The following is a 56303-nucleotide window of genomic DNA, read 5'->3' as shown; positions in this document are numbered from 1 at the left end:
GAACGCGCTCTCTGCTTGTGTGCAGAGCGAACCCGAAGTGACAGCCGCACGCGCCTCGACAGCAACGATCGAGCTGCCGCAGGCTGATCGTGTGCCCGGCCTGTCCGATCCGGTCCCGCGCGCTGCCCTTCCCGACAACTCCCATCTCGGCCGTGATTTCATGGAACTCAGCTTCTATCTGGAATCCGGGCGTGCCTTGTCGCGTTTCACCCGCTTTGAAGGGCCCGTTTCGATCACGCTGTCGGGCAATGCCCCGCCCGTGGCCGCAACCGAATTGGGCCGTCTGGTCAGCCGCTTGCAGCGGGAAGCCGGGCTGAATGTGACGACGAAGCCGGGTCATATCAACACGATCAATGTGCAATTCGTGCCCAAGGCCACAATGCGCCGCGCGGTGCCCAATGTTGCTTGTTTCGTGGTGCCCAATGTCATCGACTGGACCGATTACCGCTCTGCGCGCGGCACGGCGCGCACCGATTGGGCACAGCTGAGCGTGCGCCAACATGCGACCGTCTTCATCCCCGACCCCGCGACCCCGCAAGAGATCCGCGATTGCCTGCATGAGGAAATCAGCCAAGGCTTGGGGCCAGTCAATGACCTCTATCGCCTGCCCGATACGGTCTGGAATGACGACAATTTCCACACCGTTCTGACGCGCTTTGACATGGCAGTTCTGCGCGCGACCTACGATCCGGCACTGCATTCGGGCATGAGCCGCCCCGAGGTATTTTCGGCCCTGCCCGGCGTGCTGGCACGCACCAATCCCCGCGGCGGCCAGATGCGCGCGTTACGCGAAGACCCGACCCCGCGCAGCTATGTGCAAGCAATCACGCGCGCACTTGGGGCGTCCTCGGGCGATGCGGGACGGCGCAATGCCGCTGCCCAAGCCACCCGGATCGCCGCTGCTCGGGGCTGGAACGACAGCCGCGCCGCGTTTGCTTGGTTTGCACTCGGCCGGCTCAGCCTGAAGAAAGATCCGCAAGCCGCGATCCGCGCTTTTTTGAACGCTGGCGCTATTTATCGCCGCACCCCCGGCGCGGGCATTCAAGCCGCCCATGTCGATATGCAACTGGCCGCTTTCGCGCTGGCCTCGGGGCGCGCGCAGGAGGCAACCCACTGGGGGAACCGCTGGCCCGTGCCCGCGACACCGGGGGAAACCCCGGCGCTGATGGCGACGCTTTATATGATCCGCGCCGAGGGCTATGCACAGTTGGGCAACGCGGCCCAGTCTTACCAAGCCCGTCTCGACATGGCGCAATGGGCACGCTATGGATTTGGCTCTGACGCGGCGGTCCAACGTCGCGCGGGCGAAGTGGCGGCGCTGGCCGATGCAGGCGCGCGGCTGAACTGACCGGGCGATCGCCCGGCCAATGCCGGGAGGGGCGCGGATGTATGTTCTTGCAGGGATCGTGATTGGCGCGATCTTGGGCGATTGGCGCGCACGCAAGCGCGGTGGCAACGGGCTGGACCGGGCGCAATATGCTGCCGTGCATGCGATCGCGCTGGCGCTGGTCGGGATCTTTATCACGATCGTCATCAACCGTATCTGGGCCTGAGGGCGCAGGCGATGTTCCTGCCCTTCTTTCAGGCCCTGCGCAGCGGCGGTGTTCCCGTCTCTTTGCGCGAATATCTCAGCTTTCTCGAGGGGTTATCGGCGGGTCTGTGCACCTATGACATCGAGGAATTCTACTATTTCGCGCGCTGCACGATGGTCAAGGACGAGCGCTTTCTCGACCGGTTTGACCGCGCCTTTTCTACTGCCTTCAAGGGGCTAGAGGCGATCACGCCCGACGATGTGCTCAACGCCGTCGATCTGCCCGAAGACTGGTTGCGCCGCGAGTTGGAAAAACATCTCAGCCCCGAGGAAAAAGCCCAGATCGAGGCCTTGGGTGGATTTGAGGCGCTGATGGAGACGCTCAAAAAGCGCCTTGAGGAACAAAAGGGGCGCCATCAGGGGGGCAGCAAATGGGTTGGCACCGGGGGCACCTCGCCCTTTGGCGCCTACGGCTACAACCCCGAGGGCGTGCGCATCGGGCAGAGTGAAAGCCGCCATCAGCGCGCCGTGAAAGTCTGGGACAAGCGTGAGTTTCGCGATTTTGACGAAAGCGTCGAGCTGGGCACGCGCAACATCAAGTTGGCACTGAAACGGTTGCGGCAATGGGCGCGCCACGGAGCCGAGGACGAGTTGGACTTGCCCGGCACGATCCGCGCCAGCGCCGAGGCCGGATATATCGACGTCAAGACCCGCCCCGAGCGGCGCAATGCTGTGAAAGTCGTGCTGTTTCTCGATGTCGGGGGCTCGATGGATGCGCATGTGAAGCTGGTGGAGGAATTGTTCTCTGCCGCGCGCGCCGAGTTCAAGCATCTCGAGCACTGGTATTTCCACAATTGCCTTTACGAGGGCGTGTGGAAATCCAATGCGCGACGCTGGGGTGAGGTGACCCCCACATGGGACGTGTTGCATCGCTACGGGCCTGATTATAAATGTATTTTCGTGGGTGATGCATCAATGTCGCCCTATGAAATCACCCATCGCGGCGGCGCGAATGAACATTGGAATGACGAGGCTGGCCATGTCTGGCTTACCCGCGCGCGCGAGCAATGGCCCGATCACACATGGCTCAACCCGCTGCCCGAACAGCAATGGGATTACACGCAATCCATTGCGCTTGTTCGCGAGATTTTCGACAACCGGATGCACCCGCTCACGCTTGAAGGGATCACGGCCGCGATGAAGGAGCTGGGATGAGCAAGCTGCGCTATCTTTGGGCCCATCACCGCGTCGCTTCGATCGGTTTCACGGTGGCGCTGCTGGCGGCGCTGTTCTTTTCCGTCAGCTTTGTGCGCCGCGCGATCTATTGGTCCAATCCTGCCCATCACCGCCAAATCCCCGAACCCTGGATGACGCCGGGCTATATCGCGCGCAGCTGGCACCTGCCGATCCCCGAGGTGGAAGCGATTCTGCGCATTGAAAACGGCCGCGCGCTGGTTGGCCCTGGGCGCCCGACCCTCGATCGCATCGCCAAAGCCACCAACCAACCTGTCGAGGCGCTTCTGGACCGCCTCGCCACCGGACTGCCCGCAGCCTTGGCGCAACACCAAGCGGACCCGCCAAAATGACGCTGAGCGAGCTAAGCGACTGGTTGCTCTCGCTTGTTCCGATTTATGGGCCATGGCTGCTAGGGGTGACCACCTTTCTGTCCTGCCTCGCGATCCCTGTGCCCTCGTCGCTGATGATGATTGCAAGCGGGGCGTTCGTGGCCTCGGGGGATCTGTCACTGCTCACCGTCATCAGCGCGGCCTATGGTGGCGCGGTGCTGGGCGATCAGGTCGGGTTCACGCTGGGCCAGCGTGCTGAACGTTTTTTGCCCCACCCCAAAAGCAAACGCGGCGCGCTGGTGGCCAAGGCGATGGCGGGCCTGCGCAAACGCGGCTTGGTGACGGTGTTTTTCTCGCGCTGGCTGTTCTCGGCACTCGGGCCTTGGGTGAATTTGGCCGCCGGGGCGTCGGGGTTCAGACGGCGGCGCTTTACGCTGGCCGATCTGGCAGGCGAAGCGGTTTGGGTCACGCTTTATGTCGGGCTGGGCATCACCTTTGGCGCAAATCTGGACGCCGCAGCCGAGCTTGCAGGCAATGCTGTGGGTCTGATGGCGGCGGGCGCTGCGGCGCTGGGGTTTGGCTGGTGGCTGTGGAATGCCGCGCGCGCCGCGCCCAAAGCTTGATCACACCCTCGCGAGTCGCCATATCTACCCCATGATCCGCTTTCTCCCCCTCTTGCTGCTTGCGCTTTACGGCTTTGCGATGTGGCATTTCTCTAGCTGGCAGCTCAAACGCCAGCTTGATGCCAATTCCCGCCGGTTGCGCGACACGCGCCTTGCGCCGCTGCTCGATCGGCTCGCCGCCGCGCTGGAAGTCGCGGAAGTGCCTGTGCATGTCTATCAGGTCGCGCCCGTCAACGGGCTGGCCGCGCCCGATGGGCGGGTGTTCATCACCGAAGGATTCATGGCGAAATACCGCGCTGGTGAGGTCACGCCCGAAGAGATACTCTCAGTCGTCGCGCATGAGTTGGGCCATGTTGCCTTGGGCCATTCGCGCCGTCGGATGATCGATTTTTCAGGCCAAAATGCGCTGCGCGCGGTGTTGATGACGGTGCTGGGACGAATGGTGCCGTTTCTGGGGATCTGGATCGCGAACCTGATCACCACGGCTTTGGCCGCGCGCCTGAGCCAGCGAGACGAATTCGAGGCTGACGAATTCGCCTCCGCCCTGTTGATCAAGGCGGGCATCGGAACGCAGCCCCAGATTTCGCTGTTTCACAAACTCGACGCGCTGACGCAAGGCGCAGGGGCGAGCATTCCCGCTTGGCTGCTGACCCATCCCAAGACCCATAAACGCATCTCCGCGATTGAAAGCAATTCCGCGCGCTGGATGGCTGCAAAACGCTGAATTTCCTTACTTTCGCCCAGCTTGCCCGCTAATCTAGCGCCAAGATGAGAGCAGATATGCAAGATCACGGCTCCGATCGGGTGCGCAAACGCCGGGTGTTTTACATCCCCGGCTATGACCCGATTCACCCGCGCCGCTACCGCGAACTTTATCGCAAAGAAGGTGCCGCCCAAGCTGCGATCTCGGGCTATGAGATCGCGCTGTCTCCCAAGACATCCGGCGGCCCCTATGGCTGGCATGTGAATTCGACCCAAGATGGTGCAGCGGTCGAGGCCGATATCGAGGTGCTCGTCTGGTCCGATATCGTGCGCGATTCCATGGGAAAATCCATTGCCGCGACTTATGGCCAACTGATCCAGACCGCCGCCACCTATATCTTTTCTGGCGCGCTGTTTGGGCTGATGCGGCTGCGCAAGGGGCCGGTGATCGCCGCGCTCTATCCGATTTTTGCGCTGATTGTGCAGGCGCTGCTTGGCCTCGGATTTGGATTAGCTTTATCCTCTATCCTGCTGACAATAATACCAGATTTTTCATTCGACTGGCTTCTCGGACTCGCCCTCACCGCCGCGACCCTCGCGCTCACCCTGCGCTGGTTTCGCAAACATGACGGTACGTTTTTCGCCTATTACCTGATGCATGACTACGCCTTCACCGCGCGCTGGGGCGGGGCAAATCCGCCCGAACTCGAAACCCGGATGGCAGAATTCGCCAGCCGCATCGAACAGGCCATGTCCGAGGACTGGGACGAAGTCCTTGTCGTAGGACACAGCTCAGGCGCGCATCTTGCCGTCTCGATCCTTGCCGATCTGATCCGCGACAGCCGCCTGCCCCCGTCGCTTTCGAAAGAGGGACCCGACGCTCCGCAGGCAGCGCCTCCCGCGCTTTCCTTCCTCTCGCTCGGTCAGGTCGTGCCGATGGTCAGCTACCTGCCCCGCGCCACGCGCTTGCGCGCCGATCTTGCCTATCTCGCCACCCGCCCCGAGGTTTTCTGGCTCGATGTAACCGCACCGGGCGATGGCTGCGCTTTCGCGCTGTGCGACCCGGTGGCGGTGTCGGGCGTGGCGCCAGAGGGGCAAATCCACCCGCTTGTGATCTCGGCGGCATTCACGCAGACGCTTTCCCCCGAGCGCTGGCGCGAGCTGCGCTGGCGGTTTTTTCGACTGCATTTTCAATACCTTTGCGCTTTTGATCGTCCCGGTGATTACGACTACTTTCGCATCACTGCCGGGCCGCAAACGCTGGGTGTGCGGTTCAAAGGCCGGGCTGCGTCGAAAAGCGTGATTACAACGCGCGCAAACCGCTTTACCAACACCGCATGAGCCAGCCGCCCAAACCCATACCGCGCCCCGATCGCGTCTCGCTCTGGCGCTATTTTCGGCTGTTCAAATCCGACATCCTTTCGGCACAGCCCGCGCGGCTCTATCGCGCTTGGATGGCCGAGTTTCGCACACCGTTTTTTCGCTCGTACCTGTGCAATGATCCCGATCTGGTCGATCTCGTACTCAAAGAGCGCCCGATGGATTTCCCGAAATCCGACCGCGTGCGCGAGGGGCTGAAGCCGCTGTTGCGTGAAAGCGTGTTCATCACCAATGGCGAACAATGGCTGGCGCAGCGCCGCATCATTGACCCCGCTTTTGAGGGCGGCAAGCTGCGCGAAACCTTCCCCGCGATGTGGGATGCGGGGGTGGCTTGCGTGGATCGACTCAAGATGAAGGTCGGATCACAACCTATTGATATTGAGTTAGAAACCTCGCACTCGGCCGCCGATATCATCTTTCGCACGCTGTTCTCGATCCCGATTGAGGATGAAACCGCAGGTGCCGTGTTTACCGAGTTCAAATCCCATCAACGCGCCTCGCCCGTGGTCAATCTGGGCGCGCTGCTGCCGCTTCCGCGCTGGTTTCCGCGCTTTCATTCGCGCCAGACGAAACGCACCGCCCGCCGCATCCGCGCGTTGATTGAAAGCTTGACGACGCAGCGCGCCGCGCAGATCGCACAGGGCACCGCGCCCAACGATCTGGCGACCAAGATCATGACCACGCCCGACCCCGAAACGGGCAAGACCTTTGACACCGCTGAAATGGTCGATCAGGTCGCAATCTTTTTCCTCGCCGGGCATGAAACCTCGGCTTCGGCGCTGGCATGGTCACTGTATCTGCTGGCCACGAACCCCGATTGGCAAGATCGGATCGCGGCTGAGGCCGAAACGGTCTTAGCCGATGAAATCCCTTATTTTTCAATCCTCAACAAGCTAAAGCTCAGCCGCGCCGTGTTTCGCGAGACGATGCGACTTTACCCGCCCGTGCCGATGTTCGTGCGCGAGGCGAAATGCCCGGAAACCTTCCGCAACCGCCGTGTCAAAGCAGGCTCGCAGGTGGTGATCAGCCCGTGGCATCTGCACCGCCACGAGCGGATTTGGGACAATCCCGACGGCTTTGATCCCGCCCGCTGGGACACGCCCAACGGCAAGACCGGCTTGCGCCGCGCCTATATCCCGTTCTCGACCGGCGCGCGTGCCTGCCCCGGCGCGGGTTTCGCGATGGCCGAGGGACCGCTGCTATTGTCGATGATCGTGCGGGCGTTTCGCATTGACCCCGTGACAGGGCGCGAACCCGTCCCGGTGGCCCATCTGACCGTGCGCGGGCGAGACGGGATCTGGCTGCGCCTAACCCCGCGTTAACCCAGAAGGCGGCGCGCATGATGCTGGCTTGCGCGCGCCCTTGAACTGGGTTGCTGCGCTATCCCGATAATTCCTTGGGGCGCGTCGGTGATGTGGTGCTAAAGCTACAGCGCCTTGGCAGATCCGCGTCTCGTTCTCAAGACACAGCGCAAGATCCGTCCCTAGCGATCAGGCCCGTTTTGCCAGCCGCGCCTCAAGCACGTCAAAGGGCACGCCGGGATCATCCTTGGCGCAGCGGATCACAAGGCTGGTCTTGACCGAGGCGACGTTATCGGCCGCCGTCAGCTGCCCGGTCAGGAAACTTTGGAAACTGGACAGATCGGGGGCCACACATTTGAGCACAAAGTCGATCTCACCGTTCAACATGTGGCATTCGCGCACAAGCGGCCAGTCGCGGCAGCGCGCCTCAAAGGCGGACAGATCAGCCTCGGCCTGACTTTGCAGCCGCACCATTGCAAAGACCTGCACCTCAAAGCCCAATTCGCGCGGGTTCACATCGGCGTGGTAGCCCTGAATATAGCCCGCCTCTTCCAATGTGCGCACGCGGCGCAGACAGGGGGGCGCGGAAATACCGACTCGCTTGGCCAGTTCGACATTGGTCATGCGACCATCGCCCTGAAGCTCGGCCAGAATCTTGCGGTCGATATCGTCGAGCCGGGTCGTGGGCATGTTGAAATAATCCTTCGTGACTTGCTGCGGAACTTACCCGTGGGGCGGACTATGCGCAATAAAATTTCGCGCGCCCGAGGGCAAGGGCAATTCGTCGCGCATCACAAGGGCTTTTCGTCACGCCCCGGGCCGACTATATCCAATCAGGAATTTTTACGGAGGCCGGGATGGGCGAGACGAAGAAAACGAAGGTTCTGATCATCGGCTCGGGGCCTGCGGGTTACACCGCCGCGGTCTATGCCTCGCGCGCGATGCTCGAGCCGGTCTTGGTGCAGGGCATGCAGCCGGGCGGGCAGCTGACGATTACGACTGAGGTCGAAAACTGGCCCGGTGAGACCGAAATTCAGGGCCCCGATCTGATGGTCAAAATGGAGGCTCATGCCAAGGCGATGGGCGCTGAGGTGATCACCGATATGATCACCGATCTCGACCTCTCCAAGCGCCCCTTCATCGCCCAAAGCGATTCGGGCACGGTGTATGAAGCCTCGGCCGTGATCCTCGCCACCGGCGCGCAGGCGAAATGGCTGGATTTGCCCTCGGAAGAGAAGTTCAAGGGGTTCGGCGTGTCGGCCTGTGCGACCTGTGACGGGTTCTTTTACCGTGGCAAAGAGGTTGTCGTGATCGGTGGCGGCAATACGGCCGTGGAAGAGGCGCTATTCCTGACCAATTTCGCCTCGAAAGTGACGCTGATCCATCGCCGCGACACGCTGCGTTCGGAAAAGATCCTGCAAGAGCGGCTTTTCAAGAACCCCAAGGTCGAATTGCTGTGGAATCACACGGTCGAGGAAATCTTGGGCGATGAGAACCCGCTGGGCGTGACCGGTGTGCGGGTGAAATCCACCACGGACGGGGCGGAAAAAGTCGTGCCATGTGACGGGTTCTTCGTGGCGATTGGCCATGCCCCCTCGTCCGAACTGGTCACCGAGCAGTTGAAACTGCATTCGGGCGGCTATGTCTGGGTCGATCCGGGTTCGACGCGCACCTCTGTCGAGGGTGTGTTTGCCGCGGGCGATCTGACCGATCACACTTATCGCCAAGCCGTGACGAGTGCCGGGATGGGCTGCATGGCGGCGCTGGATGCCGAGAAATGGCTGGCCGAACAGGGCGAGGCCGAGTGATCTCTTTTTGCGGCCCGGTCTGGCGGATTTTGTTCGCCGATCGGGCCGCAAAGCCCTGCGCCTCGGTGCGCGCGCCCGAGGGGCGGTTGCACCACGCCGGGCAGGCCGCGCTTTATGCTTCGCTCTCGGCTGAGGGCGCGGGCGTGGCGATCCGGCGCTATGTCAGGGCCGATGACGCGCCGCGCGTGATCGTGGAACTGGCCGTCGATGCCGCGCGCATCCTTGATCTTCGCACAACGCCTCAGGCGCAAGCGGCCTCGGTCGTCTGGCAAGACATCCGCGCCAACGGTGCCCCGGCCCCGACATGGGTCTATTCCGAGCACGCACGCGCGACAGGGGCGCAAGGGATGATCTACGCCTCGCGCTCGCGCCCCGATCTCAGCCATCTGGTGCTGTTTGAGGTCTCGTCCTCCATCGTGCGCGCCGCAGGCCCCGCCCTGCCGTGGCACCCGCCCTACCCCGTTTGCGCCTGAGCCATCATTGACCTGACACGAACATCGGCTAATCTGCGCGCCAACAGGAGGGCTGCGGATGCGCTGGCGCGGGGTCAATCACGTTGAATTTTCGGTACTCGATTACGAAAACTCGGTCGCGTTTTATGACGCGATGTTTGGCTGGCTGGGTTATAAAAGTTTCTGGACGCTCGATATCGGTTATCGCTCGACCTATTACATGGCGCGCTTTCCGATGCCCCATTCCTATATCGGCATTCAGCCCGCACAGACGGGGCAAAAGCTTGATCATGCGGCGCGTGCGGTGGGGATTCATCACATCGCGCTTTGGGCGCGCAACCGGCGCGAGGTGGATGCGTTTCACCACAACTTCCTGATCCCGCGCGGGCTAAGCGTGACCGATACGCCGCAGGAATACCCGGTTTATGCGCCGGGCTATTATGCGGTATTTTTCGACGATCCGATCAACGGCATCCATTGGGAGTTGGCCCATATTCCGCGCTTGCCGGGGCTGGGCGCGCTGCGGCGGTTTCGTGCCGCGCTGCGCACCGCGCAGGCCGATCACCCCGAATGGACTGGCCCGCCGGAAAAAATGGCGTTTCGCGACTTGCCACCGCGATAGTCTCTCATATCGGCAAAGTTGCACCGAAACGGGTGAATTGGCCTGAAAACTCTGCTGAATGGGCACAGTTTTGCTTGAAATGGCGCTCCCATCGGGTCTAAGCCGCGCGGGCACGGAGTTTCATCCCGACCATATCTCAAGCAGCAGGACAGTGCATATTATGAGCCAGCCCCCGATCCACGCCCCGGTCCCCGAACTTTTTGTCTCATATGAGTCGGCGCAGAAGCTCAAGGTTGAGGCCGGTAACCTGACCAGCTGGGATCTGACCGCGCGTCAGATTTGCGATCTGGAACTGCTGATGAATGGCGGGTTCAATCCGCTCAAAGGCTTTATGAGCGAAGAAGATTACAACGGCGTCGTGGACAATATGCGTCTGGCCGATGGCGCGCTGTGGCCGATGCCGATCAATCTTGATGTGTCGGAAAAATTTGCCGAGGGCATCGAAGAAGGTCAGGATATTGCGCTGCGCGACCAAGAGGGCGTGATCCTTGCGATCCTCTCGATCACCGATAAATGGGTGCCCAACAAAGCCCATGAGGCCGAAAAGGTCTTTGGCGCCGATGATCTCGCCCACCCGGCGGTGAACTATCTGCACAACACCGCAGGCCCGGTTTATCTGGGTGGCCCGATCACTGGCATCCAGCCCCCTGTGCATTACGATTTCAAAGGTCGCCGCGACACGCCCAACGAATTGCGCGCCTATTTCCGCAAGATGGGCTGGCGCAAGGTTGTCGCCTTCCAGACCCGCAACCCGCTGCACCGTGCGCACCAGGAACTGACCTTCCGCGCCGCCAAAGAGGCCCAAGCCAACCTGCTGATCCACCCGGTCGTAGGCATGACCAAGCCCGGCGATGTCGATCACTTCACCCGCGTGCGCTGCTACGAGGCGGTGCTGGACAAATATCCGCAATCGACCACCACGATGAGCCTGCTCAATCTTGCAATGCGCATGGCGGGCCCGCGTGAGGCGGTCTGGCACGGCTTGATCCGCAAGAACCACGGCTGCACCCATATCATCGTCGGGCGCGATCATGCGGGTCCGGGCAAGAACTCGGCGGGCGAGGATTTCTACGGCCCCTATGACGCGCAAGATCTGTTCCGTGCCAATCAGGATGATATCGGCATCGAAATGGTCGATTTCAAACACATGGTCTATGTGCAGGAACGCGCCCAATACGAGCCCAATGACGAGATCGAGGATCGTGACAATGTCACCATCCTCAACATCTCGGGCACCGAGCTGCGCCGCCGTCTGCGCGAAGGTCTGGAAATCCCCGAGTGGTTCTCCTTCCCCGAAGTGGTGGCCGAGTTGCGCCGCACCTCGCCGCCGCGCGCCAAGCAGGGCTTTACGGTGTTCTTCACCGGCCTGTCGGGGTCAGGAAAATCCACCATTGCCAATGCGTTGATGGTCAAGCTGATGGAGATGGGCGGGCGTCCGGTCACCTTGCTGGATGGCGATGTGGTGCGCAAACACCTGTCGAGCGAACTGGGGTTCTCCAAAGAGCACCGCGACCTCAACATCGAACGCATCGGCTATGTCGCGAGCGAAATCACCAAGAATGGCGGCATCGCGATCTGTGCGCCCATCGCGCCCTATACCGCGACGCGGCGCAGCGTGCGCGAAATGATCGAGGCGTTCGGGGCCTTCGTCGAAATCCATGTCGCGACCTCGCTGGAGGAATGTGAATCGCGGGACCGCAAGGGGCTGTATAAGCTTGCACGCGAGGGCAAGATCAAGGAATTCACGGGAATTTCAGACCCTTACGAGGCCCCTACCAATGCCGAGCTGGTCGTGGACACCAAGGATGTGGATGTCGATCACTGCGCCCATCAGGTGATCCTGAAGCTCGAAAGCATGGGGCTGATCAAAGGCTGATCGCGCCTTGCCCTGACACACTGAAACGCGCCGCAGAGAGCCTCTGCGGCGCGTTTTTAATGGCTCATGTGTGGCGCGGCAACCTGCGCGGCGCGTCAGCGCAGATGGGACAGAAACGCGTCGATTTCTTCGGGCGTGGTGGCCCAAGAACAGACCAGCCGCGCGGCGAGCTGCACATTTTCATCGCCCTCCAGCGATTGATCAAACGGCCAGAGATAATAATACGCCCCCGCCCCCTGCGCGCGCTTATGCGCCCCGCGCGGAAAAGCGGCAAAGACCGCATTGGCCTGCGTGGGATGCACCAGCTTCGCGCCGGGAATAGCTTGGATGCCAAAGGAAAGTTTCGCAGCCATTTCATTAGCATGCGTGGCAAGCTTCAACCACAAATCATCGGTCAGATAGGCTTGCATTTGGGCTGCCAGAAAGCGGTGCTTGGAGAACAGATGCCCGCCACGTTTGCGGCGCAGCTCAAACTCCCAGGCGCGTTTAGGATCAAAAATCACCACCGCCTCAACGCCCATGCAGCCGTTTTTCGTGCCCCCAAAGGACAGCACATCAACGCCCGCCTTCCATGTCATTTCGGCGGGCGAACAGCCTGCTGCGACCAGCGCATTGGAAAAGCGCGCGCCATCCATATGCACGGGCAGATGAAAGCGGCGCGCGATTTCGCTGAGCGCGGCCACCTCGGCGGGGGCATGAACCGCGCCCGCCTCGGTCGCGTTGGTGATCGACACCATCCCGCGCTGCACGTTGTGAATGCCGCCCCGCCCGGTATGGGCAATCGCGCGTTCCAGCGCGACCGGGTCCATCTTGGCATCCGCCCCATCGACCAGCACCAGCTTGGAGCCATTGGTGTAAAATTCCGGCGCGCCGCATTCGTCTTCTTCGATATGGGCGTTGCGGTGGCAGAAAATCGCGCCCCAGGGCTGGGTCAGCACCGCGCAGGACAGCGCGTTCGCCGCCGTCCCGGTCGCGACAAGATAGACGCGCGCCTCGGGGGCCTCGAAAATCTCGCGGATGCGGGTCTGAACGCCATCGCTCAGAAGATCGGCCCCATAAGAGGGCATGTGGCCAGTATTGGCCGCCCCCAGCGCCGCCATCACATCAGGATGCGCGCCAGAGGTGTTGTCGGAGGCAAAATTCATGACAGATCCTCAATCGTGTAGTCGTCCCAATCTTCTTCGGGAACCTCAAACTCCGGCACCGTCCAGCCGCGCACGGACTGGCCCGCCTCATGCACGGTTTCATATGAGCCAGAGATAAGATAGTGCCAGCTTTCCAATGGCTTGCCCTCAAATCGCAGCCGATAGGCGCAAGTCTTGGGCATCCAATAAGCGATATCGGCGATGCTGGCGGGCTTCAGCGTCACGCATTCGGGCACGAATTGGTGGCGAATGTCATATTGGGTGCAACGACAAGTTTCGCCATCCAGCAATCGACAGGCGACGCGGGTGAAAACCAGCTCGTTCGTGTCCTCATATTCCAGCTTGTTCAGGCAGCATTTGCCGCAGCCATCGCACAACGCTTCCCACTCAGCGGGGTTGAGCGATTTAAGCGGTTTGGTCCAGAATTCGGGGCGCAGTTTGTTCATGGCGCGGAACCTGACCCAATTGCGCGCAAATGGAAAGGGGGCACACAGTAGCGCGATGAACACGCCTCTGTGCGCCCCCTCACAGCAAAGGCTTTCAGCCCAGCCGCAGCAGTTATTCCTTGGCCGCTGTCGCCGTCAGTTTCGCCAAAGCGCCCGTCATCTTGGTGGCGAATTCCGCGCTGGGGTCGACCGACGTGCCGGCGAACATGTCATCAACGCTTTGATAGATCAGCATGGTCTGGCCATCCTCATCCGCCACCAGAACGCACAGCAGCAGGACCACACCGGCGCGAATATCTTGCTGCATCGCGGGCATGCCCAGCAGCGGGTTGCCAAAAATCACCAACGTCGCATCGGGCATTTCCATATCAACGGCAGCCGCGCCGCTGGCGTGATCGACGCGGGCGAACACGGTGCCCCCGCCTTTTGCGCCGCTGCCTCAAAGCGATCTGCAACTTCGGACACCGAGCCACAGGCGGGCACTTGCACGTATTCGGCAACGCCGGAGCTGGCCGCGAACACAAGCGCCACGGCACCCAGCAAATTGCGCCCCCGGCAATTGGGCCCAGCGAGTTGATATGGCATGATAAATCCTCCGGTTGGAGGGATGCAACGCATGCGGGCGTGCCATATTCCCGCTTTCGTGAGCACAGGTAAGCGTGCGTGAGCGAGACTTGCGCCTAGGTCAGCGCCCGCGCGCGGTCACAATCGGCCGCCATCTGCGCCACCAGCGCCTCAAGGCTGTCGAATTTCATCTCGGGGCGGAGATATTCGACGAGGGCGACCGAGACATGCTCGCCATAAAGATCGCCTTTGAAATCAAAGATATAGGTTTCAAGATTTGGGGTATTCTCGCCAAACATCGGACGCACGCCAAGACTGGAAGCACCGCGATAGCTGCCCTGATGCGGCCCGCTCAGCACATCGAGTTTGACCGCGTAAACCCCGAGCTTGGGCAGGTGTAGCCCCGCCACCGACATGTTCGCGGTGGGATAGCCCAATTCGCGGCCCCGTTTCTCGCCATGCAGCACCGCGCCCTCGATACGGTGCAAATGGCCTAGCATTGCGGCTGCCTCTTGCGGGCGTCCCTCGGCCAAAGCCGCGCGAATCGCGGTCGATGACGCCTCGACCCCATCGACATGCAACAAGGGCGCGATGGTCACGTTGAACCCGTAACGCTGCCCCAGATCCGTCAGCATCGCCGCATCGCCCTCGCGGCCCTTCCCAAAACGGAAATCACCGCCCACCGCGACATGGGACACGCCCAAGCCCTGCCCCAACACATCGCGCGCGAAATGATCGGCGCTTTGATCGGCCAATTCAGCGTTGAAGGGCAATTCAAACAAGACATCGACGCCCAGCTTGGCCAGACGATTGGCCCGCGCCTCGGGGTTCATCAGGCGAAACGGCGCAACCGTTTTGCCCGCGCGGGCGGCGAAAAACTCGCGCGGATGGGGTTCAAACGTGATCACACCCAAAGGGGCTGCGCGGCCCCGCGCCTGATCAATCACCGATTGGTGACCAAGATGGAGCCCGTCGAAATTGCCCATCGCAACCGAGGCACCACGGGCCGATTTCAGCAGCGATTTCCAGTCAAAGTAGCGTTCCATCACCCCGCCTTCCGGCATGGGTCGCCGGATCAGTCGAACTTGCGCGAGGGCGCCAGAACCAGCGCCTCTCCCTTGAGCACCACCGTATCGCCCACCGCGCAATGGGTTTCAAGCGTGACACGGCGACGCGAATGGTCGATCGCGGTCACTTTGACCTCAGCATAGACCACATCGCCCGGCCGCACCGGCGCCATGAACTTGAGCGACTGGCCCAGATAGACCGTGCCATGGCCGGGAAGCTGTTCGCCGATCACTGCAGAAATCAGCCCCGCCGTCAGCATTCCATGCGCGATGCGCCCCTCGAAGATCGTGTCTTGGGCATAGGCATCATCCAGATGGACCGGGTTATGATCGGTCGAGACCTCGGCGAACAGCTCAATGTCGCGATTGGTAATTTCCTTGCGCAGATAGCGCAGCATCCCGATCTCAAGATCTTCGATGCAGATCGTGCCGCGCGGCAAATTGTCGAGCATATCCATCGGTCCCTGCCTGAAGCCATGTTGCACTGCAGCATAGCACATGCAGCAGAGCGCGCAAGATGCCAGCGCAACTTATTTACCCGAAAGCAGCCTGCAGCGCAACAAAGTTACCGGGCCGAATATCAGCGCAAAGTGCCAATCGTGTAGCGCGGATCCGTTTGACGTGCACCGAGCCATGCCCGCAGCAACTCGGGATCGGGGTTTTTCTGATCCGCGCCGAACTGGTCATGCGCCAAGCCGCCGGTCACGAACAGACAATCAATCCCCTCTCCTGCGGCACCGGGCACATCGGTATTGATACCATCGCCAATCGCGAGGATGCGACCGTCATCGCCCCCACCGATCGCCGCCAGCTTGCGCCGCGCCATGTCATAGATCGGCGGGTGCGGTTTGCCAAAATACATCGCCTCGCCGCCCATATCTTCATACAAGACCGCCAGCGCCCCGGCGCAGTAGATTCGCTGATCGCCCATATCCACCACGACATCAGGATTGGCGCAAAGCATTGGAAGTCCGCGTGTTTTCGCCAAAAGGAACTTGGCGCGGTAATCCTCGGGCACCTCGTTGGCCTCATCAAACGGGCCAGTGCAAACGATCCCCTCGGCGTCATCGAAATCGACCCGCTCGATATCGGCCTGGCCCTGCCATTCTGTGGGAATCTCGGTGAAGAACCCGTCATCTTTGCTTGGCCCCAAATGCCAGACCTTGCGCCCGAGCGCGCCCGCGAACATCGCATCCTGCGCGGCATCACCTGACGAAACGACCAGATCATAGGCATCTTTCGGGCAGCCCATCCGATCCAGAGATTCGATCACGAACCGCGCAGGGCGCGGCGCATTGGTCAACAAGACGACCTTGCCGCCTCGCGCGCGAAACCCTTGCAGAGCGGCGACGGCCTCGGGGAACGGTGTCACGCCATTGTGCAGACAGCCCCACAGGTCGCAAAACAGCGTATCATAGGGGGCGGAAATCTCGGCAAGCGAGGAAATGATCTGTGTCATGGGGGGCCTTTCGAAGCGTTGCGATGCCGGGGCAGTTCCCGAACCTTTTGCACACAGCATATGGCACGCAAAGACGCGAAGGCAAAGTGACGGATGCAGTGTTAATCAAGCCCGCCAAGGCGCAGCCCACCTGACGCGAGAATTCTGCGGCAAACTGGCACAGCCCATTTCCAGCCTTCGAAGAAATGACGTGGCGCAAGTCCGCCCTCAGCGCCCCGATACCAACGACATATGTGGCGCCTGCAACAAAGGTGGGCCTACACGATTCCACTGGAAAACCTGCATATTTGGCAATGGCGGCCTTCAATATCGGGCGCACAAAGAACGCTGAACGCGCGGAAACGTCACGTTCATCAGGGGGATAGTTACGCAAGAGACCGAAAACTTATAAACAAAACCTATCACTTGGGAAAATCGCTTGGCAGATGCGCTATGCGCCCCTCCAACAGACGCAAACCGGAGCCCAAACGCATGCCGCCGCGTCAATGCGTGCCAACCCGGTTCAAGGCCAGACTGCCCGCAGCAGAAGCCCCATATTCAGACAATGCGATTTTAGGTTGACGGACCTTAACGGCACTTATTTAAGTAAATTATGTCCATTTCAAAAGCCCTCACTGTGCCCTTTTCCGAACTCCAACAGCTTGCGCCCTGCGGATATAGCGTTGGGCTGCACATTCGCTTTGCCAGCCCGCTTGTTTATGAAAGCTCGTATCCCAGCGCCTGGATCAAATTTTACAACGACCAGGCGTATTATCTCAGAGATCCCTTGGTGTTTTGGGGAATCGGAACGGCTGGAACCACGCGGTGGAGCGAAATTCCGCTGCCAGATCCGTTTGGTGTGATTGCCAAAGCGGCAAGCTATGGCCTGAAATATGGCGCGGTCTCTTCTTACGGCCCGATCACGTCGCGATCCATCGTTGGAATCAGCCACACTGATCGTGAATTCAACGATGAAGAATTGTCCGAACTGAGCGAAATTACGGCTCGGCTGCATGTTGCGGCGGAACCTCCATCCGAGTTGACGAAAGCTCAAGTCGAGGCACTTCAGTGTGTCGCGAATGGGGATCGGCACACTGCTGCTGCAGCAAAACTCGGGATATCGGAGAGCGCATTGAAAGCACGCCTGAAATCGGCGCGGATTCGATTGGAAGCGCGCACGACATCGGAGGCTTTGCGCAAGGCTAGGGAATATCAATACCTTTAGCACGTGGCGGCCCATCTGACCGGTTTTTTCAACCCCAGACGGAGGCACTCCAATGGAAGTCACAACCCTTTCTTACAAAAATCTACACAACCATGGCGAACTTTTCGCAAACATGTTTCGCGCAAGACATCGTGCATTCATTGTGCAAAACAAATGGAAACTCCCCGAAGCCGACGGGATGGAATTCGACCAATATGACACCCCCGCCAGCCGCTGGGTTGCGGTCCATGATCGTGGGATCGTCATGGCGGGTGTTCGCCTGACGCCCACCACGCATCAATGCGGAATCTACACCTATATGATCCGTGATGCACAGCGCGGCTTGCTTGAGACGATTCCAGAAAACCTGCTTTTCGACGAGGCTCCGACCGCGTCACATATTTGGGAAAGCTCAAGGGTTTTCGTAAGTGACAGTGTCCCGGCGAAGCTGAGGATGCGTGTTCAGATGCAGTTGATTAATGAAATGGTGATTTCAGCGCGTCAATTGGGAGCCACGAGCGTGATCGGCATGATCCCCGAAAATTCGCCCCGCCTTGCGCGGCGCGTTGGGCTTGATTGCGTTGCGGCGGGTCCGGTTCTTGAGATCGAAGGGTCGCGCAGCGTTTGCGTGAACATCAACATGGCAACGAAGATGCATTGATTTTGTTGCAGGCTCGCGCGCGCAGCTGCTTGTGCGCGCGCGGTTTTCGCAACTTGATCGCCCGGCCCCTGTGACCTGCGCTTGGGTCGATAAGGCGCCTCCCTGGCCAGATCGATATATGATCGGCCGTCCATACACCTGCCCCTCGGGCGATCTCGGAAAAGCGCAACACAGGTTTCTCAGTCTTTTTTGTTTGCAACGAATCTGGATCCGTCGGCGCAAAACCGCCAAGTCGTGCGGCAGTCGTCAGTATGGATCCAAGATGGGCGATATAAGGCATAGACAAGCGGGCGGCGCTCTGTCATAAGGGGCGGGCTACGTTTCCTATATCGATCCCCTGCGTTCCCTACCGGACTTCAGCGAACTCGATCTTGGCCGACTGCGCCACGCTGTTGCACTTCCGCGAACAGGTTGAATACTAAAGGAGATCTCACGATGGCCACTGGTACCGTGAAATGGTTTAACGCAACTAAAGGCTTCGGCTTTATCGCACCCGACACCGGCGGAAAAGATGTCTTCCTGCACATCTCCGCTGTTGAGCGTGCTGGCTTGACCTCGGTGAACGACGATCAGAAAGTCACCTATGACGTCGAATCCGGCCGTGACGGCCGTGAGTCGGCTGCGAACCTTCAGCTCGCCTGAACGGTTTGACCGAATTCGGAACGGGGCGCCTTCGGGCGCCCTTTTTCATTTGCACGCCCCCAGGAAGATGACGATCTGTTTCTGGTTGCCGCCCGACAGGTTGCCCACCGCCTGACGACAGCGTGGCGTCTTGATCTTGAGCGCGTCGTAAGAGCGATCGAAAATCGCGATCTCGGCGCCATCAAGAATTGGCCCCGCTCGCGGCTGCACCCGCAGCAATCTGGACCTGCTTGCGCCAGCTTGATCTGCAGGCGCCCGCGCTTGATACCGCCGTGCTGAACGAGGCAATCCTGCGCTCGCTGATCCGCACCCTGCCGCAATCGGGTCGCGCATGTTTGAAGAGGCGCGCATGGCCATCGCTGCGCGCGATTGCGCGCTTTGATACGGATATCACGCTGATGGAAAAGCCCGATCGCGACTTGACGCCCCATGATCGGGGGCGCAAAGCGGCCTATGTTTGGGCCAGGCGCGCCTTGGAAGACGGATTCATAAAGACCCGCACCCATCGTTCGCCGCGCGAAATGCTGCACGGGCCCGCAGGCGCGCTTTTGCCCGATAAGAAGCCGATCTTCTTGCGCGCCCGATCAGCAATCACTTTAAACTCACGGTGCTGATTGATCGCCCAGACCTGTTTCACAGCCTCGAAATTGGAGAAATGTTCAGCGCAGGCGCGACTTTTTTGGAGGCCTTTGGATGGCGCGTGATCTGCCTGCCCGCGAAAGACTGGTGGGGCCAACCCGCAGGAAGTAACGCAGTCGATCTTGCAGGAACTGGGCGCGCTTGACGCAGTGCGCTGATAAGCGCGGCTTTTGAGCGATCTCTGTCGCGCGCGATCCACGTCTTTGATCGGCAGGTTTTCGCACAAAGGCCATGCGCGGGGTCCCAAATTCTCGCGAAGGCGTGCGCATCCGTGATCTTCCTGTGATCCATTTTTCTCGCCTCGACGTAACCCTAACACGATCCACACGTGTTCAAACCAGGGAGTATGAGTATGCTCAGAAGAACCTTCATCGCGGCGATTGTTGCTGGCACCGCCCTCGTTTCCACCCCCGTTCATGCGGCCGATATGGATATCGTCGATACTGCCGTTGCTGCAGGCAATTTTGAAACGCTTGTTGCCGCCGTTCAGGCCGCTGGGCTTGTCGAGACGCTGAAGGGCGAAGGCCCTTTCACCGTCTTTGCCCCCACCGACGCGGCCTTTGCCAAGCTGCCTGCGGGCACGGTTGAGGATTTGCTCAAGCCTGAAAACAAAGACAAACTGAGCGCGATCCTCACCTATCACGTCGTTCCGGGCAAAGTGATGTCAGGCGATCTGAGCGATGGTTTGATGGCTGCGACCGTTCAGGGATCACAGGTCACGATCAAGACCGATCCCGCCGTGATGGTCGACGGCGCGACGGTGACGCAGGCTGATATCGAGGCCAGCAATGGCGTGATCCATGTGATCGACTCGGTGATCATGCCCAAGATGTAACCCGAACTTGGCCACACACCTTGGTGGCTTTCATCGGCTTGCCCGCGCGAAATCAGGTTTCGCGCGGGCGACTTTTCTGGGCACCGCCGCGATGCCTCATGGGCTTGCACGCATATAAGAGACGCAAACGCATCTTGGCGGGACTGTCATGTTTCGCGCAAGCGAACCGATGGCGCGCAATCTTCCCCGCCCCAAAGTCAGACGGGTTCGATGCGCTTGCCGCTTTCGGAGTCAAAAAAGTGGAAATGCGCGGGATCGGCGGTGAGTTTCAACATCTCACGCCCGATATTGCTGCGATGCACGCCCGGCAAAGCGGCGGTCATCGTCTCACCCGAACCAGCAAGCACGCCATGCAACAGAGTATTGGCACCCAATGGCTCAGCCAGATGCACCTCAAGCGCGATGGCGCCTTGCGGGTCGGGGCGCAAATGCTCGGGGCGGATGCCAAAGCTGACGGGGCCATCGGGCAGACTGCATTGACCCAGCACCGCGTCCCCCAGTTTGATCTGCCCGCCCTTGATCTGGGCTGGCAGGATATTCATCGAGGGACTGCCGATAAACTGTGCGGCAAAGATCGTGACGGGGCGCTCATAGACCTCCAATGGCGTGCCGATCTGCTCGGCCACGCCAGCATTCATCACGATCATCCGGTCAGCCATGGTCATCGCCTCGACCTGATCATGGGTCACGTATAGCGCAGTGATACCCAGCTTGGCCTGCAATTCGCGGATCTCGACACGCATCTGAACGCGCAGCTTGGCGTCAAGGTTCGAGAGCGGCTCGTCAAACAGGAACACCGCCGGCTCGCGCACGATGGCGCGCCCCATTGCGACGCGCTGCCGCTGCCCGCCCGATAGTTGCTTGGGCTTGCGATCCAGCAACTCACCCAGTTGCAACAGGGCGGCGGCTTGCTCCACCTTGGCGGTGATCTCGGCCTTTGGCAGCCGCGCAATTTTCAGCCCGTAGCCCATGTTCTGGCGCACCGACATATGCGGATAAAGCGCGTAATTCTGAAACACCATCGCGATGTCGCGATCCATCGGCTCAATTTCGTTGACACGCTTGCCACCGATGCGCACCTCGCCCTCAGAGACGCTTTCCAGCCCCGCGACCATGCGCAACAGCGTGGATTTCCCGCAGCCCGAGGGGCCGACAATCACGATGAATTCACCATCCTCGATTTGCGTGCTGACGCCGTGGATCACCTCGGTGGAGCCAAAGCGTTTCTTGACGTTGTCCAGTTCGACCGTTGCCATTGCCTGTCCTATTTCTCGCTATCCACAAGACCGCGGATGAAGAGTTTCTGCATCGAAATCACCACGATCACCGGCGGGATCATCGCCAAGATCGAGGTCGCCATGATCACCGGCCAATCCGCGATATCATCGCCCGAGGGGAACATCTGTTTGATGCCCATGACGACCGTGTTCATCGAGGGATCGGTGGTGATCAGAAGCGGCCAGAGATACTGGTTCCAGCCGTAAATAAAGAGAATGACGAAGAGTGCTGCGATATTGGTGCGGCTCATCGGCAGCAGAATATCGACGAAAAACCGCATCGGGCGCGCGCCATCGACGCGGGCCGCCTCGGCCAGCTCATCGGGCACCGTCAGGAAGAACTGGCGAAACAGAAACGTCGCTGTGGCCGAGGCGATCAGCGGCAAGATCAGCCCCGAATAGCTATTGAGCATGCCAAAGCCGGCAATCACCTGATAGGTCGGCACGATGCGCACTTCGACAGGCAGCATCAGCGTGATAAAGATCAGCCAGAAGAAGAAATTGCGCCCCGGAAAGCGGAAATAGACGATCGCAAAGGCCGACAGGATCGAAATCGCGATCTTGCCCACGGCAATCCCCATCGCCATCACCAGCGAGTTCAGCAACATCGTTGCCACCGGCACGTTCACGCCCGAAAACAGCGCGCGTTTATAGTTGGTGAGGAACTGATCGCCCGGCAGCAGCGGCATCGGCGGATGGGTGATCGCGGCTTGCGGCACCGTCGAGGCCACAAAGGCCAGCCAGATCGGGAAGAAGATCACCAGCACGCCCAAAATCATCAGCGCATGGGTAAACCACAGGCCACGCCCGCGCTTTTCGACCATGCCGGGGGGCGGCTCTTTGAGGGGGGTGGATGCGTTTGCCATCAGTAATGCACCCGTTTCTCGATGAACTTGAATTGCAGCACCGTCAGCAGCCCCACGACCAGCAGCAAGATCACCGATTGCGCGGCAGATGAGCCCAGATCCTGTCCGACGAACCCGTCGGCATAGACCTTGTAGACAAGGATCGTGGTGGCCTGTTGCGGCCCGCCGCTGGTGATCGTGTGAATGACGCCAAAGGTTTCAAAGAACGCATAGACGATATTGACCACCAGCAGGAAAAACGTGGTCGGAGACAGCAGCGGCAGCACGATCGTAAAGAACCGCCGCCAAAAGCGCGCCCCATCAATCGCTGCCGCTTCGATCACCGATTTCGGCACAGCTTGCAGGGCGGCGAAATAGAACAGGAAGTTATAGCTGATGCGCCCCCAGGACGAGGCCACAACGACCAGCCCCATCGCCTCGTTCTGGTTGAGCACGTAGTTCCAATCATAGCCCAGCAGGCCGAGATACCACGCGACAATCCCGATACGGGTGTTGAACATGAACAGCCACAAAACGCCCGCGACAGCCGGTGCCACCGCATAGGGCCAGATCAGCATGGTGCGATAGGCCCCCGCCCCTTTGACCAGCCGATCCGCCAACACCGCCAAAAACAGCGCCGGGATCATCGAAACCAGCGTCACCAGCGTGGAAAACACCGCCGTCGTCAGAAAGGAGGCCCGGTAATAGGGATCGCTTAGCAAGTATTCGAAATTGCCCAGCCCGACATATTGCATCGACAGGCCGAACGGGTCGGGAATGAACAAAGATTGCCACACCGCCTCGCCCGCGGGGTAGAAAAAGAACACCCCCGAAATCACAAGCTGCGGAGCGATCAGCAAAAGCGGCAACAGCCAGCCCTTGAAGGTGACGCGTTTTTCCATTCCGGCCTCGGCAAAAGGAAATCGCGGGCAGCGCAAATGCCGCCCGCGACAGGGTTGGTCTTAGCGGTTAGCTTGTTCGAAGCGGCGCAGCAACTGGTTGCCCCGCGTCACAGCCGTATCAAGCGCATCCTGCGCCGTCTTGTCACCCGACCAAACGGCTTCCAGCTCTTCGTCGATGATCGAACGGATCTGGTCGAAATTGCCAAGACGGATGCCCTTGGAATTGCCAGTCGGCTCTTTCGTGGTCATCTGGATCACTGCAACATCGGTGCCCGGATTCGCTTTGTAAAAGCCTTGCTCGCGCGTCAGGTCCGCCGCGGCCTTGGTAATCGGCAGATAGCCAGTGTCCTGGTGCCATTTCGCCTGCACCTCGGGCGAGGACAGAAAGCTCAGGAATTCGGCCACGCCCTTGTAATCCTCGGCCGGCTTGCCCGCCATTACCCAAAGCGAGGCGCCCCCGATGATGGTGTTTTGCGGCGCGCCTGCGACATCGGACCAATAGGGCAGCGGATGGACTTCGAAGTTGAACTTGGCTTCAGCCTTGATGCCCGCGTAACCCGCCGAGCTTTCGGTGAACAGCGCACAGGAGCCAGCGCGGAAATCCGCCCCGCCCTCGTTGCGACGACCCTTGTAGATGAACTCACCCTTCTTGGCCCAATCGCCCAAGGTCTGGATGTGTTTGACCTGCACGGGGCCGTTGAATTCCAGCTCGGTATCGAGCCCGCCAAAGCCGTTCTCTTTGCTGGCAAACGGGACGTTGTGATAGGCCGACAGGTTTTCCAGCTGGATCCAGCTTTGCCAAGCGGTGGTCATCGGGCAATCAACGCCCGCCGCCTTGAGTTTATCAAGCACCGGACCGATGCTTTCCCAGGTGCTCAGATCGGCATCCTTGGCCACGCCTGCCTTGTCGAGCAGATCGCGATTGACCCAAAGAACCGGCGTCGAGGAATTGAACGGCAGCGACAGCATTTTGCCATCGGTATCCGTGTAATAGCCCTTCACCGCGCCGATATAATCGTCAGCATTGAACGGCACGCCCGCATCGGCCATCACCTGATAGACCGGCTTGATCGCGCCCTTGGCTGCCATCATCGTGGCGGTACCGACTTCGAACACCATCAAGATATCGGGCTGCTCTCCGGCGCGGAACGCCGCGATCCCGGCATTGAGCGTTTCCGAGTAGTTACCCTTGTAATTGGCCACGACTTTATAGTCGCTTTGGCTGGCATTGAACTGCGCGACTTGCGCGTCCACCAACTCACCCAACCGTCCGGTAAAGGCGTGCCAGAACTGAATGTCAGTCTGCGCGAAAGCCGCGAATGGCGACAGCAGCGCCGACGAGGCGACAAGAGCGCCCAGTGCAAAATTCTTCATGTTTTCCTCCCAAGTGGGTAGCGGGATATGATTGGCATTTCATGCTCTTGCGACCTGAGAGGTCGCCCACGCCACGCTGCCTAGTCTGCTTATGTAACAGCGCGATTACAAGACTGTTATCAAATAGGGTTTTCTTCTAGCCAATAACGAACAGCGCCTTGCACGCTGATTGCAAAGCCCCAAGAGCCTGCGATGCGGCGATCGCCCTGCCCCGGCTGATCTGGCAATCAAAGCGTCTCTGCGGTCAGATCATGTAATTGTGATGTCATATCCAAGAGTTTTTGCGCCTCGGCCGCGCTAAAAGCGCGATCCGACCGGGTGAATCCCGCAATCGAGCGTGAACTGAGCGCCCCCACTGCGCAGGTCAACCCGTTGGTCAAACCATGCGCTGCGGCATCCGCCAGAATCCCAGCAGGATCATCAAGATCTTTCCAATACACGAACCCCGTTTTGCTCAGGCCCCATTTCACCACCGGATCTTCGACGATCATGCCCTGTTCGTCGTAGTGATCAATCCAGCTTTGCGGGTATGTACGATACAAAATATTGGGCCGAGCAAAGCGGATATGAAGCGCGAAAGCGTATCCTGAGTCGCACAGCGCCCCGGTCTCGTTCAGGATTTGCACAACCGAATGTCGAATTTCGGTTTTCATATGCCGAATACAATCATAGGTTAAGTCCCAATGCCCCCAAGTCTCCAATGAAGAGAGACTAAATATCACCCTTTTGAAACGCAAGTAGCTTGACCTGCGAATGACCTTGAAACGAAGCCAGCCCTACCTCCAGACGCTTGCGCCTGCTGGCTTTTATGTAGCCTTGCGGGTTGGATATTCATTTCCCGAAGAGGAAATGAACGCGCTCGATTCAAACTGGGTCGATATCTACACCCGACGGGGGTTGTTCGTACATGACCCGTCGATGCGCTGGATTTACAGCAATCAGGGGGCAATCCGCTGGAGCGAACTGGCGTTGCCTGATCCGGCGGGCGTGATTCCTTTGGCGCGCGATTTAAACCTCAATTTCGGCGCGACGATTTCGGTCAGGGGCGATGCCGATGTCGGGCGGCGCAGTTATGCGGTGTTGTTTCGTGCCGATCGCGAGTTCGATGATCGCGAGCTTACCGAGACGTTTGCGATGCTCAAACGGCTGCACACGCGCGGGCAAAGCGGCCCCAGCCTGACGGATGCCGAGGCCGAAGCGATCCGGATGCGCGCCGATGGGTTGCTGTTGAAGCAGATTGCGGCAGAACTGGCGATTTCGGAAAGCGCGGTGAAGGCGCGCATCTCTTCGGCCTGCCGGAAACTTGGCGCAAAGAACGCCATCGAGTTGCTGGCAATCGCATCCGCGAGGCGACTCATTTAGCGCGATTCAACTCAAGGTGGTAATTCTTTAACCAATTAGTGCTTGTGATTAACCATCCAAAAGGAGGTTAACATGCACGCTAAAACATTCGAATTTTCTCAACTGCATCAACATGGAACCGCGTTTTACGACTTCTTGCGCCTGCGCAAGAAAGTCTTCGTGGATCAGCTTGGCTGGGACGTTCCCCACAATAGCGATGTCGAGATGGACCAATATGACACGCCCCTCGCGCATTATTCGATCGTCCTCAAAGACGGCAATGTTGTGGGCGGCGCGCGCGCAATGTCCACCACGGCGATCTGGGGCCCCAACACCTATATGCTGCGCGACGCGCATCTGGGAAAGCTAGGCCATATCCCCGCGCAAGTGCTACCCGATGACATCGCCTCGGACCGCATCTGGGAATGCACGCGGCTAGTGATTTCAGACGCGCTGAGCACGCAGGTTGAACGCACCGCCTGCCTTGGCATGATCGTGGATGGTCTGGTCGAACGCGCGATGGCTCGGGGCGCAGAGGAGCTGATCTGCCTGTCATCGCTCGCCCTGATGCGTGCCTTGCGTCAGGTGGGCTATGATGTCAGCCGAATGGGCCCGGTCTATCGCAATGACGAGGACGGGCGCAGCTATGCCGCCTTGCGAATGCCGGTGGCATTTTCAAACGCGCGGCGCGCGCAGATGGGCGGTGCAAAGATCCCCATGCCTCTATCAACCGCCCGGCACGCGATCCGCCCGGCCGCCTAAACTGCCGCCTGATCTGGCACTAGGTCTGGTATCCTTAAAACTGGCTCAACCCCCAAAGGTTTACGCACACCTTGGGGGGCGTGTCAGACCAGCAAATCGTTGGGCATACGCTCCAGCAAGCGCTTGAGTGTGTCGATCGCTTGGCGAAACCGCTCTTCGCTGACGCCGCCCGCCAGCGCGATGCGCACGGCATTGGGGGCCTGCCCGTCTTGAAGCACATATTCATCCGCCGCGCGCAGCAGCACACCCTCGGCCTCGGCCATGCGTGCGAAGGCCGACGCCCGCCAGCCCAGCGGCAGCGTCAGCCAGACAAAGCTCAGCCCCGGCTGCCAGCCCAATTCCTGATCCCCAAGCGCCTGTAGCAGCATCTGCAACCGCCGCCCCATCTCGGCCTGCGCGCGATGCTTCAGATCCAGCGCTTCGCCGCTTTCAAACAGTTGCGTCATGATATCGGTCACCGGACGCGACAGGCCGAAATAGCTGTGCTGCGCGGTTAAGCGACCCGCCTCGCCCATCCCCTCGGGCGCGACCACGATGCCAAAACGCATCCCCGCCGAGATTGATTTCGACAGTGAGGAAATATGCCAGCAGCGCTCGGGCGCGAGGCTGCGCAGGCTGGCCAGACCGGTGACGGGGGCAGTGTAGCAATCATCCTCAATGATTTGTAGATCATGGCGGCGCGCGACCTCGATCAGTGCGTGCCGGCGCGCCATTCCCATCCGCCCGGCGGTGGGATTTTGCGCATCGGGGGTAACGCACACCAACTGCCCGCCATGACGCCGACAGGCCGCATCCAGCGCCTCGGGGATCATCCCTTCGCTGTCAATCGCAACGGCGCGGATCTCAGCCCGGTTGAGACGGGCTGCGTGGCGAAAACCGGGATAGGCCAGCGCCTCGGCATGGATCACCGGACGCTCGCCGCGCAAACAGCATTGCATCACCACATTGATCCCGTTCTGCCCGCCATGGGTCAGCACCAGATCATCCGCCGTGACCGTGTCGAAATCGGTATATTCGCTGAACCAACTCAATGCGGCTCGGCGACAATATTCGTCGCGCTTGAGGCCGGGATATTCCAGATAATGCCCGCCGATATCATGCGCCGCCGCGATCATCGCGCGCGAAAGTGCCTCAGTCTGGCCAATATCGGGCAGCTGTGGCGAGCGCAGATCGACAATGCCCTCTTCGGCCTCGGGGTCGCGCGTCGACATCGGATAAATCGTTTCGGTCGGACCCATCCGGCGAGATTGTGTCGATACAAACGTGCCGCGCCCCACAACGGCCTGCAAAAGCCCCTCTTGCGTGGCGATCTGATAGCCCCGCGCGACCGTGCCCGGCGTGACTCCAAGGCGCCAGGCCAAGTCCCTGACGGTGGGGAGTTTTGCCCCCGGCGCAAGGTCTCCGCGGCGTATCCCCTCGCGCAGGGCCCGCACCAAGGCGAGGTATTTCGGGCCGCTTTGGCGGGTAAGGTCTGCTGTCCAGCTTGTATCAGTCACAATGTTTCTCTGGCTGAGTCATTTCGCTCTTTGTATTCATCGCATACCAGATCAACTGGCATTGTATCAACACAAGAAAGGCTTCCCCATGTTGACCCTCTCGCGGACCCGCCCCGCCCTCGCCCGTCACGCCACCCATGGCCTGACCGCGCGCGTTGCGCGCGTGCTGTCTGCGTATCGGTCGCGCAAAGCCTTGGGGAAGCTTGATGATCGCCTATTGAGCGACATCGGAGTCAGCCGCGCCACTGCGCAAATCGAGATGCGCCGCTTCCTGTGACGCAAGCGGGTCCTCTGTTTCCCCGGAGGCTCCGTCATCTGGCCGGGCCCTGCGCCCGGCCTTTTTTTAATCGCCAATTTGCAAACGACCGGACGCGATAGCGCCCGGTCTTTGTCGTGCAAACTGCATCAGAGGGCAGTCGGCCTAGGAATGATCGTGGCGCACCAAGGGCAATGCGGACGCATCGGGACGCACCGGCGCATAGTCGTCCCCGTCAAAGACACCGGGCAGCACGGCCATCAAATCGGCACGCGACTGCGCTGAGAGAGCCGCGACATTATTTGCCGTCGGGCGGAAACTTTCGGACCAGATACCATTGGCCAAAACCAGTTCATGGTGATCAAAAAGCAGTTGGAAATAGGTCACCTCGGAACAGGCGCACTGCGTCACCCCGTCCAGCCCGACCAGATCGCGCGCCTTCACCAATTGCTCTCCGGTCACGCCCAACGCGGGCACGTTCGACAGCAGACGGTGATTGGGCGAAACGGTGATTTCGGTTTCGGGCAGATCGATACCCAAGGCGTTGGCCGCCAAACGCACCGGGCGCAGCAGCGGGTTGAGCCCCAGCATATGCCAGTCAAAGCGGCGCACACCAATCCAGCGCAGCTCCTGCAGGCCATTGTCGCGCGTCACCACACGCTGGCCTGCGCGCAGATCTGCTACGGCGACCTCTCCGGCCTGCGTGGTGATACGTGCATCTTGAGTAAAACAGGGCAGCGCCGAGATAACCTGCGCGATCTCACCGCTATAAAGCAGCTGACCTTTTGCGTCATAGCCACGCAAAAGGCCGTTGCGTTCATCATAATCGCTGAATTCAAGGCGCAGGATCTGTGCCGAATTGGGCCCGTGTTCTGCGAACACAGAAGACAGAAACGGGGCTTCGCCCGATATGTTCGCCATTAAGCTCATGCGCAATTCTGCCGCAGCCATCCTCGCCCATCCCCTCGGCATAGTGCCGATGAACTTGAGCCCCCATAAAAAAGGTATGACAGAAAGACTTGTAATGAAACGTAAAAAAGCCAAAATTTCGCCACGATCTGCGAAATTGAGCGTTTCCTTAAATGAAACAGACATAAACTGTTCCAGACATGCCTGCGCCCGAGACCTTGAGCCCGGGCGCAGTCTCAAATGAGATCAGCCGTTCAGAAGAACCGCAGTCTCATGCTTTTTGAGCGTTTTGCGCGCCGCCTGATAGTCTTGACGACCCTCAGAGGTTTGCAGCGCCGGGAACAGTTCAAAGATTTCCTGACGCTGAGAATTGCCCATGCCGCCCAAGGTCATATCGCCCGGCTGGAAGCTTTCGGTCCAGGCGCCGTTGCCCAGAATTACCTCATGGCGATCGAACATAAAGTGCAGATAGCTGGTGCCCAGAGTCTGCGCCTTGGCGATGCCCGCATTGCCAATCAGGTGCTTGGCTGCGACCAAAACCTCATGCTCTTCGAAATAGAGCGCGGTCTTGTCATTGGCGACCAGCATCCGGTGGTTGGGCGAGACCAGCATGTCACGCTCGGGTAGATCATTGCCAAGCGAGCCAGCCTTGATCAGCACCGGAGCCAAATGCGGCGCGTCTGCCAGATCGTCGCGGGTCATATCGCAACGCCCGGCCCAACGGATCTCTTGGATGCCGTTGTCGCGCGTCAAAACCTTGTCGCCTTCTTTGAGCGTCTCGGCAGGCACTTCGCCTTTCGGAGTCGCGATCAAGGTGCCCGGCGTAAAGCAAGGGATCACACGCTCCATATTGGAGAATTGCAGCGTGCCATCCGGGTTGCCATTGCTATCCAGGAACGTGACCGTGCCCGCATAGGAGCTGACACCCGAAACCGGATCGTAAGCGGTGACATGGCTGTCAACACGCAGCGGCCCCGCCCCCGTCAGATCGAGCGTGTCGAAGTTATCGCCCCCCTGACCGCCATCCAGCGTATCGCCAACGCCATCAGCCTGCGAGTCAACAATGAACAGGTCACGATCATCGCCACCCGAGACCGAGTCGCTGCCCGTGCCGCCAACCAGCGTGTCATTGCCCGAACCGCCCATGACCGTATCGTCGCCCGAACCGCCGTTCAGCGAGTCGTTGCCAGCGTCGCCCGAAAGCGTGTCATTGCCCTGCTCGCCATACAGCACGTCACCGCCGGTGCCGCCGCTGATCACGTCATTGCCCGGCTCACCGGTATCGGTGGCGACGGGAACGGTCTCGCAGTGGATGTCGGTGATCGTGATCGCCTGATCGGTGTTGGCACCGTTGGCATAGCCGATCGAGAGTTTCGCGGTCGGATCCGCGATTTCGACCAGAACCGAGCCCACCGCATCGTCCGAGTGCAAGCTACCCGTGTCGGAATCGGTGCCGGTGATGGTGTAGGTGCCGGTGGTGGCATCATAGCTGACGGTCTGATGACCCGACGGCGTGATCTTGATATCGACCGGTTTGCCGTCGCCGTCCAAGGCCTGCAGCGTCACCACATCGACGTGGTTATCCGAAGGGTTGCCCCTGTCCAGATCGTTGATACGGAACGAGGTATTTTGAACTTCGCCGGTATAATCGGAATTGTCCGAGCTGAAGGTCAACGTCGTCAACGAGGTCGGATCAACACCGCCCTCCCCGCCACAGCCATAGAGTTTCAGACCGGAATGCGCGTCAAACGTGGCACCGCCGGTATATTCGGTGGTGTTGGTGTAGCTCGCCGTTGCGCCGTGATCGAGCACGGTGAAATCGAACGCCACTTTGGTGTCGCCCAGATCAACAGTTTGATCCTCGATCTTGCCGCAATCGGTTTTGAAATTCCCCCAATCAACGGTTTGATTCACCGGATCGGCGGCAGGCGGGCTCGCAATGCCGCCATTGTCGCCATAAATCGTGTCATTGCCGGAATCGCCATTGAGCGTGTCATTGCCGCCCTGACCATAGATCAGATCATTGCCTGCGCCCCCATCGACCGAGTCATTGCCCGCGCCCGCAAAAACGGTGTCATTTCCCGCACCCGCCTTGATGATGTCATCATTGGACGTGACATGGGGCAGGATCGCGTCGTTATGATCCACCATGTCGCCCTGAGGATCGCCGGTGTAGTGGGCATCGATCAGATCATTGCCCGAGGTGCCTTCGACGATACCGTCGGGCTTTTCCTCGTCGACCTGAATGTGCACCGTGGCACTGTCATGACCGCCGTTGCCATCTGAAACAGTATAGCAGATTTCTGCCGTGCCCGCGAAACCGGGAGCTGGTGTAAAGGTCAGCGTGCCGTCGGAATTGACCACAACCGAGCCATGGGTCGATGTGGGCGTCCCGAAAATGCGCAGCTTGTCACAGTCTGGATCAGTGTCGTTGGCCAAAACATCAATTTTGACTGCTGTGTTAAAGGCCGTCTCAGCCGTGTCATCATGGGCAACAGGGTTATTGTTGCAATCCCAATACCAAAGCGTCATCCCTACGTCTCCTTTTACACCGTCGGTCAATCGACCCGTGCGCCGTCAATTCTGAAGGCGCAAATGGCAGCGCCGATTTTTCGTCAGGGCTTACGCCCCGGTGATTTGCTGTGAAGATCGGGTTGTTTCGCTACTGCGTGCAGACAACGTCCCAAGATCAGGCCCAACCGATATCATCGGTGCACCTGTCAATGTTGCGAGTATCGCTGCGCCTTTTGGCGCGTCTCGCTGGCAGCTGTCGAACACACATCCGTAGATGCCGTCCCCTCACTGGCCACCCCCATGGCCATGATGCCCCACAATTGGGCATGCGTCGAAAATGGACACAGACGCGCCATAATGAAAGCGGAATTTGCCATCTTCTCGCCGCATTTACCCCGATTTCCGCGCAAATCGGCCGGGATCCAGCGCATCCAATCCACCTACACCGAAAGGATTGTTTCAAGAGCACCCCAAAAAGATGCGGGCAATTCCTTTAAAACCTGTCCTTTAGGATTGGTGAGCAGGCCATAAACCGCGTTTCAGGACAAAAGAGCGCCGGTGATTGTTCGCGCTCCGGAAACATACCGACCCCGTAATCGTTTCCACAGCGTGGCTAATCTGTGGCCAATTCGCGGCCATAGTCGTGACACAAAGTTGTGAACATTGTTCTCAGATTGCGGCTAAATGAGGCGATATCCGCCTTTTGTTCTACCAATCCCGCCCCGACAGCCCGAATCACCTTTTGGCAACGAATCTGCACGCCGAATTGAACGGCCGTGTATGACGCGATTGCGCGCGCCCAGAGGCGCTAACGCATACAATCTAAAGGAGTATTGGGCTGGGCTGGTGCCCGAGGCGAGACTCGAACTCGCACGATTTGCATCGGCGGATTTTGAATCCGCTGCGTCTACCATTCCGCCACTCGGGCCCAGTTCGCTTCCTCTAGCGAAACCGCGCGGCCATGACAAGCGTCTGGATCACAGGTTTCGCACAGAAAATGTGTCGCACTGGCGCAGATCGCCGCTGCGATAGCCGCTTTGGAACCAACGCTGGCGCTGAACTGAGGACCCATGGGTGAAACTGTCGGGCATGGGCACCCTGCCCGCCTCGCGTTGCAACGTGTCGTCACCAATGCGCGCGGCAGCGTTCATCGCCTCGGCGATGTCACCCGGCTCGACCGCACCGATCTGATCTTGCGCCGCGCGCGCCCATATTCCGGCGAAACAATCAGCCTGCAATTCGATGCGCACGGAAAGCGCGTTGGATTGCGCCTCAGAGCCTTGCGCGCGCAACTCATTAACCTTGCTTAAAATTCCCAACTCGTCCTGAACATGATGAGCGACCTCATGGGCCACGACATAAGCAGCGGCGAAATCGCCTTTGGCGCCCAGCTGTTGGCTGAGCGTGTCAAAAAACGCGGTATCAAGGTAGACGCGCTTGTCGCCCGGACAATAAAACGGCCCCGTTGCCCCGCTGGCATTGCCACAGGCCGAACGCGTCACACCGCTGAAAAGCACAAGCGTCACCGGGTGATAGGTCTTGCCCAGTTGCTGCTTAAATATCCCCTGCCAGACATCTTCAGTATCGGCCAGAGTGACCGAGACAAAATCGCCCATCGACTTCTCGCGCTCGCTCAGAGGACCGCTTTGCTGCGTGACGCTGCCTTGCGGCCCACCCTCCAGCAAGGGCGTCAGATCGACCCCAAGGAAATAGCCCACAACAACGATGGCCAATACGCCCAGTCCGCCCCCGCCAAGCCGCATCGTCTTGCCACCCGACATCCGCGATTGCGTGCGCCGATCTTCGATATTGCGGCTGCCCCGCCGCCCTCGCCATTGCATTGCTGCGATCTCCCATCCCACTTTTGTGTGAGATTAGCGTGATCGTGTGCGAGTGAACAGCACTGCTGCGCTTGACCTTGCGCGCGCGCGCAGGCACGAAGCGGGCAGACAGCGACAACCGAGGCCAAAATCTGATGATCCGGCGCATCTATGACTGGACGATGGCCAAGGCGAGCCATCCCAAAGCAATGTGGTTTCTCGCCATCACCGCCTTTGTCGAGGCCTCGGTCTTTCCGATTCCCCCCGATGTGCTGATGATCCCAATGATCCTTGCAACCCCGTGGCGGGCTTGGAAAATCGCCCTGGTGGCGACGGCGGGCTCAGTCGCGGGGGGCTGCCTTGGCTATCTGATCGGCTATGGGTTCATGGATGTGATCGGCCAGCCGATCTTGCAGTTTTACGGCAAGGCGCAAAGTTTTGACGAACTGGCCCTGCGGTTTAACGAGATGGGCGGCTGGGCGGTGCTGATCGCGGGCGTCACCCCCTTCCCCTACAAGGTTATCACGATCTTTTCAGGGGCAACGCACTTGTCCCCGCCGCTCTTTCTGGGTGTGTCGGTGCTGGCACGCTCGCTGCGCTTTTTCATCCTCGCAGGTTTGCTTTGGAAATTCGGCGCGCCAATTAAGACCTTCATCGAGCGCTGGCTCGGCCTTCTGTTCACCCTGTTCGTCGTACTCTTGATCGGCGGCTTTTACCTGTTGAAGTATATCTGATGAGAGATCCCTTCTCGCCGCGCATGTTGATTGGATACGCCGCCGCTGGCTCGGCCTTCGTTCTGGCCGGCGCGCTGATATTTCAGGCGATGGGCTATGCGCCCTGTCATTTGTGTATCTGGCAGCGCTGGCCACATCTGGCGGCGATTCTGATCGGGCTGGCGATCTTGGCCTTCCGCCTGCCCTCGTGGACGGCCCTGTTTGGCATGCTCGCGGCCCTGACCACTTCTGGGCTTGGGTTTTACCACTCTGGAGTCGAGCGCCATATCTTCGCAGGCCCCACCGATTGCACATCAGGCGCCGTGAACAGCACAATCTCTGCGGCTGATCTGATGGCCCAGATCAACGCCGCGCCCTTGGTGCGTTGCGATGAGATTCCGTGGGAGATGTTTGGCATCACCATGGCGAACCTGAATGCGATCGGCTCACTGGTGCTAGCGGGAATTTGGCTTTGGGCGTTTCTCAAGGCGCGCCGCAGCGCCTGAAAGTAACGCCAGATGCCTCCGGCGGGAGTATTTGGAGCTAGATGAAACACCGCCCTCTTTTCATCTGGCCATAAATACTCCCCGCGGAGCGTCCCAAAACCGCCCACAGACGCACTGCTGTCGCCCTTGGCGATTGCGCCCGCCGCTTGGGGGGACTATAACCTGTTACAACAATATCTAGAGCATCGAGGCGCGCGTGACTGACACTCCTGATCCGCCGGAAATCGAAGAAGAGGGTCCTGCACGGCCCGCCTATCTCGGCCCGACCGTTTCCATCGCACAAGAAATGAAGACCGCCTATCTCGATTACGCGATGAGCGTGATCGTGAGCCGGGCGATCCCCGATCTGCGCGACGGTTTGAAACCGGTTCACCGGCGCATTCTGTATGCGATGCACGAGACCGGCAACACGCATGACAAATCCTATCGCAAATCGGCGCGTCCGGTGGGCGATGTGATGGGTAAATATCACCCGCATGGCGATGCGGCTATCTATGACGCGCTGGTGCGGATGGCGCAGCCGTTTTCGATGTCGCTGCCGCTTCTGGATGGTCAGGGTAACTTCGGCTCGATGGATGGCGATAACGCCGCCGCGATGCGTTACACCGAAGTGCGCATGGACAAGCCTGCGAGCGCCCTGCTGGCCGATATCGAAAAAGATACGGTCGATTTTCAGGACAACTATGATGGCAAGGACCGTGAACCCTCGGTTCTGCCCGCGCGCTATCCAAATATGCTCGTCAATGGTGCGGGCGGTATTGCGGTCGGTATGGCCACCAATATCCCGCCCCATAACCTGGGCGAGATTTGCGACGCCACGCTGGCGCTGATCGACAATCCCGACATGTCGGATGAGGCGATCATGGCGATCGTGCCCGCGCCTGACTTTCCGACGGGTGCGCTTATCATGGGTCGGGGCGGTGCACGCAAAGCCTATCTTGAGGGGCGCGGCTCGGTCATCATTCGCGCCAAAACCCATATCGAGGAGATCCGTAAGGACCGCTTTGCGATCATCATCGACGAAGTGCCCTATCAGGTGAACAAAGCCTCGATGATCGAGAAAATGGCCGAACTGGTGCGCGACAAGCGCCTTGAGGGCATTTCCAACATCGCCGATGAATCCGACCGGGTTGGCGTGCGCGTCGTGATCGAGCTGAAACGCGATGCGACGCCCGATGTCGTGCTCAACCAGCTGCATCGGTTTACGCAGATGCAAACCTCGTTTGGCTGTAACATGCTGGCGCTGAATGGCGGCAAGCCAGAACAGCTGACGCTTCGCCAATTCTTGAGCTATTTCATCACCTTCCGCGAGGAAGTTGTCGCACGTCGCACTGCGTTCGAACTGCGCAAAGCGCGCGAACGCAGCCATATTCTGTGTGGCCTCGCAGCCGCTGTCAGCAATGTCGATGAGGTGGTGGCCACGATCCGCGCCTCGGCTGACGCTGCTGAGGCGCGCGAAAAGCTGATGACGCGGCGCTGGCCGGCCCATGAGATCCTTGAATATCTCAAGCTGATCGACGATCCGCTGCATCCGGTGAACGATGATGGCACCTATAACCTCTCCGAGGCACAGGCGCGCGCAATTCTGGAATTGCGCCTGCAGCGCCTGACCCAGATTGGCGTTAAGGAAGTCACCGACGAGCTGGCCGAATTGGCGGGCAAGATCCGCGACTTCCTCGCCATCCTCGCCTCGCGCGACCGGATCATGGCGATCATTGCTGATGAGCTGCGCGAAGTGAAAGAGCAATTCGCCGTGCCGCGCCGCACCGAGATCATCGACTGGGCGGGCGATCTGGATGACGAAGACCTGATCGAACGCGAAGATATGGTCGTCACGATCACTCAAGGTGGCTATATCAAACGCACCACCTTGGCCGATTTCCGCACGCAGAAGCGCGGCGGCAAGGGGCTGTCGGGTGGCTCGCTGAAAGAGGACGACACGGTCACCACGCTGTTCGTCGCCAACACCCACACGCCGCTCTTGTTCTTCACGACCGAAGGCATGGTCTACAAGATGAAATGCTGGCAGTTGCCGCTGGGCTCGCGTCAGTCCAAGGGCAAGGCGATTGTGAACATCCTGCCGATCCCGACGGGTGTCTCGATTGCCGCGATCATGCCGGTGGATCGCGCCGAGGAAGACTGGGACGATCTGCAGATCGTATTCGCGACATCTGCTGGAACTGTGCGCCGTAACCGATTGTCAGACTTCACAAATGTTATGCGCAACGGCAAGATCGCGATGAAGTTCGAGGATGAGGGTGTGCGCCTGATCAATGCGCGCATTTGTTCCGAGGATGACGACGTGATGCTGTTCACCGCCGGGGGCCGTGCGATCCGCTTTGCGGTGCCCGATGTGCGGGTGTTCAACTCGCGCAATTCGGTCGGTGTGCGCGGCATTCGTCTGCGCCCGGACGATGAGGTCGTGTCGATGTCGGTGATCCGCCACTTCGAGGCCACATCCGAGGAACGCGCCGCTTATCTCAAGCAGCGCCGCTTGATGGCGGGTGTGACCGAGGATGAGTCCTCTGATGATGAGGATGAAGACGGCGTGGCCGAAGGACAGTTGTCGCCCGAACGCTACAACGAAATGGCCGCTGCCGAGGATCTGATCCTGACGATCACGGCGCAGGGCTCGGGCAAGATCAGCTCCAGCCACGGCTACCCGCTGCGTGGGCGTGGTGGTCAAGGTGTGGGCGCGATTGACAAGGCGATGCGCGGCGGTCTGCTGGTGGCGTCGTTCCCGGTCGAGATGAGCGATCAGATCATGCTTGCCACCTCGACGGGCCAATCGATCCGCTGCCCGGTGCAGGACATCTCGTTCCGCTCGCGCTCGGCAGGCGGTGTGCGCGTCTTCAACACCGCCAAGGGTGAAGAGGTCGTCTCGGTCGCGCGCATTGCCGATCAAGGCGATGACGCTGAAGAGGTCGAAGGACTCACCGAACAAGCTGGCGATGAGACAGCAGAAAGCTAAACCCGCACCGGGCGGAGAACACGCCCGGGCATTACCGATGAGGCAGAACATGAAACAGTGGATTTTCGGAGCGGTCGCTGCGTTGGCCGCAAGCACGGCGCTGAACGCGCCTATCGCGCAAGCTGCCGAAGTGAGCGGCGCGCAAGTCGGGGTGAGCTATTCGAACCTGACCGGTTCGGCGAGCGACGCCAATAAACTTTCGGCCTTCGGCTCGCTCGAGGTCGCCTTCTCGCCCGCGTTTAGCGTGCAGGGCGATATGGCGCTGAACCGTTTTGGCGGGACAAATTGGGATGGCGGCATGTTCGCGCTGCACGGGGTCTATCACCCGATGCAAGGCACCGCCCTTGGCGCCTTTGTCGGGCGTGATCGTCTGAACAGCCAGAATGTCGATTTCTACGGTCTTGAGGCTAGCCAAAAGCTCAACATGATCGATCTGGAAGGCTATGTGTGGCACACCGAAAGCGGTTCGGACGGCACCGCGCTGGGTCTGAGTGGCAGCTATGCCCTCAACGATCGCTTTTCGCTGGGCGGGCGTCTAGATGCGTTCAACGGACGCGGCGATGACTACAACCGGATCGGCGTGACTGCGGATTACAAGCTGGCGTCAAGCTACAGTGTTTACGGCGAAGTCGGGCGCGTTGATGCGCAAGGCGCCGATGCTAAGGGCTACATCGGTCTCGGTTTGCGCGCGACGTTTGGGGCCGGACAAGGCACCAGCTTCTCGCAACGCGGACTACAGGATTTGCTGCCCGGCCTATAAGGCTGCGTTGGCAAGACAGGAATACTCTGGAAAGCTGCGCTGATTGCAAGCGCAGCTTTTCGCTTATATTAGGCGGATCATGACCCAAGAACTTCACATTGTCGGCGGCGGAATGGCCGGATCAGAAGCAGCCTGGCAGGCGGCCAATGCAGGCGTGCATGTCGTGCTGCACGAGATGCGCCCCAAGGTCGAAACCTTTGCCCATCAAAGCGGAAATTTCGCTGAAATGGTCTGCTCGAATTCGTTTCGTTCTGATGACGATCAGCAAAACGCGGTCGGCCAGCTTCATTGGGAAATGAGCGCGGCGGGTGGTTTGATCATGGAAATGGCACGCCAGCATCGCTTGCCGGCGGGCGGAGCATTGGCGGTGGACCGTGATGCATTTTCGCAAGCCGTGACAGATCGCCTGCGCGCGCATGAAAACATTTCCTTTGTTGAAGAAGAGGTTACAAGTCTTCCTTCAAGTGGCAACTGGATCTTTGCGACCGGTCCGCTGACGTCTCCGGCCTTGGGGACCGCGATTGGGGCCGCTTCCGGGCAGGACAGGCTGGCCTTTTTCGATGCCATCGCGCCGATCGTCTATGCCGAAAGCATCGATATGTCCATCGCTTGGCGGCAGTCGCGCTATGACAAGGGCGAGACCGAAGAAGAGCGCACTGCCTATATCAACTGCCCGATGACGCATGATCAGTATGAGGCGTTCATCGACGCGCTCATGGCCGCAGAAAAGACCGAGTTTCACGAGGGCGAAGCGGGTTCAGGTGACAAGCCCACACCCTATTTTGACGGCTGCCTCCCGATTGAGGTCATGGCCGAACGCGGGCGCGAAACACTGCGCTTTGGCCCGATGAAGCCCGTCGGTCTGACCAATGATCACGACCCGCAGAACAAGCCCTACGCTGTGGTGCAACTGCGCCGCGACAACGCGCTTGGCACGCTTTATAATATCGTCGGTTTTCAGACCAAGATGAAATATGGTGCGCAAGCCTCTGTTTTCCGAATGATTCCCGGCCTTCAGGATGCCAAGTTCGCGCGCCTTGGCGGCATTCACCGCAATACGTTCATCAACTCCCCGACGCTGCTGGATGCCCAGATGCGACTGAAATCGCACCCGCATCTGCGCTTTGCTGGGCAGATCACCGGGGTTGAGGGCTATGTCGAAAGCACCGCAATGGGGCTGCTGGCGGGGAGGATGGCGGCGGCTGAACTTCAGGGGCGCGCATTGCCACCACCCGGCCCCGACACCGCGATGGGCGCGCTTGTCACCCACATCACTGGCGGTGCCGAAGCCAAGACTTTTCAGCCGATGAATGTCAATTTTGGGCTTTTCCCGCCAATTGACGCCAAAGGCGGACGGCGTGGGCGCAAGGACCGTTACAAAGCCTATACAGATCGCGCGAAAGAGACGTTTAATCAATGGCTTGAAAGCCAAACCTAAGATGATCACCCGGTTCGCGCCATCGCCCACCGGGCCACTTCATCTGGGTCACGCCTATAGCGCGCTTTTGGCCCATAACATGGCGCGCAAAGCGGGCGGTCAGTTTCTGCTGCGCATTGAGGATATTGACCAAAGCCGGGCGCGACCGCATTGGGAACGCCAGATTTACGACGACCTGCACTGGCTTGGCATCACGTGGGACGGCCCCGTGATGCGCCAATCCGACCGCTTTAGCTGCTACCGAGAAACCCTTGATACACTTTGGAAAACCGGATTCCTTTATCGCTGCACCTGCACCCGTCGCGATATTGAAGAGGCCGCGAATGCCCCGCAAGAAGGTGCAGGGTTTGGCCCCGATGGGCTGATCTATCCCGGTACCTGCCGCCAGTCCGGTGCCCCGCGCCCTGGTCAACCCCTACCCAATGACGTGCTGAGGTTAAACATGCTGCGCGCGGCAACAGAGTGCAGCTTTACCGAACTCTGCAAGGATCGCACGGGCGTGCATCAGATTACCCCGGAGCAAATGCGCAAAGATGTGGGCGATGTGGTGCTTGCGCGGCGCGAGATGGGCACGTCGTATCACCTCGCCGTGGTGCTGGACGATGCGGCTCAGGGCGTGACCCATATCGTACGAGGCGAAGACCTGTTTGACGCCACAAAAATCCACGTCACGCTCCAGAAGCTACTTCAACTTCCAACGCCAAGCTATTGTCATCACGCGTTAATTCGTGACGAAAATGGCAAACGTCTTGCCAAGCGTGACGATGCAAGAGCAATTGCGAAATATCGTGAAGATGGGGCCAGCCCCGCCGACATTCGCCGGATGGTCGGGCTTTAGGCGCTAATCCTCAATGGGGCTCAGGATCTCGACTTCGTCGCCTTCACGCAGCGCCGTATAAAAACATGAGCGGCGATTGGTATGGCATGCGGGACCGATTTGATCGACCAACAGCAGCAAACAATCGCGATCACAATCAATCCGCATCTCGCGCAGGCTTTGCACATGGCCCGAGCTTTCACCCTTGGCCCAAAGCGACTTTCGCGATCTGGACCAATAGGTTACGTGACCTTTCTCAAGTGTATGCGCAATGCTTTCGGCGTTCATCCAAGCCATCATCAGCACCTCTCCGGTCTGATAGTCTTGGGCAATCGCGGGAATCAACCCGTTGGAATCATAGCGCAGGCTGGCGGGATCAAACGGCATCGACACTTTCCTTCTGGGGGCGCTCACCCTATTTACCCCGGACGGACCGAAGGGAAAAGCCATGAGCGACGCTGATCTGATCAAACTCTATTCCCAGCGCATTCTCGCACTGGCGGCCGACATGCCCTGCACCGACCCGCTTGCGAATCCCGACGCTGTGCTGCGCAAACGCGCGCCGCTTTGCGGCTCGACGGTTGAGGTCGCGATCACGCTGCAGGACGGGCGGATCAGCGGCTATAGTCAGACGGTTCACGCCTGCGCTTTGGGGCAAGCTTCGGCAGCAATTTTTGGCGCGCAGGTCATCGGGTGTTCACGCGATCAGGTGGCGCGGCTGCGCGATCAACTGGCGGCGATGCTCAAAGGCGGCCCGGTCCCCGATGCCCCCTTCGGCGAGTACGAAGTGCTCACGGCCGCACGCGAATATCCCAATCGGCATGGCTCGATCCTGCTCGCCCCCGAGGCCACCTTGGCGGCTTTCGACAGCGCCATCGCGGCCTGACCCCTGCCCCTTTCACCATGAAAAAAAACCGCCACCCCGGTGAGGGGATGGCGGCAAGTTTGCGCTTTCGGACAGGCAAAACCTTGGGACAGGCGGGCCGCGTTTGTTTGGGACAGGTGCGGCAAAGCAGAAAGCGCGAGGCAGTAACGTCAAAGGCGAACGAAGCGAAGGATCACAACAACCCGGGCAAATAAAGCGCGATCAGAAAGCTGACACATAGCGCGACACCACCGATGGCGTCATGCAAAAGCGTCGAGGAGTTTCTTGCAAAGACTGCTTTGATTTGTTGGGCCATTTTGGTCTCCTTCATCTCTGTTGCCACTTTGTTCTCATATTCTTAACGCCCTGTAAAGAACTTTTTGAGAACATTTGAGAACAAGCGCCAAAATGAAGGGAATTAGTCAGCCGACATTGATCAAACGGATCGCTTGATCCTGCCCCATCAACCACAAAAGCTGGCGCGCCGCTTGTCCGCGCGGCCCACTCAGATCGGGATCATCCAGCAAAAGCTTGCGCGCATCGCTTTGCGCCACGGCCAAAAGCCCCGCTTGGCGCTCCAGATCGGCAATGCGAAACCGCGGCAAGCCAGATTGCGCCGTGCCAATCATATCGCCTGCGCCGCGCATCGCGAGATCTTCCTCGGCAATGCGAAACCCGTCTTCGGTCTCACGCAGGATCCGCAGGCGGCGTTCGCCGGTTTCGCTGAGGGGGGCTTGATAGATCATCAAACAGGTCGAGGCCGCCGCACCGCGCCCGACGCGGCCACGCAGTTGGTGAAGCTGCGCCAGACCAAAGCTCTCGGCGCGCTCGATCACCATGATCGTGGCATTGGGCACATTCACGCCAACCTCGATCACTGTGGTCGCTACCAAAACAGCGGTCCGCCCTGTCATGAAATCCGCCATCGCAGCGTCTTTCTCGGCGGGCGGCATCTGGCCATGAACCAGCCCGACGACCCCTTCACCCAGCTCGGCGCGCAAATGGCGAAACCGGTCCTCGGCAGATGTCAGATCGACCCTCTCGCTCTCCTCGACGAGGGGGCAGACCCAATAGGCTTGGCGCCCATCGGCGACGGCGCGGCGCAGATGCTCCACCACCTCGCCGATGCGCTCGGAGGCAACCAACGCCGTGGTGATCGGCTTGCGACCCGGGGGTTTTTCATCAAGCAGGCTCACATCCATATCGCCATATTGCGCCAGCGCGAGCGAGCGCGGGATAGGCGTGGCCGTCATCACGAGACTGTCAACCGCCTGCCCTTTGGCCCCCAGCTCCATCCGTTGCGCCACGCCAAAACGATGCTGCTCATCGGTGACGGCAAGGCGAAGGTCCTGAAACACAACGTCTTTTTGAAACACAGCATGGGTGCCTACCAAGATCGCGATCTTGCCCTGCGCCAGATCGGCCAGCTTGCGCGCACGGTCCGCCCCCTTGTCGCGCCCGGTGAGCAGATCAAGGCGAACGCCCGCCGCCTGAGCCAGAGGGGCAAGCCCCTCAAGATGCTGACGCGCAAGGATTTCGGTGGGCGCCATCATCACGCCCTGCCCGCCTGCTTCGACCGCCGTCAGCAGCGCCATAAACGCCACCAACGTCTTGCCCGCGCCAACATCGCCTTGCAAAAGCCGGTTCATCCGACGCGTCGAGGCCAGATCGCCAGCGATTTCCGCAATCGCGCGAGTCTGCGCATTCGTTGGACTATAGGGAAGTGATTGCAATACTTTGCGCGCCAGAACCCCGGTTCCCTGCGTGGCCCGCCCCGGTTTGCGCCGCGCTTGTCTGCGCGCCAAGGCAAGGGTCAGTTGATGGGCGAACAGCTCATCATAGGCAAGGCGCGCACGCGCGGGCGCGGTGCCCATCACATCCGCCAAGCCCTCGGGGGCATGTGCGGCACGGATCGCTCCGTTCCAATCGGGCCAGCCCTCGCGCGTTTTGAGCGCCGGATCAATCCACTCGCCCATCTGCGGCGCCAATGCCAGCGCCGACTGCGCCGCCTTCGTCATCAACTTTTGACTGACCCCGGCGGTGAGCGGATAAACGGGTTCAAACCGTGCAATTTCGTCGGCTTGCTCGGGAGGCAGTATGTGATCGGGATGCACGATCTGCGCCATGCCATCGTAAATCTCAAGTTTGCCCGAGACCACGCGGCGCGCCCCTTGCGGCAAATGGCGCGCCAGCCAATCGCCGCGCGCATGGAAAAAGATCAGCGTTACGTCGATTTCGCTATCATGGCACATCACCCGGTCCGGCAGGCCGCGTCGGCGCGCCGGAATATGGCTGTCGATCGTTAGCTCCACCGTCACGACACTGCCAGCCGCGACCCCCTGCACGGTCTTGACAGGACGGCGGTCGATCACCGAATGGGGCAGCGTGAACAACAGATCACGCGGTACCTCGACACCCAGAGGCGCGAAGGATTTCGCCGTCTTCTCGCCGATCCCGGCCAGCGTTTCGAGCCCGGAAAACAGCGGGAAAAGGGCTTCGGGGCGTCCGCTCATGTGCTGTGCGCCAATGCGATCCAGGCGTCTTCGTCGATCACACGAATGCCCAGATCGGCAGCCTTTTTCGCCTTTGAGCCTGCGCCGGGGCCTGCCACCAACAGGTCGGTCTTGGCACTGACAGAGCCGGCAACCTTGGCGCCCAGACTTTCGGCGCGCGCCTTGGCCTCGGCGCGTGTCATACGCTCCAAGGAGCCGGTGAAAACGACGGTGAGGCCGGAAATTTCGCTATCGGATTTGGGTTTCTCGGCCTCTTGTACGTCAAGATGTGCCGCCAGCCGGTCGATAGAGGCGCGCTCTCCTTCTTGATGGAACGTTGCGATGACCGAGGTAGCCAGCGTCGCCCCGACCCCGTCGATTGAAAGCAAATCTTCCCAAGCGGCCCCCTGCCCGATCTCGGCCTGCGTCATCGCCGTTTCAAACGCATCCCAAGTGCCATAATGGGTCGCCAAAAGCCCCGCACTGGTTTCCCCGACATGACGGATTCCGAGCGCAAAGATCAAGCGCGCCAAGGGGATACGACGTTTTTCAGCGATCGCGTCAAACAGGTTGCGCGCCGATTTTTCGCCCCAACCCTCGCGGTTCTTCAACTGCTGCAAGCCCTGCCCGTAGCGATCCTCAAGCGTGAAAATATCGCCCGGCTCGCGAATCCAGCCATCTTCGTAAAATGCCTCGACCTGTTTGGCGCCCAAACCTTCGATATCGAACGCGGCACGCGAGACGAAATGCTTCAGTTTTTCAACCGCTTGAGCGGGGCAGATCAGCCCGCCAGTGCAACGGCGCACCGCATCGCCCTCTTCGCGGATCGCATCCGACCCGCAGCGCGGACAGTGCGTTGGAAATTCAAAAGGTAACGAGTCATCCGGTCGCTGGGTCAGATCGACATCAGCGATTTTTGGGATCACATCGCCGGCGCGATACACTTGCACCAGATCACCAACGCGAATATCGCGCCCCTCGCGGATCAGCGCGCCACGGCTGTCGCGTCCGGCGATGTAATCCTCATTGTGCAGGGTCGCGTTGGACACCACTACACCGCCGACCGTGACCGGCGCGAGACGTGCCACAGGGCTAAGCGCGCCGGTGCGCCCAACCTGAATTTCGATCGCCTCAAGCCGGGTCCAGGCCAACTCGGCGGGGAATTTATGCGCGATCGCCCATCGCGGCGTCGTCGAGCGAAACCCAAGGCGGCGCTGCAAGGCAAGATCGTCGACCTTGTACACCACGCCGTCAATGTCATAGCCAAGATCGGCGCGCATCGCCTCGATCTTGCGGTAATGATCCAGCATTTCGCCGGGTCCATCGCATAGCACGGTCAGGGGATTGGTCTGAAAACCAAGCTCCGACAGACGCGCTATCGCACCTTTTTGGGTGGGCGCTAATGGGGCCGACAGCACCCCCCACGCATAGGCAAAAAACCGCAGCGGGCGCGCGGCTGTGATGCGCGCATCCAACTGACGCAGCGATCCGGCGGCGGCGTTGCGCGGATTTGCAAAGGGTTTATCCCCGTTTTCCAAAGCAAGGGCATTGAGGGCCGCGAAATCGGCATGGGCCATATAGACCTCGCCACGCACTTCAAGATGATCGGGCGCACCGCTCAGCTGCTGAGGGATATCCGCAATTGTGAGGGCGTTCGCAGTAACGTTTTCGCCCACGTTCCCATCGCCGCGCGTAGCGGCATAAACCAATTTCCCCTGATCATAGCGGATCGAGAGAGACAGCCCGTCAATCTTGGGCTCCCCCGTATAGGCCAAGGGCGCATCCGCCCCGAGCCCCAGAAAGCTGCGAATTGACGCGTCAAATTCGACCACATCCTCATCCGAGAAAGCGTTGGAGAGACTCATCATCCGCACTTCATGCGGAATTTTCCCAAAGCCCTCAGCCAGCGCGCCACCAACTTTCTCGCTGGGGCTGTCGCTTGGTTTCAGATCGGGAAATTTCGCTTCGATCGCGGCGAGTCGGTGTTTCAACCGGTCATACTCCGCATCCGAAATTTCGGGCGTGTCCTTGGTGTGATAGGCTCGATTGGCGGCCTCGATCTGCGCGATCAGATCGGGCAGCTCTGCGCGCGCCTCAACGCGGCTCAAGGCGTCAATCGAGAGATCAGTCTGATCAACCATAAGAAAACCCCCTCAGTTCGACCCAAGGTTTAGGGCCGCGCCGAGGGGGCGTAAAGAGCCGTGACGGAGATCATCGGCTAAGCGGGCTCAGGCACCCATCGCGATGCGACGCTCCAACTCATCAGGATCAGGATCGCGCAACACATAGCCGCGCCCCCAAACCGTCTCGATGTAATTGTCGCCACCCGTGGCATCGGCCATTTTCTTGCGCAATTTACAGATAAAGACGTCGATAATTTTCAATTCGGGCTCATCCATTCCGCCATAAAGATGGTTGAGAAACATCTCTTTCGTCAACGTCGTGCCCTTGCGCAGGCTCAGCAATTCCAACATCTGATATTCTTTACCCGTCAGATGGACCGGTTTGCTCTCTACCTCGACGGTTTTGGCATCCAGATTGACCGAAACTTTGCCGGTGCGAATGATGGATTGCGCATGCCCCTTGGAGCGCCGGATAATGGCATGAATGCGCGCCACCAATTCCTCACGATGGAACGGTTTGGTCATGTAATCATCGGCGCCCGAGCCAAATCCCTTGATCTTGTTCTCGGTATCGTCCGAGCCGGTCAAAATCAGGATCGGCGTGTCCACCTTGGACAGGCGCAATTGGCGCAACACCTCATGCCCGTTCATGTCGGGCAGGTTCAGATCCAGCAAGATAAGATCGTAATCATAGAGCTTTGCCAGATCGATCCCTTCTTCACCAAGATCGGTGCAATACACGTTCAGGTTTGCGTGGGTGAGCATCAATTCAATGCTGCGCGACGTGGTCGGGTCGTCTTCCACCAACAAAATCCGCATCTTGGGTTCTCCGCGTTAATCCCTCAGTCAGGAATGAGCCTGCCATCAATTGGTTAATACCCGGTTACCTTCGCACGATTTCGTGACAATGCAACCTAAAGTTGTCTAAATTTCTGGATTGCCGTCACTTTCAAACCTTTTGTTCCGTGTTTTTTAATTGCCTCGATCCAGATATCGAGCTCTTCATCGGACAACTCGTATCGCTCAATCAACTCGGGACGGGAAATCAACCCATGGGAGAGTGCGCGAACAATCAAGGCTTTGCGGCTGGCGACCCAGCGTCGGGTCTGGGCGGGCGGTAGGTCAGCGCGGGTCAGGACCGAGCCGTCAGGCAGGGTCACAGCGCGTGGACCATCGACTTTTTTGAGATACATGGGACACCCCTTCTTCCTCTTCACACCGGGCAGTTTGCGCGATCGCTCTTAACAGCGTGTGAAACAGAGGGTTGTGAGTGCGTCGCATTTTCCTATATTTCAGCGGGTCTGGTTAAAGGTCCGTTCAACATGCCTAAAGATTTGCCTCTCAACTCGCTGGGATTCGCCAAGCCGCCCAGCGAAACCCGTGTCGTCGTTGCCATGTCAGGCGGCGTCGATAGCTCGGTTGTGGCGGCGCAACTGGCCGAGGAAGGCTATGATGTGGTGGGCGTGACGTTGCAGCTTTACGATCACGGCGCGGCCTTGGCGAAAAAAGGCGCGTGCTGTGCGGGGCAAGATATTCACGATGCGCGCCGCGTGGCCGAGGAGATGGGCTTTCCCCATTACGTGCTGGATTACGAAAACACCTTCCGCGAGGCGGTGATCGACGAGTTCGCTGATGCGTATTTGGGCGGGGCGACCCCGGTGCCCTGCATTCGCTGCAATGAGCGCGTGAAGTTCAAGGACTTGCTGGAAACGGCGAAAGATCTGGACGCCGATTGCATGGCGACAGGCCATTACATCCAGCGCAAGGTCGGCGCACTGGGCCCAGAACTGCATTGCGCCGCAGATGCCAATCGCGACCAAAGCTATTTCCTGTTCTCGACCTCACCCGAGCAGCTGTCTTATTTGCGCTTTCCGCTGGGCCATCTGGCGTCCAAGGCCGAGACCCGCGCCTTGGCGGCGAAATATGGGCTGGCGGTCGCGGATAAGCCCGACAGTCAGGATATTTGTTTCGTGCCCAATGGCGATTATGCCTCGGTGATCGAAAAGCTGCGTCCGGGCGCGGCGGATCCCGGCGATATCGTGGATATGGAGGGTAATGTTCTGGGCCAGCATCGCGGCGTGATCCATTATACGGTCGGGCAGCGGCGCGGTCTGGGCATCGGTGGGCTGGAGGATCCGCTTTACGTGGTCAAGCTTGATCCCGACTCCCGCCATGTGGTCGTGGGCCCGAAAGAGGCGCTCTCGACCCGCATCATCCCGGTGCGCGAAATCAACTGGCTAGGCGATGAGGCGTTTACCTCGCGCAAGGAGTGGCATCTGGGCGTCAAGGTCCGCTCAACCCGCCCGCCGCGTGAGGCGATCATTCGCCCGCTGTCAGAGACGACGGCAGAGGTGGAACTGCTGGTCCCCGAAGAAGGCGTCAGCCCCGGACAGGCCTGCGTGTTCTACGCCCCCGATGACAGCCGTATCTTTGGCGGCGGCTGGATCTGGAAGGGCTAAGACGCGATAACGGCGCGGCGGGTTCCACATGCCCCCGCCGCACCAATCGTCATATTGGCGTCTCAGACGGGCACGTCGGTCAGACTGACCGGTGATCTACCCGTCTGAGTCGTCACTTTCCCGCAGTCGCTTTCGCGATCGCCTCGCTTTCTTCAGTAGCCGCGCGCACCGCTTGCTCAGCGAGGCCGCTGGCAGAGGTGGCCAACTTGGTCATCTGCGTGCTGTAATCGGTCATCGTGCACTGCCAGAACTCGCCCCAAAGGCTCATCGCTTTCATCGGATCGCGCTCGTCCGCAAGCTTGCCGATCATCTCTCGATCACGTTCAAAGCGCGCTTTCAGGAAATCGAGCATCTCGATATTCCGGGCAATCAACGCATCTGCCATATGCAAATGCGGCGTAACGATCTGCGAGACATCGCCACTATCGGGCAATGGCATGAAGCCTGCCGCTTTAGAACCCGGTGATAGTTTCGTAACAGCCATGGCATCCTCCATAGGTTGAGGCATGAGATTAGCACATTCAAAGCGTGGCGCGTTTGACCTGTGACAAACCCAAGCGCTTTTCCGCCTTCGCCGCGCAATCAATTGGCCTCAGCACGCCATGTCTCGAGTCTATCACATTGGCGCGAACGCTTTGAAATTTGGGAACCGCTGCATCTGCGCATCAGTTGTCATGACAGCGTCGGTAAGCGGCGAGCAAAGGATAGGGCCGCCATGGCTACGCACAAAAATAAACCGCAGGTTGTTGTTTTAGGGGGCAATTTTGCTGGCCTCGAGGCGGCACAGAAGATCCGGGATTATGCAGGCGATGCTTGTGAGATCACCTTGATCGACCGCAAAGCCTATCTCGATTTCATCCCCAATATCCCGCTTGAAGCCTTTGAGGGGCGCGACCCGGCCGTTACGATGCATATGGATCTGCTCTCGGCCTTGGCCAAGGATGACATTCATTTCGTGCAGGCTGAGATTCTGGGGCTCGATATTGACGCCAAGACGGTCAAGATTCGCCCCAATGAACGCCCCGGTGCGCCGGAATACGCGCGCGGCTATGATTATGTCGTGATCGCCCTCGGGGCCAAGCTGGCCTATGACGACATCGAAGGCTTTGCCGAACATGGCCACACGGTTTCAGACGCGTTTCATGCCAATCGGCTGATCGACTTCCTTGAGAATGACTATCAAGGCGGGCCGATCGTGGTGGGTTCGGACCGCTTTGAGCAGGGCCATAAGGGCCGCCCCGATTGGCTGCCCACCGCCTTGGCCGCCTGCGAGGGGCCGCCCGTCGAGATTGCCTTGTCGCTGGCGCATTGGCTGGGGGAGCGCAACAAGGGTGGTCCCAAAGACATCACCCTTTTCACTCCGGCGGAACTGATCGCCGAAGATGCGGGCGAGAAGGTCGTGGGCAAGCTGCTGGAGGCGGCGGGCTCGATGGGGTTCAACTATGTCAACAAAGTCGAGGGGATCAAACGCCTGACCAAAGAGGGGATCGAGTTCACCGATGGGCGCTCCCTGCCGGCTGAACTCAAGATCGTTTTGCCAAACTGGAAGCCGCATGACTTCCTCAAAGGGCTGTCGGTGTCCGATGAGGTCGGCTTTATCGTCACCGATATGCGGATGCGCAACCCTGACCACCCCGAGGTGTTTGCCTGTGGCGATGCCGCCGCGCTGACCGTGCCAAAGCTGGGCGCGATCGGGCATCAGGAATGTGACGTGGTAGGGCGTCAGATCGCGGGCGATCTGGGCCGCCTCAGTAAGGCCGAGGCCAATAAAGAGTGGCACCCCGAGGTCATCTGCATTGGCGACATGGGCGGTGGCAAGGGCTTTTACATCCACTCAACCTCTTGGTTTGGCGGCGATATTCAGGAACTGCGGATGGGCAAAATGCCCTATATGCAAAAGCTGGCCTACAAGGAAATCTTTTTTCGCAACAATGGCCGCGTGCCCAGCTGGGGTGTGCCGATATCGGAATGGAGCATCGAAACACTACTGCCAAGTTGACAGATGTGCCGCGCAATCAAACCTCTCATTTTGGTCGCGCAGCCCGCAAACATCCCGCCAAACGGGTGCGCCGAGACAGGGGGCTCTCTCCCCCCCTCAATCGCGCGCCACCCGTTACGAGCCGCCCTCGCACTGTTCTCTCTCCGGTCTGCGGGGGCGCGTTCGCCCATCATCGTGTTTCTCTCCCACCTGCCCGCCCCGAAAAAGGGCGGGCTTTTTCACATCTCCTCCTCTGCGCACACATGCCCGTGTCGCGCAGGAACAACGCCATCCGCGCAGAGTTCTGTCGATGAAGCGCCAGTGAAGCACAGTGCGAGGAGCCATTCCAATGGCACGAAGCAGCCCCACCCGAACAAGCCGTAAATCCCCGAACCGCGACGTGCTCGGTCAGACCCGCCGCCACGCAGCCCATATCCCGATCCACATCCCTGAACAGGCGAAAGACCGACATAAAGTGCTGGTGCTGCAAGGGGGCGGCGCGCTGGGGGCCTATCAAGCGGGCGCATTCGAGGCGCTCGCAGATTCCGGGCTGAGCCCTGACTGGGTGGCGGGAATCTCGATCGGGTCGATCAATTGCGCCCTGATCGCAGGCAACCCGCCGGAAAAACGCGTAGCGGCCCTGCGGGACTTCTGGGAAAAAACCAGCATGGCCACCGCCAGCTTGCCCTTCGTGCCCACGGGCATCGCGCGCGGGCCTTGGAACAGCGCCTCATCTCTGGAAGCAATGATGTTCGGCGTGCCGGGGTTTTTCCGCCCGCGCATGCCGAGTGCATGGATCACCAAATTCACCGACCCGACCAAAATCAGCTATTACGACACCGCTCCACTGCGCGACACGCTGGAGCGGTTGGTGGATTTTGACCTGCTCAATGACGGGCCGGTGCGCGTCAGCCTTGGGGCGGTCAATATCGAGACCGGCAACCTGACCTATTTCGACAGCGAAGATACCATCCTCACGCCCGATCATGTGATGGCATCAGGCGCGCTGCCGCCGGGCTTTCCCCCGATCGAAATTGACGGTGCGCTCTATTGGGATGGTGGCTTGGTGTCAAATGCACCGTTGCAATACGTGCTTGAGGACGGCTTGCAACTGAGTTGCGCGCAAGGCAATTGCCCGCCGCTTCTGATTTATCAGGTTGATCTGTTTCCGGCTTCGGGCGAGGCCCCCGCGACGCTTGCGGGCATCGAGACGCGCGAAAAGGACATCCGGTTTTCATCGCGCACCCGCGCAACGACCGACCGGATGAAGGACTTGTCGCGCGTGTCAGAGCTTGCACGTCGACTGGCGGCAAAACTCCCCCCCGAGTTGCGCGACGATCCCGACCTGCGACTGCTGATGGATGCGGCCGCAAATTCGGACGTGACGGTCATTCACCTGATATATCGCCATTTTGCCTATGAAAACGGCTCAAAAGATTACGAGTTCTCGCGCCCTTCGATGCTGGAGCATTGGCAGGCCGGAAGCCGCGACGTGCAGCGCAGCCATGCCAATGCCGATTGGGAAACCCTACTGGCCCCCGGCGAGGGCATGAAAGCCTTTGATTTAAGCCTGCGATAACCGAAGTTTGGAGCCCTCCGATGAAACAAGACGATGTTCTCAAAACCGCTTTCGCAATGCCCCTCACCAGCCCCGCATTTCCGCCCGGCCCCTATCGTTTTATCAACCGCGAATTCTTTACCATCACCTATCGCACCGATCCCAATCTGTTGCGCGACGTGGTGCCCGAACCCCTTGTGCCCAATCCCGAGGGCCTTGTGAAATTTGAATTCATCCGCATGCCCAATTCGACTGGCTTTGGCGATTATACCGAAAGCGGCCAAGTCATTCCCGTCAGTTTCAATGGGGTCGAGGGCGGCTATAGCCACGCGATGTATCTTGATGACGAAGCCCCGATTGCGGGCGGGCGCGAGATTTGGGGCTTTCCCAAGAAACTGGGCGCGCCGCGTCTGAGCGTCGAGAAAGACACGCTGCTGGGCACGCTCGATATTGGCCCGGTGCGCATTGCCACGGCCACGATGGGGTTCAAATATACCGCGATGGATCTGGTGCAGGCCAAGGCCGCCGTCGAGGCCCCGGCTTTCCTGCTCAAGATCATCCCGCATGTCGATTGCACGCCGCGGATTTGCGAACTGGTGCGCTATGCTTCGCAAGACGTGACCGTCAAAGGCGCATGGTCCGCCCCTGCCCGGCTGGAGCTGTTTGAACACGCCCTCGCCCCGGTCGCCGATCTGCCCGTGCACGAGGTGGTCTCGGCCAGCCACATTCTTACCGATCTGACGCTGGGTCTGGGCATGGTGGTCCATGACTACCTCGCCTGACATAAATTTAATAAGTTAACCCAAGGAGTTACTCCATGACCCTCGATCTGAAAGACAAAATCTGCATCATCACCGGCGCGGCCTCTGGCATCGGCAAGGCGATTGCTGAGCGCTATGTCGCAGGCGGTGCCAAGGTTGCGATTGCCGACCTCAAGCTGGCGGTCGCGCAGGCGACCGCCGATGAATTGAACGCCCAAGGACCGGGCCGCGCGATGGCCGTCGAGATGAACGTGACCGATGAAGATCAGGTCAATGCGGGCGTCAAGGCGGTGGCCGACAAATGGGGCCGCATTGACGTTCTGGTTTCGAATGCCGGCATCCAGATCGTCCACCCGATCGAGGACTTCCCGTTCAAGGATTGGAAATTTCTGCTCTCGGTCCACCTTGATGGCGGATTTTTGACCTCCAAGGCGGTGATCCCCTACATGAAGACGCAAAAATCGGGCTCGATCATTTTCATGGGCTCGGTCCACTCAAAAGAGGCCTCGCCGCTCAAATCCGCCTATGTCACGGCCAAGCACGGGCTGCTGGGTCTGGCGCGCGTGATCTCGAAAGAGGGCGGCAAATACGGCGTGCGTGCCAATGTGATCTGCCCCGGTTTCGTGAAAACGCCGCTGGTGGAAAAACAGATTCCCGAACAGGCCAAGGATCTGGGGATTTCCGAAGAAGAGGTCGTCAATGACATCATGCTCGGGGGCACCGTCGATACCGAATTCACAACGGTCGAGGATGTCGCCGAAGTGGCCTATGTCTTTGCCGCCTTCCCCAGCAACGCGCTGACGGGCCAAAGCCTGGTGGTCAGCCATGGCTGGTATATGAACTGATCGGCCTTGCCAGTCGGTGACGTGATGGAGGTTTAAATGGTATATTCAGGGTCGATGGTGATGCTCGCGCCGCTGATGGCAGTATTCGCAGGCGTGCTGATCTTAATTTTCCCACGTCTTTTAAGCTATATCGTGGCGGTCTATCTGATCGCGATCGGACTGGCGGGGTTGTTTCCGTTGATGATTGGCACGCCGATGGGGTGACTTCGGCATTTCCTGCGCTAAGTGCCTTTGGGCATGCTGAAAAACCTTCGTGACAATATCCTGCCCCTGACGGTGGCGCTCGCCCTCCTGATGGAAATGGTGGACGCCACTGTTCTGGCCACCGCAGTCCCGGTGATTGCGCGCGAGTTGGGGGTGGCGGTCCTGTCGCTCAAGATGGCGATGGCGACCTATCTGATTGCGCTGGCCGCCTTTGTCCCAGTGTCCGGCTGGATCGCCGACCGTTTTGGAGCCAAGCGGGTGTTTATCACCGCGCTGATCGTCTTTGCGGCCGCCTCGCTGGTCTGCGCGCTGCAAACAAGCCTGCCCGGTCTGATCGCTGCGCGCGCCGTGCAAGGTCTGGGGGCGGCGCTGATGTCTCCCGTGGGACGCATCATCGTGCTGCGCCATACCGAGCGGTCTGAAATCACCCGCGCGATGGTTTACGTCACCCTGCCTGCGCTGATCGGGCCTGCCATCGGGCCTTTTATCGGGGCCTCGGTCACGACTTATCTGGGCTGGCGCGCGATCTTCTTGATCAACCTGCCACTGGCCGCCGCCGCGATTGCGCTGACATGGAAGGTGATGCCAAAAGACGGCCCGGCGATGGCGAAACCTTTTGATCTGCCGGGGTTTGTGCTCTCCGCCTCGGGGCTTGTCGCGGCCATGACAGGGCTGTCGGCACTGGGCGAGCATATCTTGCCCTGGCAAGCCGCGACGGGACTAGCTGTGCTGGGGGTGATCTTGCTGATCCTTTACGGGCTGCGTGCCTCAGGGAGGAGCGATGCGTTGCTCGATCTAAGCCTGTTTCGCCATCGCACTTTCGATATTGGCACGATTGGAGGGCTGATTTTTCGCCTTTCCAACGGCGCGATCTCGCTGCTGTTGCCGCTGTTCTTCCAGCTGGGGCTGGGCACCACGATCATGGTATCAGGCGCGCTCAGCGGGCTGAACGCTGTGGGAGCGGTGTCGATGCGCGCGATTGCGCCCCGTTTTCTTGATCGTTTTGGGTTCAAACCGGTAATGGTACTGGCCGCGTTGATCCGGGGCGTCACGATCTTTGGCTTTGCGACTGTCACCAGCATTTTCGATTGGCAGCTTATCCCGCTACTGCTGATCGGCGGGGCGGCACAAGCGGTGGTATTTACGGCCGTCAATGCCATCGCTTATGCTGATCTGGAGGCTGCGGAAATCAGCACGGGCACGGCATTTTCGGCAATGACGCGGCAAATCTCGCTGGCGATGGGAATCGCGTTTGCTGGGGTCGTGCTGCAATTCACCGCGGGTGCTGCGGGGGGCACCGATGGCTCCACGGCCCTGCCCTTACACGCCTTCACCATCGCTTATCTTCTGAGCGGAATGATGGGGCCGCTCTCGGCGCTGTATTTCATGCGCCTCAAGCGTGGCGATGCCGATGGGCTGCGGCGCCGCAAATCTAAACCGCTGTCGTCGTCACGCGAGCCGCAACGCCCGCCGCAAGATCGCTAGGCCTCAATGCTCGGATTCGGGCAGGCCTTCGCGCGATAGCAACACCGCCAGCGGGCGCAGCGTCGGGCTTTGCGCACAGATGATCATCAGTGCCACCATGATCGGCACCGCCAGAAACATCCCCGGCAGGCCCCAGACCGCACCCCAGAAGGCCAGCGAGATAATGATCCCAAAGCTCGAGAGGCGCAGCGCATGCCCCATCAGCATCGGGTCAATCACATTGCCGATGATGAATTGCAGCACGCCGATGATCGCAAACACACTGGCCGCCTGATAGGGGTTTTGCGTCAACACATAGGCGGCAAGTGCAGCAATGATCGTGGCGATGATC

At 59.7% G+C, this 56303-nt stretch carries 59 protein-coding genes and 1 tRNA gene (1 of these 60 running past the window's edge); 34 read left to right on the top strand and 26 right to left on the bottom strand.

The genetic code is table 11. The features are described 5' to 3' along the window. The 8 genes in view from QZ571_RS09310 to QZ571_RS09275 are tightly spaced (at most 56 nt apart) and all read left to right on the top strand, a layout consistent with a single transcriptional unit that may run on beyond the window. Positions 1-1348, top strand: the 3' portion of a protein-coding gene (locus QZ571_RS09310) for a DUF2927 domain-containing protein (RefSeq protein WP_295533760.1). Its footprint begins 125 nt before the window's first position; the window shows 1348 of its 1473 coding nt (coding positions 126-1473); its start codon lies off the left edge, out of view; it ends in the stop codon at positions 1346-1348. A 37-nt stretch (positions 1349-1385) separates the two neighbouring features. Then, a complete protein-coding gene (locus QZ571_RS09305; protein WP_295533758.1) occupies positions 1386-1553 on the top strand; it encodes a hypothetical protein in 168 nt (55 codons plus the stop codon). 11 nt (positions 1554-1564) lie between these two features. Next, positions 1565-2746, top strand: a complete 1182-nt coding sequence (locus tag QZ571_RS09300; protein WP_295533757.1) for a VWA domain-containing protein — start codon at positions 1565-1567, stop codon at positions 2744-2746. Then, a complete protein-coding gene (locus QZ571_RS09295; RefSeq protein ID WP_295533755.1) occupies positions 2743-3117 on the top strand; it encodes a hypothetical protein in 375 nt (124 codons plus the stop codon). Before QZ571_RS09300 ends, QZ571_RS09295 begins: the two co-directional genes overlap by 4 nt. Then, a complete protein-coding gene (locus QZ571_RS09290) occupies positions 3114-3719 on the top strand; it encodes a VTT domain-containing protein (protein WP_295533753.1) in 606 nt (201 codons plus the stop codon). The genes QZ571_RS09295 and QZ571_RS09290 overlap by 4 nt, the downstream gene beginning before the upstream one ends. 31 nt (positions 3720-3750) lie before the next feature. Next, positions 3751-4443 carry a M48 family metallopeptidase gene (locus tag QZ571_RS09285; protein ID WP_295533751.1) on the top strand — a complete coding sequence of 231 codons (693 nt, stop codon included), beginning with the start codon at positions 3751-3753 and terminating at the stop codon, positions 4441-4443. Between the two features lie 56 nt (positions 4444-4499). After that, positions 4500-5762 carry a hypothetical protein gene (locus QZ571_RS09280; RefSeq protein ID WP_295533749.1) on the top strand — a complete coding sequence of 421 codons (1263 nt, stop codon included), beginning with the start codon at positions 4500-4502 and terminating at the stop codon, positions 5760-5762. Then, positions 5759-7123, top strand: a complete 1365-nt coding sequence (locus QZ571_RS09275) for a cytochrome P450 (RefSeq protein WP_295533747.1) — start codon at positions 5759-5761, stop codon at positions 7121-7123. The genes QZ571_RS09280 and QZ571_RS09275 overlap by 4 nt, the downstream gene beginning before the upstream one ends. Before the next feature lie 168 nt (positions 7124-7291). On the opposite strand, the gene QZ571_RS09270 is transcribed toward QZ571_RS09275, so the two are convergent. Continuing rightward, the gene (locus QZ571_RS09270) at positions 7292-7792 is read right to left on the bottom strand and encodes an Lrp/AsnC family transcriptional regulator (protein WP_295533745.1); all 501 of its coding nucleotides are present in this window, start codon (positions 7790-7792) and stop codon (positions 7292-7294) included. A 167-nt stretch (positions 7793-7959) separates the two neighbouring features. Here QZ571_RS09270 and trxB point away from each other — a divergent pair, with 167 nt between their 5' ends. The 4 genes from trxB (at position 7960) to QZ571_RS09250 (ending at position 11860) form a co-directional block, all read left to right on the top strand. Further along, entirely contained in the window at positions 7960-8910 is a 951-nt protein-coding gene (gene trxB, locus QZ571_RS09265; protein WP_295533743.1) for a thioredoxin-disulfide reductase, read from the top strand. Beyond that, positions 8907-9383, top strand: coding sequence for an RES family NAD+ phosphorylase (locus QZ571_RS09260; RefSeq protein ID WP_295533742.1), 477 nt, complete (start codon positions 8907-8909; stop codon positions 9381-9383). Before trxB ends, QZ571_RS09260 begins: the two co-directional genes overlap by 4 nt. A gap of 58 nt (positions 9384-9441) precedes the next feature. Next, the gene (locus QZ571_RS09255; protein WP_295533740.1) at positions 9442-9984 is read left to right on the top strand and encodes a VOC family protein; all 543 of its coding nucleotides are present in this window, start codon (positions 9442-9444) and stop codon (positions 9982-9984) included. Positions 9985-10144: 160 nt separating this feature from the next. Further along, positions 10145-11860, top strand: a complete 1716-nt coding sequence (locus tag QZ571_RS09250; protein WP_295533737.1) for a bifunctional sulfate adenylyltransferase/adenylylsulfate kinase — start codon at positions 10145-10147, stop codon at positions 11858-11860. A gap of 95 nt (positions 11861-11955) precedes the next feature. Here the strand turns inward: QZ571_RS09250 and QZ571_RS09245 are convergent, their stop codons facing one another. From QZ571_RS09245 to QZ571_RS09220, 6 genes are all read right to left on the bottom strand, one after another. Continuing rightward, positions 11956-13005, bottom strand: a complete 1050-nt coding sequence (locus tag QZ571_RS09245) for a low specificity L-threonine aldolase (protein ID WP_295533735.1) — start codon at positions 13003-13005, stop codon at positions 11956-11958. After that, a complete protein-coding gene (locus QZ571_RS09240; protein WP_295533733.1) occupies positions 13002-13451 on the bottom strand; it encodes a YcgN family cysteine cluster protein in 450 nt (149 codons plus the stop codon). The genes QZ571_RS09245 and QZ571_RS09240 overlap by 4 nt, the downstream gene beginning before the upstream one ends. A 112-nt stretch (positions 13452-13563) precedes the next feature. Continuing rightward, a complete protein-coding gene (locus QZ571_RS09235; RefSeq protein ID WP_295533732.1) occupies positions 13564-13863 on the bottom strand; it encodes a DUF302 domain-containing protein in 300 nt (99 codons plus the stop codon). 268 nt (positions 13864-14131) lie between these two features. Beyond that, positions 14132-15061, bottom strand: coding sequence for a bifunctional riboflavin kinase/FAD synthetase (locus QZ571_RS09230; protein WP_295533731.1), 930 nt, complete (start codon positions 15059-15061; stop codon positions 14132-14134). Between the two features lie 29 nt (positions 15062-15090). Continuing rightward, positions 15091-15534, bottom strand: coding sequence for a MaoC family dehydratase (locus tag QZ571_RS09225; RefSeq protein WP_295533781.1), 444 nt, complete (start codon positions 15532-15534; stop codon positions 15091-15093). 128 nt (positions 15535-15662) lie between these two features. Further along, positions 15663-16541 (bottom strand): TIGR01459 family HAD-type hydrolase, encoded by an 879-nt coding sequence (locus QZ571_RS09220; protein ID WP_295533730.1) that lies wholly within the window; start codon positions 16539-16541, stop codon positions 15663-15665. Between the two features lie 592 nt (positions 16542-17133). Here QZ571_RS09220 and QZ571_RS09215 point away from each other — a divergent pair. The 3 genes from QZ571_RS09215 (at position 17134) to QZ571_RS09205 (ending at position 19027) form a co-directional block, all read left to right on the top strand. After that, entirely contained in the window at positions 17134-17745 is a 612-nt protein-coding gene (locus QZ571_RS09215) for an autoinducer binding domain-containing protein (RefSeq protein ID WP_295533729.1), read from the top strand. A 52-nt stretch (positions 17746-17797) separates the two neighbouring features. Next, a complete protein-coding gene (locus QZ571_RS09210) occupies positions 17798-18385 on the top strand; it encodes an acyl-homoserine-lactone synthase (RefSeq protein WP_295533727.1) in 588 nt (195 codons plus the stop codon). A gap of 435 nt (positions 18386-18820) precedes the next feature. Continuing rightward, positions 18821-19027: a cold-shock protein gene (locus tag QZ571_RS09205; RefSeq protein ID WP_295533725.1), complete on the top strand. Its 207-nt coding sequence runs from the start codon at positions 18821-18823 to the stop codon at positions 19025-19027. Positions 19028-19072: 45 nt separating this feature from the next. On the opposite strand, the gene QZ571_RS09200 is transcribed toward QZ571_RS09205, so the two are convergent. Beyond that, the gene (locus tag QZ571_RS09200; protein WP_295533723.1) at positions 19073-19246 is read right to left on the bottom strand and encodes a hypothetical protein; all 174 of its coding nucleotides are present in this window, start codon (positions 19244-19246) and stop codon (positions 19073-19075) included. An 11-nt stretch (positions 19247-19257) separates the two neighbouring features. Here QZ571_RS09200 and QZ571_RS09195 point away from each other — a divergent pair, with 11 nt between their 5' ends. Further along, positions 19258-19641: a hypothetical protein gene (locus QZ571_RS09195; RefSeq protein ID WP_295533721.1), complete on the top strand. Its 384-nt coding sequence runs from the start codon at positions 19258-19260 to the stop codon at positions 19639-19641. Between the two features lie 377 nt (positions 19642-20018). Beyond that, entirely contained in the window at positions 20019-20501 is a 483-nt protein-coding gene (locus tag QZ571_RS09190) for a fasciclin domain-containing protein (RefSeq protein ID WP_295533719.1), read from the top strand. Positions 20502-20698: 197 nt separating this feature from the next. On the opposite strand, the gene ugpC is transcribed toward QZ571_RS09190, so the two are convergent. The 5 genes from ugpC to QZ571_RS09165 form a co-directional block, all read right to left on the bottom strand. Then, positions 20699-21757, bottom strand: a complete 1059-nt coding sequence (gene ugpC, locus QZ571_RS09185; RefSeq protein WP_295533717.1) for a sn-glycerol-3-phosphate ABC transporter ATP-binding protein UgpC — start codon at positions 21755-21757, stop codon at positions 20699-20701. An 8-nt stretch (positions 21758-21765) separates the two neighbouring features. Further along, positions 21766-22602 carry a sn-glycerol-3-phosphate ABC transporter permease UgpE gene (gene ugpE, locus QZ571_RS09180; RefSeq protein WP_295533779.1) on the bottom strand — a complete coding sequence of 279 codons (837 nt, stop codon included), beginning with the start codon at positions 22600-22602 and terminating at the stop codon, positions 21766-21768. 41 nt (positions 22603-22643) lie between these two features. Beyond that, positions 22644-23525: a sn-glycerol-3-phosphate ABC transporter permease UgpA gene (gene ugpA / locus QZ571_RS09175; protein WP_295533715.1), complete on the bottom strand. Its 882-nt coding sequence runs from the start codon at positions 23523-23525 to the stop codon at positions 22644-22646. Between the two features lie 60 nt (positions 23526-23585). After that, entirely contained in the window at positions 23586-24899 is a 1314-nt protein-coding gene (gene ugpB / locus QZ571_RS09170) for a sn-glycerol-3-phosphate ABC transporter substrate-binding protein UgpB (RefSeq protein WP_295533713.1), read from the bottom strand. 227 nt (positions 24900-25126) lie between these two features. Next, positions 25127-25552 carry an autoinducer binding domain-containing protein gene (locus QZ571_RS09165; protein WP_295533712.1) on the bottom strand — a complete coding sequence of 142 codons (426 nt, stop codon included), beginning with the start codon at positions 25550-25552 and terminating at the stop codon, positions 25127-25129. A 100-nt stretch (positions 25553-25652) separates the two neighbouring features. Between QZ571_RS09165 and QZ571_RS09160 the strand changes: the two genes are divergently transcribed. Next, positions 25653-26261 carry an autoinducer binding domain-containing protein gene (locus tag QZ571_RS09160; RefSeq protein ID WP_295533710.1) on the top strand — a complete coding sequence of 203 codons (609 nt, stop codon included), beginning with the start codon at positions 25653-25655 and terminating at the stop codon, positions 26259-26261. Positions 26262-26333: 72 nt separating this feature from the next. Beyond that, positions 26334-27002 carry an acyl-homoserine-lactone synthase gene (locus tag QZ571_RS09155; RefSeq protein WP_295533708.1) on the top strand — a complete coding sequence of 223 codons (669 nt, stop codon included), beginning with the start codon at positions 26334-26336 and terminating at the stop codon, positions 27000-27002. A gap of 83 nt (positions 27003-27085) precedes the next feature. Here the strand turns inward: QZ571_RS09155 and QZ571_RS09150 are convergent, their stop codons facing one another. Beyond that, positions 27086-28498: a PLP-dependent aminotransferase family protein gene (locus QZ571_RS09150; protein ID WP_295533705.1), complete on the bottom strand. Its 1413-nt coding sequence runs from the start codon at positions 28496-28498 to the stop codon at positions 27086-27088. 1 nt (position 28499) lies between these two features. On the opposite strand from QZ571_RS09150, the gene QZ571_RS09145 reads away from it, so the two are divergent. After that, positions 28500-28775: a DUF1127 domain-containing protein gene (locus QZ571_RS09145; protein ID WP_295533703.1), complete on the top strand. Its 276-nt coding sequence runs from the start codon at positions 28500-28502 to the stop codon at positions 28773-28775. A 144-nt stretch (positions 28776-28919) separates the two neighbouring features. On the opposite strand, the gene QZ571_RS09140 is transcribed toward QZ571_RS09145, so the two are convergent. The 4 genes from QZ571_RS09140 to QZ571_RS09125 all read right to left on the bottom strand — a co-directional run bounded on the left by QZ571_RS09140 (position 28920) and on the right by QZ571_RS09125 (position 34018). Then, positions 28920-29684, bottom strand: a complete 765-nt coding sequence (locus tag QZ571_RS09140) for a Hint domain-containing protein (RefSeq protein WP_295533701.1) — start codon at positions 29682-29684, stop codon at positions 28920-28922. Between the two features lie 225 nt (positions 29685-29909). Next, the gene (locus QZ571_RS09135) at positions 29910-32195 is read right to left on the bottom strand and encodes a Hint domain-containing protein (RefSeq protein ID WP_295533699.1); all 2286 of its coding nucleotides are present in this window, start codon (positions 32193-32195) and stop codon (positions 29910-29912) included. Positions 32196-33021: 826 nt separating this feature from the next. Continuing rightward, positions 33022-33105, bottom strand: a tRNA-Leu gene (locus QZ571_RS09130). Between the two features lie 49 nt (positions 33106-33154). Continuing rightward, positions 33155-34018 (bottom strand): neutral zinc metallopeptidase, encoded by an 864-nt coding sequence (locus tag QZ571_RS09125; protein WP_295533697.1) that lies wholly within the window; start codon positions 34016-34018, stop codon positions 33155-33157. A 134-nt stretch (positions 34019-34152) separates the two neighbouring features. Here QZ571_RS09125 and QZ571_RS09120 point away from each other — a divergent pair, with 134 nt between their 5' ends. The 6 genes from QZ571_RS09120 to gluQRS all read left to right on the top strand — a co-directional run bounded on the left by QZ571_RS09120 (position 34153) and on the right by gluQRS (position 41223). Continuing rightward, a complete protein-coding gene (locus tag QZ571_RS09120; protein ID WP_295533695.1) occupies positions 34153-34731 on the top strand; it encodes a YqaA family protein in 579 nt (192 codons plus the stop codon). Beyond that, the gene (locus QZ571_RS09115; RefSeq protein ID WP_295533693.1) at positions 34731-35216 is read left to right on the top strand and encodes a disulfide bond formation protein B; all 486 of its coding nucleotides are present in this window, start codon (positions 34731-34733) and stop codon (positions 35214-35216) included. The genes QZ571_RS09120 and QZ571_RS09115 overlap by 1 nt, the downstream gene beginning before the upstream one ends. A gap of 196 nt (positions 35217-35412) precedes the next feature. Then, complete coding sequence (gene gyrA, locus QZ571_RS09110; RefSeq protein WP_295533691.1) at positions 35413-38187, top strand: DNA gyrase subunit A; 2775 nt, start codon at positions 35413-35415, stop codon at positions 38185-38187. A gap of 49 nt (positions 38188-38236) precedes the next feature. After that, the gene (locus tag QZ571_RS09105; protein ID WP_295533689.1) at positions 38237-38947 is read left to right on the top strand and encodes a hypothetical protein; all 711 of its coding nucleotides are present in this window, start codon (positions 38237-38239) and stop codon (positions 38945-38947) included. A 79-nt stretch (positions 38948-39026) separates the two neighbouring features. Continuing rightward, the gene (gene trmFO, locus QZ571_RS09100; RefSeq protein WP_295533687.1) at positions 39027-40385 is read left to right on the top strand and encodes a methylenetetrahydrofolate--tRNA-(uracil(54)-C(5))-methyltransferase (FADH(2)-oxidizing) TrmFO; all 1359 of its coding nucleotides are present in this window, start codon (positions 39027-39029) and stop codon (positions 40383-40385) included. 1 nt (position 40386) lies between these two features. Then, on the top strand, positions 40387-41223 hold the full coding sequence (gene gluQRS / locus QZ571_RS09095) for a tRNA glutamyl-Q(34) synthetase GluQRS (protein WP_295533686.1): 837 nt from the start codon (positions 40387-40389) through the stop codon (positions 41221-41223). Between the two features lie 3 nt (positions 41224-41226). Here gluQRS and hisI read toward each other — a convergent pair whose 3' ends face one another. Further along, the gene (hisI, locus tag QZ571_RS09090; protein ID WP_295533684.1) at positions 41227-41589 is read right to left on the bottom strand and encodes a phosphoribosyl-AMP cyclohydrolase; all 363 of its coding nucleotides are present in this window, start codon (positions 41587-41589) and stop codon (positions 41227-41229) included. A 61-nt stretch (positions 41590-41650) separates the two neighbouring features. Between hisI and QZ571_RS09085 the strand changes: the two genes are divergently transcribed. Continuing rightward, positions 41651-42088: an iron-sulfur cluster assembly scaffold protein gene (locus QZ571_RS09085; protein WP_295533682.1), complete on the top strand. Its 438-nt coding sequence runs from the start codon at positions 41651-41653 to the stop codon at positions 42086-42088. A 172-nt stretch (positions 42089-42260) separates the two neighbouring features. Here the strand turns inward: QZ571_RS09085 and QZ571_RS09080 are convergent, their stop codons facing one another. The 5 genes from QZ571_RS09080 to QZ571_RS09060 form a co-directional block, all read right to left on the bottom strand. Next, a complete protein-coding gene (locus QZ571_RS09080; RefSeq protein WP_295533680.1) occupies positions 42261-42383 on the bottom strand; it encodes a hypothetical protein in 123 nt (40 codons plus the stop codon). A gap of 106 nt (positions 42384-42489) precedes the next feature. Then, on the bottom strand, positions 42490-44580 hold the full coding sequence (recG, locus tag QZ571_RS09075; protein WP_295533678.1) for an ATP-dependent DNA helicase RecG: 2091 nt from the start codon (positions 44578-44580) through the stop codon (positions 42490-42492). Beyond that, positions 44577-46700, bottom strand: coding sequence for an NAD-dependent DNA ligase LigA (gene ligA, locus QZ571_RS09070; RefSeq protein ID WP_295533676.1), 2124 nt, complete (start codon positions 46698-46700; stop codon positions 44577-44579). The genes recG and ligA overlap by 4 nt, the downstream gene beginning before the upstream one ends. 87 nt (positions 46701-46787) lie before the next feature. Then, entirely contained in the window at positions 46788-47501 is a 714-nt protein-coding gene (gene ctrA, locus QZ571_RS09065; RefSeq protein ID WP_295533674.1) for a response regulator transcription factor CtrA, read from the bottom strand. A gap of 95 nt (positions 47502-47596) precedes the next feature. Further along, entirely contained in the window at positions 47597-47875 is a 279-nt protein-coding gene (locus tag QZ571_RS09060; RefSeq protein WP_295533672.1) for a DUF1153 domain-containing protein, read from the bottom strand. A gap of 129 nt (positions 47876-48004) precedes the next feature. Between QZ571_RS09060 and mnmA the strand changes: the two genes are divergently transcribed. Then, positions 48005-49141: a tRNA 2-thiouridine(34) synthase MnmA gene (gene mnmA, locus QZ571_RS09055; protein ID WP_295533670.1), complete on the top strand. Its 1137-nt coding sequence runs from the start codon at positions 48005-48007 to the stop codon at positions 49139-49141. A 112-nt stretch (positions 49142-49253) separates the two neighbouring features. Here mnmA and QZ571_RS09050 read toward each other — a convergent pair whose 3' ends face one another. Then, positions 49254-49625 carry a phasin family protein gene (locus QZ571_RS09050; RefSeq protein WP_295533668.1) on the bottom strand — a complete coding sequence of 124 codons (372 nt, stop codon included), beginning with the start codon at positions 49623-49625 and terminating at the stop codon, positions 49254-49256. A gap of 231 nt (positions 49626-49856) precedes the next feature. Between QZ571_RS09050 and QZ571_RS09045 the strand changes: the two genes are divergently transcribed. The 6 genes from QZ571_RS09045 (at position 49857) to QZ571_RS09020 (ending at position 55972) form a co-directional block, all read left to right on the top strand. After that, the gene (locus QZ571_RS09045; RefSeq protein ID WP_295533666.1) at positions 49857-51140 is read left to right on the top strand and encodes an FAD-dependent oxidoreductase; all 1284 of its coding nucleotides are present in this window, start codon (positions 49857-49859) and stop codon (positions 51138-51140) included. Positions 51141-51468: 328 nt separating this feature from the next. Next, positions 51469-52698 carry a patatin-like phospholipase family protein gene (locus QZ571_RS09040; protein ID WP_295533664.1) on the top strand — a complete coding sequence of 410 codons (1230 nt, stop codon included), beginning with the start codon at positions 51469-51471 and terminating at the stop codon, positions 52696-52698. Between the two features lie 20 nt (positions 52699-52718). Further along, positions 52719-53459 carry an acetoacetate decarboxylase gene (locus QZ571_RS09035; protein ID WP_295533662.1) on the top strand — a complete coding sequence of 247 codons (741 nt, stop codon included), beginning with the start codon at positions 52719-52721 and terminating at the stop codon, positions 53457-53459. A gap of 35 nt (positions 53460-53494) precedes the next feature. Beyond that, a complete protein-coding gene (locus tag QZ571_RS09030; protein ID WP_295533660.1) occupies positions 53495-54283 on the top strand; it encodes a 3-hydroxybutyrate dehydrogenase in 789 nt (262 codons plus the stop codon). Between the two features lie 36 nt (positions 54284-54319). Then, on the top strand, positions 54320-54487 hold the full coding sequence (locus tag QZ571_RS09025; RefSeq protein ID WP_295533658.1) for a DUF3096 domain-containing protein: 168 nt from the start codon (positions 54320-54322) through the stop codon (positions 54485-54487). Positions 54488-54520: 33 nt separating this feature from the next. Next, positions 54521-55972, top strand: a complete 1452-nt coding sequence (locus QZ571_RS09020) for an MFS transporter (RefSeq protein ID WP_295533656.1) — start codon at positions 54521-54523, stop codon at positions 55970-55972. Between the two features lie 3 nt (positions 55973-55975). On the opposite strand, the gene QZ571_RS09015 is transcribed toward QZ571_RS09020, so the two are convergent. Beyond that, the coding region (locus QZ571_RS09015) for an AI-2E family transporter (RefSeq protein WP_295533654.1) at positions 55976-56303 on the bottom strand (328 nt) is incomplete at its 5' end.

Source organism: uncultured Thioclava sp. (assembly GCF_913064665.1).
GTDB lineage: Bacteria > Pseudomonadota > Alphaproteobacteria > Rhodobacterales > Rhodobacteraceae > Thioclava > Thioclava arctica.
The sequence above is the reverse complement of the archived record's forward strand: the minus strand, read 5'-3'. Positions and strand labels throughout refer to the sequence as shown.

Coding starts and splice junctions, on each gene's coding strand:
- ugpA (WP_295533715.1), bottom strand. CDS start 23,525: ATGGAAAAACGCGTCACCTTCAAGGGCTGGCTGTTGCCGCTTTTGCTG.
- ligA (WP_295533676.1), bottom strand. CDS start 46,700: ATGGTTGATCAGACTGATCTCTCGATTGACGCCTTGAGCCGCGTTGAG.
- QZ571_RS09145 (WP_295533703.1), top strand. CDS start 28,500: ATGTTTCTCTGGCTGAGTCATTTCGCTCTTTGTATTCATCGCATACCA.
- QZ571_RS09035 (WP_295533662.1), top strand. CDS start 52,719: ATGAAACAAGACGATGTTCTCAAAACCGCTTTCGCAATGCCCCTCACC.
- QZ571_RS09060 (WP_295533672.1), bottom strand. CDS start 47,875: ATGTATCTCAAAAAAGTCGATGGTCCACGCGCTGTGACCCTGCCTGAC.
- QZ571_RS09210 (WP_295533727.1), top strand. CDS start 17,798: ATGGAAGTCACAACCCTTTCTTACAAAAATCTACACAACCATGGCGAA.
- trmFO (WP_295533687.1), top strand. CDS start 39,027: ATGACCCAAGAACTTCACATTGTCGGCGGCGGAATGGCCGGATCAGAA.
- QZ571_RS09280 (WP_295533749.1), top strand. CDS start 4,500: ATGCAAGATCACGGCTCCGATCGGGTGCGCAAACGCCGGGTGTTTTAC.
- QZ571_RS09120 (WP_295533695.1), top strand. CDS start 34,153: ATGATCCGGCGCATCTATGACTGGACGATGGCCAAGGCGAGCCATCCC.
- QZ571_RS09020 (WP_295533656.1), top strand. CDS start 54,521: ATGCTGAAAAACCTTCGTGACAATATCCTGCCCCTGACGGTGGCGCTC.
- hisI (WP_295533684.1), bottom strand. CDS start 41,589: ATGCCGTTTGATCCCGCCAGCCTGCGCTATGATTCCAACGGGTTGATT.
- QZ571_RS09295 (WP_295533755.1), top strand. CDS start 2,743: ATGAGCAAGCTGCGCTATCTTTGGGCCCATCACCGCGTCGCTTCGATC.
- QZ571_RS09040 (WP_295533664.1), top strand. CDS start 51,469: ATGGCACGAAGCAGCCCCACCCGAACAAGCCGTAAATCCCCGAACCGC.
- mnmA (WP_295533670.1), top strand. CDS start 48,005: ATGCCTAAAGATTTGCCTCTCAACTCGCTGGGATTCGCCAAGCCGCCC.
- QZ571_RS09155 (WP_295533708.1), top strand. CDS start 26,334: ATGCACGCTAAAACATTCGAATTTTCTCAACTGCATCAACATGGAACC.
- QZ571_RS09270 (WP_295533745.1), bottom strand. CDS start 7,792: ATGCCCACGACCCGGCTCGACGATATCGACCGCAAGATTCTGGCCGAG.
- QZ571_RS09125 (WP_295533697.1), bottom strand. CDS start 34,018: ATGCAATGGCGAGGGCGGCGGGGCAGCCGCAATATCGAAGATCGGCGC.
- QZ571_RS09255 (WP_295533740.1), top strand. CDS start 9,442: ATGCGCTGGCGCGGGGTCAATCACGTTGAATTTTCGGTACTCGATTAC.
- ctrA (WP_295533674.1), bottom strand. CDS start 47,501: ATGCGGATTTTGTTGGTGGAAGACGACCCGACCACGTCGCGCAGCATT.
- QZ571_RS09215 (WP_295533729.1), top strand. CDS start 17,134: ATGTCCATTTCAAAAGCCCTCACTGTGCCCTTTTCCGAACTCCAACAG.
- QZ571_RS09115 (WP_295533693.1), top strand. CDS start 34,731: ATGAGAGATCCCTTCTCGCCGCGCATGTTGATTGGATACGCCGCCGCT.
- ugpC (WP_295533717.1), bottom strand. CDS start 21,757: ATGGCAACGGTCGAACTGGACAACGTCAAGAAACGCTTTGGCTCCACC.
- QZ571_RS09205 (WP_295533725.1), top strand. CDS start 18,821: ATGGCCACTGGTACCGTGAAATGGTTTAACGCAACTAAAGGCTTCGGC.
- QZ571_RS09300 (WP_295533757.1), top strand. CDS start 1,565: ATGTTCCTGCCCTTCTTTCAGGCCCTGCGCAGCGGCGGTGTTCCCGTC.
- QZ571_RS09165 (WP_295533712.1), bottom strand. CDS start 25,552: ATGAAAACCGAAATTCGACATTCGGTTGTGCAAATCCTGAACGAGACC.
- QZ571_RS09025 (WP_295533658.1), top strand. CDS start 54,320: ATGGTATATTCAGGGTCGATGGTGATGCTCGCGCCGCTGATGGCAGTA.
- QZ571_RS09245 (WP_295533735.1), bottom strand. CDS start 13,005: ATGAATTTTGCCTCCGACAACACCTCTGGCGCGCATCCTGATGTGATG.
- QZ571_RS09290 (WP_295533753.1), top strand. CDS start 3,114: ATGACGCTGAGCGAGCTAAGCGACTGGTTGCTCTCGCTTGTTCCGATT.
- QZ571_RS09285 (WP_295533751.1), top strand. CDS start 3,751: ATGATCCGCTTTCTCCCCCTCTTGCTGCTTGCGCTTTACGGCTTTGCG.
- QZ571_RS09240 (WP_295533733.1), bottom strand. CDS start 13,451: ATGAACAAACTGCGCCCCGAATTCTGGACCAAACCGCTTAAATCGCTC.
- ugpE (WP_295533779.1), bottom strand. CDS start 22,602: ATGGTCGAAAAGCGCGGGCGTGGCCTGTGGTTTACCCATGCGCTGATG.
- trxB (WP_295533743.1), top strand. CDS start 7,960: ATGGGCGAGACGAAGAAAACGAAGGTTCTGATCATCGGCTCGGGGCCT.
- QZ571_RS09160 (WP_295533710.1), top strand. CDS start 25,653: ATGACCTTGAAACGAAGCCAGCCCTACCTCCAGACGCTTGCGCCTGCT.
- QZ571_RS09105 (WP_295533689.1), top strand. CDS start 38,237: ATGAAACAGTGGATTTTCGGAGCGGTCGCTGCGTTGGCCGCAAGCACG.
- QZ571_RS09080 (WP_295533680.1), bottom strand. CDS start 42,383: ATGGCCCAACAAATCAAAGCAGTCTTTGCAAGAAACTCCTCGACGCTT.
- QZ571_RS09225 (WP_295533781.1), bottom strand. CDS start 15,534: ATGCTCGACAATTTGCCGCGCGGCACGATCTGCATCGAAGATCTTGAG.
- QZ571_RS09135 (WP_295533699.1), bottom strand. CDS start 32,195: ATGACGCTTTGGTATTGGGATTGCAACAATAACCCTGTTGCCCATGAT.
- QZ571_RS09085 (WP_295533682.1), top strand. CDS start 41,651: ATGAGCGACGCTGATCTGATCAAACTCTATTCCCAGCGCATTCTCGCA.
- QZ571_RS09140 (WP_295533701.1), bottom strand. CDS start 29,684: ATGAGCTTAATGGCGAACATATCGGGCGAAGCCCCGTTTCTGTCTTCT.
- QZ571_RS09030 (WP_295533660.1), top strand. CDS start 53,495: ATGACCCTCGATCTGAAAGACAAAATCTGCATCATCACCGGCGCGGCC.
- QZ571_RS09305 (WP_295533758.1), top strand. CDS start 1,386: ATGTATGTTCTTGCAGGGATCGTGATTGGCGCGATCTTGGGCGATTGG.
- QZ571_RS09250 (WP_295533737.1), top strand. CDS start 10,145: ATGAGCCAGCCCCCGATCCACGCCCCGGTCCCCGAACTTTTTGTCTCA.
- QZ571_RS09275 (WP_295533747.1), top strand. CDS start 5,759: ATGAGCCAGCCGCCCAAACCCATACCGCGCCCCGATCGCGTCTCGCTC.
- QZ571_RS09045 (WP_295533666.1), top strand. CDS start 49,857: ATGGCTACGCACAAAAATAAACCGCAGGTTGTTGTTTTAGGGGGCAAT.
- gluQRS (WP_295533686.1), top strand. CDS start 40,387: ATGATCACCCGGTTCGCGCCATCGCCCACCGGGCCACTTCATCTGGGT.
- recG (WP_295533678.1), bottom strand. CDS start 44,580: ATGAGCGGACGCCCCGAAGCCCTTTTCCCGCTGTTTTCCGGGCTCGAA.
- QZ571_RS09230 (WP_295533731.1), bottom strand. CDS start 15,061: ATGGAACGCTACTTTGACTGGAAATCGCTGCTGAAATCGGCCCGTGGT.
- QZ571_RS09190 (WP_295533719.1), top strand. CDS start 20,019: ATGCTCAGAAGAACCTTCATCGCGGCGATTGTTGCTGGCACCGCCCTC.
- QZ571_RS09050 (WP_295533668.1), bottom strand. CDS start 49,625: ATGGCTGTTACGAAACTATCACCGGGTTCTAAAGCGGCAGGCTTCATG.
- ugpB (WP_295533713.1), bottom strand. CDS start 24,899: ATGAAGAATTTTGCACTGGGCGCTCTTGTCGCCTCGTCGGCGCTGCTG.
- QZ571_RS09220 (WP_295533730.1), bottom strand. CDS start 16,541: ATGACACAGATCATTTCCTCGCTTGCCGAGATTTCCGCCCCCTATGAT.